This is a genomic window from Cupriavidus sp. GW823-FHT06D04, from assembly GCF_058795055.1.
Genome location: NZ_JBXAHL010000030.1, coordinates 54,828 through 103,763 on the forward strand (window position 1 = coordinate 54,828; position 48,936 = coordinate 103,763).

Consider the following 48,936-nt stretch of genomic DNA (forward strand, 5'->3'; position numbering starts at 1 on the left):
CACCCGTCGCTGGTCAACAGCCGCGGCGATGTGCATGGCGGCACGCTGATGGCGACGCTGGACTTCACCCTGAGCGGCGCCGCGCGCTCGCATGCGCCGCTGGAAACCGGCGTGATCACGATCGATATGTCCACGCATTTCCTGGCGGCAGCGCGCGGCGAGCTGACGCTGGAGGCGCGCTGCCTGCGCCGCGGCGCGCGCATTGCATTCTGCGAGGGCGAGGTCAAGGATGCTGCCGGCACCGTGGTGTGCGTGGCGCGGGCCGCATTCAAGCTGGTGCCGCTGTCCGCCGGCGGCAACTGACCCCGGCGTCGGCCTGGCCGCTCAGTCCTGCAGCGGCCGGTACACCTGTTCGAAACGTGCGCGCTCGGTGATGCCATAGTCGCCGGGCGCGTATTGCATCAGCCAGTCGCCCGGCTTGCCGTGCAGCACGTCGCCGCCGGCGCTGCGCGCGATGCTGAAGGCCTCGTGCATCTCGCGCGCCAGTACCGGGATCGGCTTGTTGCGGTAGGCGCCGTCCTGGCCGTGCGCGAGCGGCGGCACGGCCTCGTACTTGGGGTCGAAGCGGTCGCGGGAGACGCACCAGCGGTCGCCGCCGCGGCTGGTGATCAGCGCATCGCCGGGTTGGTAGCGGTTGGGTCCCTCGCGGCTGATCAGCTCGCCGGGTTCGGTGGCGAACAGCACGTCGACGATTTCATGCTTGAGGTAGAACGCGGCTTCGGGGTCGCTGCGCAGGTCGATATCGGCCAGCATCGTCATGTCTGTCAACCCAGCGCGCGCGGCGCGAACAAATGGTTCAGCGGCCCGTTGCCGGCGCCCAGCCGCAGCCCCGCGCCCGCGGCGATGGCCTGCGCCACATAGTCCAGCGCCGTGCCCACTGCCGCCTCCAGCGCATCGCCGCGCGCCAGCTGCGCGGCAATCGCGGCAGCCAGCGTGCAGCCGGTGCCGTGCAGGTTGCGGGTATCGACACGCGGATGCGTGAACACGCGCACGCTGCCGTCGGCCAGCATCAGCAGGTCATCCAGGCCGCCGGCGGCGGCGCCGTCTTCGAGGTGGCCGCCCTTGAGCAGCACGGCAGGGCAGCCCATCGCGATCAGGTCGGCGGCAGCCTGTTCCATCTCGGCGCGGCGCGCGATCCTGCGGCCCAGCAGGTACGAAGCCTCGGGCAGGTTGGGCGTGACCAGCAGCGCGCGCGGGAACAGTAGCCGCACCATGGCCTGCGTGGTGGCGTCATCGGACAGCGTCGCGCCCGAGGTCGAGATCATCACCGGGTCCACCACCAGCTTACGGATGCCGTGCCGGTCCGCTGCCGCGGCAACGGCCTCGACGATGGCGGCGGTGCCCAGCATGCCGGTCTTGGCCGCGTCCACGCCGATATCGCTGGCCACGGCATCGATCTGCGCGGCCACCATGTCGGCGGGAATGGCGTGCACGCCGGTCACGCCCAGCGTGTTCTGCGCGGTGATCGCGGTGATGGCGCTCATGCCGAAGCAGCCCAGCGCGGAAAAGGTCTTCAGGTCGGCCTGGATGCCGGCGCCGCCGCCGGAGTCGGAACCGGCGATGGTCAGGGTGCGGGGTGGCGTTGGGATCATCTGTGCAGGAATCGGAGGGAGCCGGTGCGCAAGGCGCCCGGGCACGCTACAATACCGCCACTCCGAGGAGCGTTGCAACGGATGGAGGCCTGCGAAGCACATCGCACGGCCGGCGGCACAGCCGCCCCATGTCATCCGCCAGGCTCGGACTGTCTTCAACGGCGCTCGCTGATCCGTGGTCCGCACGGAGGCGAGTCGACCTATCCGCGAGCTTCGCATGTGCCCTTGCGCCATGCCATAGCTGCCAGATTCCCCGTACTCGTCACCTGCGCGCCACTCTTCACCGGGAGTGAAACATGAACGCTGTGACCGACCTGAAGCAAGACTACCTCGTCGCCGACATCAACCTCGCCGGCTGGGGCCGCAAGGAAATCGCCATTGCCGAGACCGAAATGCCCGGCCTGATGGCGATCCGCGACGAATTTGCCGCCGCGCAGCCGCTCAAGGGCGCGCGCATCGCCGGCTCGCTGCACATGACGATCCAGACCGCCGTGCTGATCGAGACGCTCAAGGCACTGGGCGCCGACGTGCGCTGGGCCTCGTGCAACATCTACTCGACCCAGGACCACGCCGCTGCCGCGATTGCCGCCGGCGGCACGCCCGTGTTCGCCTTCAAGGGCGAATCGCTGAAGGAATACTGGGACTTCACGCACCGCATCTTCGACTGGTCGGACGGCGGCACCCCCAACATGATCCTGGACGACGGCGGCGACGCCACGCTGCTGCTGCACCTGGGTGCGCGCGCCGAGAAGGACGCGTCGCTCATCGCCAAGCCGGGCAGCGAGGAAGAAACCTACCTGTTCGCCGCCATCAAGGAAAAGCTGGCCAAGGATCCGAGCTGGTACAGCCGCAACCTGGAGGCCATCCGCGGCGTGACCGAGGAAACCACCACCGGCGTGCACCGCCTGTACCAGATGGCCCAGAAGGGCGAACTGCGCTTCCCGGCCATCAACGTCAACGACTCGGTGACCAAGAGCAAGTTCGACAACCTGTACGGCTGCCGTGAGTCGCTGGTGGACGGCATCAAGCGCGCCACCGACGTGATGATCGCCGGCAAGGTGGCCATCGTGGCCGGCTACGGCGACGTGGGCAAAGGCAGCGCACAGGCGCTGCGCGCGCTGTCGGCGCAGGTGTGGGTGACCGAGATCGACCCGATCTGCGCGCTGCAGGCCGCGATGGAAGGCTACCGCGTGGTGACCATGGACTACGCCGCGGAGCATGGCGATATCTTCGTCACCTGCACCGGTAACTACCATGTCATCACCCATGACCACATGGCCAAAATGAAGGACCAGGCCATCGTCTGCAATATCGGCCACTTCGACAACGAGATCGACATTGCCTCGATCGAGAAGTACGAATGGGATGAGATCAAGCCGCAGGTCGATCACGTTAAGTTCCCCGACGGCAAGAAGCTCATCATCCTGGCCAAGGGCCGCCTGGTGAACCTGGGCTGCGCCACCGGCCACCCGTCGTACGTGATGAGCAGCTCGTTCGCCAACCAGACCATCGCCCAGATCGAACTCTGGCAGGAACGCGACAGCGGCAAGTATCCGGTCGGCGTCTACACGCTGCCCAAGCACCTGGACGAGAAGGTGGCGCGCCTGCAGCTGCGCAAGCTGAACGCGCAGCTGACCGAACTGACCGAACAGCAGGCCGCGTATATCGGCGTGAAGAAGGAAGGTCCGTACAAGGCCGACCACTACCGCTACTGATCCGCGCAGGTAAGGCAGGGCCCCCCTCCCGCTTGCGGGAGAGGGGGAGAAACCACATTCAAGGAGCCGTCATGAGACTACTGGTCGTCTGGGTCATCAACGCCGTTGCGCTGTTCGTGTTGCCGTACCTCATCTCGTCGATCCACATCAAGAGCTTCGGCTCGGCGATGCTGGCGGCGCTGGTGCTGGGCCTGGTCAATACGCTGATCCGTCCGATCCTGGTGATCCTGACGCTGCCGGTCACGCTGCTGACGCTGGGGCTGTTTATCTTCGTCATCAACGCGCTGCTGTTCCTGTTTGTCGGCAACCTGCTGTCGGGCTTTACCGTCGGCGGCTTCTGGGCGGCCCTGCTGGGCTCCATCCTGTACAGCGTGATCTCGTGGCTGCTGGCCAGCCTGCTGCTGGGCGAACGCACCGCCTGACGCGGCCTGCACTGTCACGAATCCCATACCGCGCGCCGCGCCAACGCGGCGCGCCACCATCATGCAAGACCGCTACTTCAGCTTTGAATTCTTCCCGCCCAAGACGGCGGAGGGCACCGAGAAACTGCGCAACACGCGTGCGCAGCTGGCCCCGCTCAAGCCCAAGTACATCTCGGTGACGTTCGGCGCCGGCGGCACCACGCAGCAGGGCACGCTGGACGCGGTCCTGGAAATCCAGCGCGAAGGCATCGAGGCCGCGCCGCACCTGTCGTGCGTGGGCTCGTCGCGCGAGAGCATCCGCGCCGTCCTGCAGCAGTACCGCGACGGCGGCATCCGCCATATCGTCGCGCTGCGCGGCGACATGCCCTCGGGCATGGGCGAGATCGGCGAGTTCCGCTACGCCAACGAACTGGTCGAGTTCATCCGTGCCGAGACCGGCGACTGGTTCAACATCGAAGTCGCCGCCTACCCCGAGTACCACCCGCAGGCCAAGTCGCCGCGCCACGACCTGGACAACTTCGTGCGCAAGGTCAAGGCCGGCGCCGACTCCGCCATTACGCAGTACTTCTACAACGCCGACGCCTACTTCCGCTTTGTCGACGATGTGCGTGCGCAGGGCGTGGAGGTGCCGATCGTGCCGGGCATCATGCCGATCACCAATTACTCGCAGCTGATGCGCTTCTCCGAGATGTGCGGCGCCGAAGTGCCGCGCTGGGTGGCCAAGCGGCTGGAGAGCTTCGGCGACGACCGCGAATCGATCCGCGCCTTCGGCCTGGACGTGGTCACCGCGCTGTGCGAGCGCCTGCTCGCCGCGGGCGTGCCGGGTCTGCACTTCTACACGCTCAATGCCGCCGGCGCCACCAAGGCGATCTGGCAGCGCCTGAAGCTGTAACGCCCGCCATGGCCACGCGCCGCCCCGATCCCTTCATCGAACATCTGCTCGAGCTGATGGGGCCGCTGGCGGCGCGCATCGGCCCTGTCAGCGCCAGGCGCATGTTCGGCGGCCATGGCCTGTTCTATGACGGGCTGATGTTTGCGCTGGTGTCGGGCGGCACCTGCTACCTGAAGGCCGATGACGCCACGCGCGGCAAGTTCGAGGCCGAGGGCAGCGAGCCCTTCCGCTACCAGTCGGCAAAGCGCGAGGTCACCATGCGCCACTACCTGAGCCTGCCGCCGGCGGCGCTGGAGTCGCCCGGCGCGATGACACCCTGGGCGAAGCTGGCGGTAGAGGCGGCGCTGCGGCTGGGGAATGCGGGCTGAGGCAAGGTGCCGCTATCGCGCCGATCTGCCGACAGTGCCATACTCGGCACCATGGTCACCGCCACCTTCCGCTTCTACGAGGAACTGAACGACTTCCTCGCGCCGGACCAGCGCCGGCGTGACCTGTCCTGCGCCTGCGCGCGCGCCGCCACGGTCAAGCACATGATCGAGGCGCTGGGCGTGCCGCATACCGAAGTCGAGCTGATCCTGGTCAATGGCGAATCGTCCGGCTTCGAGCGGCAGCTGCGCGATGGCGACCGGGTCTCGGTCTATCCCAAGTTCGAACGGCTCGACGTGTCCCCGCTGCTGCGGGTACGCGAGCAGCCGCTGCGGGTGATGCGCTTTGTCGCCGACGCGCACCTGGGCGGCCTGGCGCACCTGCTGCGCATGACCGGCTTCGACACCCTCTATGACAACCATTTCGAAGACAGCGAGATCGAGCGCATCGCCGTCGACCAGGGCCGCGTGGTGCTGACGCGCGACCGCGAGCTGCTCAAGCGCCGCGGCATCACCCACGGCTGCTATGTGCGCGCGATCAAGTCGCAACTGCAGGTGCGGGAGATCTTTGCGCGGCTGGACCTGGCGCGCAGCGCACGGCCGTTCTCGCTGTGCCTGGACTGCAACGCGCCGCTGCGCGCGCTGGATGCGGCCGGCGCGGCCGGGCGCGTGCCGGAGGGGGTGCTCGAGCGCCATCGCAGCTTTGTTACCTGCGACCAGTGCCGGCGCGTGTTCTGGGAGGGCTCGCACTGGCGCTGCATGCGTGCGCTGGTGGATGAGCTGGTGCGGGGCGCCGAGGCCGGGCCGGGTTAGTGTCCTGTTCCGCAAATACCTTGCCATGGAATCGCCCAGTTGGCCGCCAAGCGTCGTTGCTCGTCGTTGCCATAGCTACGGCTATGGCGCCTCCTCGCGCCTAGCCTGACGACCAACTGGACGATTTCATTTTGGCAAAGCTATCTGCGGAACAGGACACTAGAACTGGCCGGATTCCGTAACGATCCAGTCCATGGCAATGTCATGCGGCTGCGCCTGCAACGGTAGCCGGCAGCTTTCGTAGCCAATGCCGATCGCTACTGGCCGCTGCGCCATGGCCGCCAGCGTGCGGTCGTAGAAGCCACCGCCGTAGCCCAGGCGGAACTTGTCCGGGCTGAAACCGACACAGGGTATGAGCAGCGCATCGGGCGTCACGGCCTCGGTGCCGTCCGGCACCGGGATGCCGTAGTGGCCGGTGGCCATGGGCGTGTCCGGTGTCCACAGGTGGAAATCCAGCGGCGCGCCCGGGCGGCTGACCGACGGCAGCGCGGCGCTGCGGCCAGGCATGGCGGCGAGCCAGCGGCCGACCGCGTCGCGCGCATCGAACTCCTGCTGGATCGGCCAGTAGAAACCCAGGCAGCGCACGGCCAGGCCGGCCAGCAATCCGGACAGCGCGGCGGCGATGCGTGCGTCGGCTTCGGCGCGTGCGGGCAGGGCGGCGCGTTGCGCCAGCAACTGCGTGCGCAGTGCACGACGGTCGTCGGCGGCAGGGTTGGGTGCGGTCGTGACAGGAGTGGATGACATGGCGTGGGATAATGCCCCTCGTACGAACCAAACACGGACGGCGGAGCCGCGGCTGGGCACAAGGTTGCAGGCGCCGGCGCCGCCGTCATCGACAAGGAAGCAAAGAATGCTGAAGGGAGTATATCTGCAGCGTGCCGGCCGGGCCGCCTGGATCGCGCTGGCATGTGCACTGCTTGTCACGCCCGTCCATGCGCAGAAGCGCCCGCAGGCGGTGTCGCGCCCGCAGGCGGCGGTGATCCCGAGCGATCCCGACGAGGCCTTCACCGCGCTGCGCGAAGCCGCGCGCAAGAACGACGTAGAGCGCGCCTACGCGATCTCGGCCACGCTGGTGGACTACCCGGTCCCGTCCTATGTCGAGTACTTCCGCATCAAGCCGCAGCTGTTCGACGCCAGCGGCCTGGCGCGCATCGATGCGCCCGACGATCAGGTGCGCGCATTCCTGCAGCGCTACAAGGGCGACGCCATTGCCGACCGCATGCGCAATGACTGGCTGCTGGTGCTGGGCAAGAAGCGCGACTGGGCCAATTTCGATGTCGAGTATCCGCAGTTCGCACTCAAGGACGATACCCAGGTCGAGTGCTATGCGCTGCTGTCGCGTGCACTCAAGGGCCAGAACGTGGCCGCCGATGCGCGCAATGTGCTGAGCGACCCCAAATACTACGGCGAAGGCTGTGTCGACCTGATCGGCTACCTGGCGCAAAGCCAGCAGATCCAGCGCAGTGATGTCGCCTACCAGGCGCGGCTGGCGCTGGAACAGAACTTTGTCACGCTGGCCGGCAAGATCGCCGCGCTGGTGCCCGACGCGCGTGCGGATGGCGATACGCTGGCCACCGTCGTCAAGATGGCGCGCAACGACCCGTCGCAGGCCGCCGCCTACCTCGGCACGGTCCAGGGTGCGCTGTCGCGCGACGAGCAGGGTGCGGCCTGGGGCGTGATCGGCCAGTTCGCGGCCAAGAAGCTGCTGCCCGATGCGGCCGGCTACTACCGCCGCCAGATGGACCTGGGCGGCAACCAATGGCTCTCCGACGACACGCAGGAATGGCGCGTGCGCGCCGCGCTGCGCCAGGGCGACTGGAAGCAGGTGCGCCAGGCGGTGGAGCTGATGCGCCCCGAACTGCGCGCCAAGGATCCGGCCTGGATCTACTGGTATGGCCGCGCGCTCAAGGCCGACGGCCGCGACACCGAGGCCCAGCAGAACTTCCAGCAGATCGCCGGCCAGTTCAACTTCTACGGCCAGCTGGCCAGCGAAGAGCTGGGCAACCGCATCACGCTGCCAGCGCGCACCGCCGTCAGCGACGCCGAGGCCATGGCCATGCGCACGCGCGCCGGTTTTCAGCGGGCGCAGAAATTCTATGCCATGAACCTGCGCTTCGAAGGCAACCGCGAGTGGAACTGGGAACTGCGCAATATGAGCGACCGCGAGCTGCTGGCCGCGGCCGAATATGCGCGCCGCCTGGAACTGCTGGACCGCACCGTCAACTCCGCCGACCGCACCCGCAACGAACATGACTTCACGCTGCGTTTCCTGATGCCGTACCGCGACATCATGCAGCGTGCCACCGACGATGTCGGCCTGGACATGGCGTGGGTCTACGGCCTGATCCGCCAGGAATCGCGCTTCCTCATGAACGCGCGCTCGTCGGCGGGCGCACATGGCCTGATGCAGGTGATGCCGGCCACGGCCAAGTACGTCGCGCGCAAGATCGGCATGGCCGACTTTTCGCCGTCGATGATGGCCGATCCCAATATCAACATCCTGCTCGGCACCAACTACCTGAACATGGTGCTGACAGACCTGGACAGCTCGTGGACGCTGGCTTCGGCTGCATACAACGCCGGCCCGGGCCGGCCCAAGGCCTGGCGCAGCACGCTGGCGCGGCCGGTGGAAGGCGCGATCTTTGCAGAGACCATTCCGTTCAATGAAACGCGCGGCTATGTGAAGAATGTGCTTTCCAACGCCACGTACTATGCTGCATTGATGAGTGGCCGGCCGCAGTCGCTGAAATCGCGCCTGGGCATGGTCGCGCCGTCGGCGGTGACCACTACCAGCCTGCCCTGAAGTTGCCCCTGCGGGGGCGGGCAGGACGGGCCCTGCCGGGACGATCCGGCGGGCCCGGGCTGGCGCAGGGTGCCGCGGCGTGCAGTTTTCTTGGCACGGAGGCATCATGCAGACCAGCAACGTCCTCGTCATCGGTGGTGCCGGCTTTATCGGCAGCCACCTCGTCTCGCGCCTGGCCGGGGCTGCCTCGGCCTCGGGCGCGCCGCTGGAGCCCGGCGCCAACCCCGATTCCCCCATCGCCCCGGACCGCATCGTAGTCGGCACGCGCAATATCGAGCACGCGCAGCACCTGCTGCTGTTGCCGCGCGTGGAAGTGGTGGAGCTGGGCCTGGCCGACAATGCCGCGCTGGACGACGCCATCGGCTCGCTGGGCGTGGATGGCATCGTCGTCAACCTGGTGGGCGTGCTGCACGGCGAGCGCGCCGACCCCTACGGCGAAGCCTTTGCCAGCGCGCATGTGGAGATGGTGCGGCAGATCGCGGCGTCGTGCCTGTCCACCGGCGTGCGCCGGCTGTTGCATATGAGCGCGCTGGGCGCGGACAGCAACGGGCCGTCGATGTACCTGCGCAGCAAGGGCGACGGCGAGCGCGTGGTGCGCGCCAGCGGGCTAGACTGGACCATCTTCCGGCCCTCGGTGGTGTTCGGCCCCGACGACCATTTCCTGAACCTGTTCGCCCACATGCAACAGATGGCCCCGGTGGTGCCGCTGGCGTGCGCGCATGCACGCTTCCAGCCGGTATTCGTGCAGGATGTGGTGCAGGCCTACCTGAATGCCATGGTGAACCCGGCCACGATCGGCCACGGCTATGAGCTGGGCGGACCGCAGGTCTATACGCTGGAAGAGCTGGTGCGCTTTGCCGGCCGCGCGTCCGGGCATCCGCGCCCGGTGATCGCGCTGCCCGATGCGCTGGCACGGGTGCAGGCCAGCATCATGGAGCATATGCCGGGCGAACCGCTGCTGTCGCGTGACAACCTCGACTCGATGCAGCTCGACAATGTGCTGGAACACCCGGTCGCACCCGAACTGAACCTGCATCCGGCCAGCCTGGAGTCGATCATGACCGACGCGCTGGCCGGGCGCAACCGCGATACCACGCTGACCCATATGCGCGCGAGCGTGCACCGCTGACGGGCCCGGCGGCCGGTGCGCCCTATGTGACCGGATTTCATATCGGTTGCTAGCGCAATTCACTTTGACGCGGACGGCCGCGCTGGCAGAATGACCAGTCCGGCGCGCGGCCGCCACGCCGTCCTGCAGGCGGCAGGCGCCGCGCCTGCGCCGTCTCCCTCCGTTTCCTCCCCCAAGGACCCACGATGAAGCTCGTCATCGGCAACAAGAACTATTCCTCCTGGTCGCTGCGCCCGTGGCTGTTGCTGCGCCAGGCCGGCATTGATTTCGAAGAAGTGCAGGTGCGCCTGTTCACCGGCAGCTTCGCTGCCGAGATCGCGCGCTACTCGCCCGCGGGCAAGGTGCCGGCGCTGGTCGATGGCGAGGTCACGGTGTGGGATTCGCTGGCGATCTCCGAATACCTGGCCGAGCGCTTCCCGGAAAAGCACCTGTGGCCGGCCGACCGTGCCCAGCGCGCGGTGGCGCGCGCCGTCTGCGCCGAGATGCATTCGGGCTTCGGCAACCTGCGCAACCAGTTGCCGATGAACGTGACCGCGGTGCTGCCCGGACGCGGCTGGAACGTGGCCGTGCAGCGCGACGTGGAGCGCATCGCCGCGATCTGGGAAGGGCTGCGCCAGCAGCACGGCGCGAACGGGCCGTTCCTGTTCGGCGAGTTCACCGTGGCCGACGCGTTCTTCGCGCCGGTGGTGAGCCGCTTTGCCACCTACGGCATCCACCTGCCCGACGAAGCCGAGGACGCCAAGGCCTATGCCGACTTCATGCTGGCGCTGCCGGCAATGCAGGAATGGATTGCCGGCGCACGCGAGGAACGCGACTTCCTGGCCGACGACGAACCCTACCGGCTGGCCCCGGATCGTCCCGATGCGATAATCATCAACCACTAGCAATACCGCTGGTGCCGAGCGCCAGCCCGGCACCAGCCCACGACGAGGCCAGAACGATGCAGGTGTATGCCGTCGGCGGCGCGATCCGCGACGAACTGCTGGGCAAGCCCAGCCAGGACCGCGACTACGTGGTCGTTGGCGCGACCCCGGCGCAGATGGAGGCCGCGGGCTTTCGCCCGGTGGGCAAGGATTTCCCGGTCTTCCTGCATCCGCGCACCCAGGAGGAATACGCGCTGGCCCGCACCGAGCGCAAGACCGCGATGGGCTACAAGGGCTTTGCCTTCTACTGCGAGCCCGATGTCACGCTCGAGGACGACCTGGTCCGGCGCGACCTGACCATCAACGCCATGGCGCGCGCCGTCGATGCCGACGGCAACCTGGCCGGTCCCGTGATCGACCCTCATGGCGGCCAGCGCGACCTGGCCGCGCGCTTGTTCCGCCATGTATCCGATGCCTTTGCCGAAGACCCGGTGCGCATCCTGCGGCTGGCGCGCTTTGCCGCGCGCTTCCAGGACTTCACCGTTGCCGCCGAGACCATGCGCCTGATGCGCGAGATGGTGGCCGCGGGCGAAGTCGATGCCCTGGTCCCCGAGCGCGTCTGGCAGGAACTGGCGCGCGGGCTGATGGAGGCGCGCCCGTCGCGCATGTTCGAGGTGCTGCGCGAATGCGGCGCGCTGGCGCGGCTGCTGCCCGAGTTGGACCGGCTGTGGGGCGTGCCGCAGCGCGCCGACTACCACCCCGAGGTGGATACCGGCGTGCACGTGATGATGGTGATCGACTGCGCCGCGGCGCTGGGCGCGCCGCTGCCGGTGCGCTTTGCCGCGCTGGTGCATGACCTGGGCAAGGGCACCACGCCTGAGGACGTGCTGCCGCGCCATACCGGCCACGAGATGCGCAGCGTCAAGCTGCTGGAAGCCGTCTGCGCGCGGCTGCGCGTACCCAACGACTGCCGCGACCTGGCGGTGGTGGTGGCGCGCGAGCATGGCAATATCCACCGCTCGCTGGAATTCAGCGCGGCGGCCGTGGTGCGCCTGCTTGAACGCTGCGATGCGCTGCGCAAGCCGGCCCGCTTTGCCGAAGCACTGCAGGCCTGCGAGGCCGACATGCGCGGACGCAAGGGCTTTGAGGCGAGCGCGTATCCCCAGGCGGCGCGCTTGCTGGCCGCGCTGGACGCGGCGGCGGCCGTCGACGCCGGCGCCGTCGCGCGCGCATGCGGCGATGATGTCAGCCAGATCCGCGACCGCGTTCATGCGGCGCGCGTGGCGGCGGTGGCGCAGCGGCTCGGGTGCTAGCGAAAAACCAGCACTGGAATCGTCGCGTGTGTCAGCACCTTGTGCGTCTCGCTGCCGATCAGCAGCGCCTGTAGCCCGCGCCGCCCATGCGAGGCCATCACGATCAGGTCGCACTTCCTCGCCTCAGCCTCGTCGATGATGGCCTGGAAGATGTGGTCGCCGGTGGGGCAGGCGGTTTCACACGGCACGCCCGCCGCGGCGGCCTCCTGCGCGATCGTTGCCAGGTAGGCCTCGGCCTGCCGGTAGGCTTCCTGCATGAAGCGTTGCCGGGTTTCCTGGAGCATGGCGGTCTGCAGGCGCATCACGTCATAGTGCGCGACGACCTGGATCGCGGTGAGGCGGGCCTGTATCGAGCTGGCCAGCTCGATGGCCTTGCGGTAGGCCGTATCGGACAGGTCCGAGCCGTCGACCGCCACGAGCAGATGCTTGAACATTTTGGTCTCCTTGTAAGCCGGCGCCGCACCGCAGCGGTGGCTCAGGCGCCAAGAAATAGCCGGCCGACCTCCGGGTCCCGGCCCAGTTCGCCACCGGTGCCGGCCATGGCCAGCTGCCCGGCCACCAGGACATAGCCGAGGTCGGCGAAGGCGAGCCCTTTGCGGGCGTTCTGCTCGACCAGGATGATGGTCTTGCCCTCATCCTGCTGCAGCTGGCGCAGGTGTTCGAACACCAGGTCGACAAAGCGCGGCTCCAGCCCGATCGAGGGCTCGTCCACCAGCAGCACGGCGGGGTCCATCATCAGCGCGCGCGAGATTTCCAGCAGCCTGCGCTCCCCGCCGGAGAGCACGCTGGCGCGCTCGCCGCGCCGTTGCGCGAGCGCGCCATGGCGCTGGAAGATGCGCTCGGCCGCAGCCCTGGCGTCGCGCGGGTGCGGCATCAGGTACCCGCCCATCAGCAGGTTTTCTTCGACCGTCATGTCAGGGAAGATCGAACCCTCCTGCAGCACATAGGCTACGCCTGCCTGCCGCAGCTTCTGCTCGGCACGCAGGTGGGTGACCGGCGCGCCGGCCACGGTGATGGTCCCCGACATGACCCGGGCCAGGCCGTAGATGGCGCGTAGCACGGTGGACTTGCCCGCGCCGTTCGGGCCGATCAGGCACAGCGAACCGCCGCGCGCCACGCGCAGGCTGAAGCCGTGCACGATTTCCATGGCGCCATAGCCGGCGACCAGGTTGTCCACCGCGACCATCGGCGTGCCGCCGGCCAGTTGCTCGAGTTGCCCGATCGTTGGCCGGGGACGCGAGAGCGCTGCGGCGAGCGTGGCGGCTGGTGCGTGGACAGCCGGCTGGGCCGCGGTGTGCGCGCTGATCATGGCTGTCCTCCCAGGTAGGCCTCGATCACCGTGGGGTTGGCCGTGATCTGCGCTGGCGATCCCTGCGCCAGCACCTCGCCATGCGCCAGGCAATAGATGTGGCCGGCCAGCTGCATCATTACCCGCATATTGTGTTCGATCACCAGCAGGGTGATGCCGAGCCGCGCGTTGATGTCCCTGAGCAGCGCGATCAGGCTGTCGATCATCACCGGGTTCACGCCGGCGGTGGGCTCATCGAGCAGCAGCAGCCTGGGCTCGTTCATCAGGGCCATGCAGATCTCGAGCAGCTTCTGCTGCCCGAACGAGAGGTCGGCGCCGCGCTGGTCCCCGTGGTCCTCCAGCCCGGCCATGCGCAGGGTCTGCCGGGCCCGCTCCGTCACTGCTGGTGCCTGCCGCGTGCACATGGCGGCGAGTCCTTCATGCATATGCGGCACGCTGACCAGCAGGTTCTGCAGGCAGCTCATCTTGCCGAACACCCGCGTCTGCTGGAAGGTGCGCACCAGGCCCAGGCGGGCGATCTCGGGAACGCGCAGCCGCGAGATCTCGCGTCCGTCGAACGCGATCGACCCGCCGTCGATCGAGTGGTAGCCGACGATCGAATTGAACAGGGTCGTCTTGCCCGAACCGTTCGGCCCGATCAGGCCGACGATGCTGCCGTGCGGCACCTGCAGGGAGATGTCATGGTTGGCGACGACACCGCCGAAGCGCTTGGTGACGCCGCGCACCGCAAGCAGGTTGTTCATGGCGCGGGACTCCCCGTGATGCGGCGGCGGTTGGCACTGTAGTCGCGCAGCCAGCCCATGATGCCGGTCGGGAACAGCACCACGATCAACACGATCAGCACGCCCAGCGCAACGCGCTGCCAGTTCAGCAGGTAAGTCCAGAACAGTTCCTGGGTCAGGTGGAACAGCGCGGCGCCGATCACCGGCCCCCACAGCGTGCCCTTGCCGCCCAGGATTGCCATCACCACCATCCACACGCCGAAGGTGGCGCCGGCAAAGGCCAGTTCGCGCGGATCGATGAAGCCCACCAGGTTGCCCGTCAGGGCGCCCGCCATGCCGAGGAAGAGGGCGCACACGCACCACGCCAGGATCTTGTAGCGCGTCGTGTGCAGGCCGAGCGCCTCGGCCTTGTCCTCGTCATCGCGGATGGCATTGAGCGCGAGACCGAACGGTCGCGCATAGAGCCAGCGCAGCGACAGCAGGGTCACTACGGCCAGCACCAGCATCGCGTAGTAGAAGAACGGCTCGCGGCTGCCGGCAGCACCCGGGAACAGCGGCAGCGTCATGCCCGATCCCGCGCCGATGAAATCCCAGCCGGCGGCACCATCGGCGCAGGCGATGCCCAGGCCCAGTGTTCCGATGGCGAAGTAGTGGCCGCGCAAGCCCAGCATGGCCGGGCCCAGCGCAAGCGCCGCCGCCACGGCCGCCAGCGCCGCCAGGCCGGTACCCACCGCCAGCCCGGCGAAGTAGCCCAGCCCGAAGTCGCGCTGCACCACCGCGCAGACATAGGCACCCACGCCGAAGAACACGATGTTGCCGAACGAGTTATAGCCCATCTGCCCGCCCATCACATCCCACGTCAGCGCAAATAGAACCATCAGCCAGAGAAAGGTCAGCTGCGTGGTGATGCCGGCGAACAGCCACGGCGCGATCAGCGCGCCCACGCTGCCCGCAAGCAGCGCCATCCAGGCCGCCCCGGCGGCCGAGGTGACCGGGAGATCCGATTCGGGCCGGCGTGCGCCGCGCAGGTGCGGGTTCATCGCAGGTAGCCGCGCCGCCGGCGCAGCATCAGGTTGCGGCTTACCAGGATCGCCACCAGCAGGGCGTAGAGGAAGGCGGTCTGGTACTCGGTGCCGAGCAGGAAGCCGGCATAGTTCTCGGCAATGCCCAGCCCGCCGCCGGCGCCAAGCACCGGCAGCATGCTGCCCAGCCCGGCCACCACCACGATCATGAAGGCGCGCACGGTATAGGGCAGGCCCAGGTAGGGGTGGATAATCCAGGTCATTGCCACCAGCCCGCCCGCCGCGCCGCAGATGGCGGCGTTGAGCGCGAAGGTCGAGGCATAGATGCGATCGGCGTCCACCCCCAGCACACGGGCAGCGCGCGCGTTCTGGGCGGTCGCCCGGATCGCCTGGCCGCGGCGCGAATGCCTGAGGAACAGCATCAGGCTGGCGCCCAGCGCCAGCGCTGCGGCGAACGCTGCCAGCTTGATCTTCGGCACCACCAGTCCGCCCGGCAGCAACAGGCTGCCCAGCCCCGCATCGACCGTACGCACATTGGCGCCGAAGGCCAGGTTGGCGAGCTGCTGCAGCACGATGCTCAGGCCGAAGGTGGCCAGCACCGAGACAAAGAGATCGCGCTCGACCAGGCGGAAGATAACGATGCGATAGAGACCCCAGCCCACGCAGTACATCACCGCCGCGGCAACCGGCACGGCCAGCATCGGCGGCACGCCCTTGCCAACCAGCCAGATCACGATATAGCCGCCCAGCATCACCAGCTCGCCCTGGGCTATGTTGATGAGATTCATCACGCCCCATACCAGCGCCATGCCGTAGGCCGCCAGCGCAAAGATCGCGCCGGCCAGCAGGCCATCCACCACGAGCTGCAGGTTCAGCTCGGGACTCTGGAAGAGGACCGCGAGATTGCTCATCTGCGTCAGGCCGCGTAGCAGCCCCCTATTTGCGCCGCGCCCAGGCAGGTGCCGGATAGATGACCTTCGACGACGCCCACTTGCCCGGCGCGACCACCTTGAACTTGCCGTCCTGCACCTGGTACAGCACCATCGACTTGGCGATATTCTTGCCGCTCTGGTCAAACCTGAGCGGGCCGTAGAACGTCATCAGGTCGGTTTTTGCCAGGGCATCGCGGACCTTCTCCGTATCGAACGAGCCGGCACGCTCGAAGGCGTCGGCGAACGCCAGCACCGCGGCGGTGGACTCGGCCGCCTGGTATGGCGCCTCGTAGTGGTACTCCTTCTCGAAGCGCTGCGCGTACTGGTCAGCCGTGCCGAACCAGCGGTCCTTGTAGCCAAGCGTGCGGTCCCATTGCGAGCCACACACCGCGAATTCGGCGCTCTTGCCGAATTTCTCGATGACCTGCGCGGAGTCGCAATGGGTCAGCGCCAGCATCGGCACGTCGATACGCATCTCCGCTACCTGCCGCACCGCCAGCGCCGCGCCCTTTTCATGGCCGGATACCACCAGGATGTCCGGCTTGAGCGCCTTCACCTTGGCCAGCGTGGCCGACATGTCGTTCAGCTCAGGCGGCAGCTTGTCGTCGATTACCACCTGCATGCCCAGGCGTTTCGCATCCTCTTCCACGCCGTCGCGCACGTCCCGCGAGAAGTTGTCGTTCTCGATGGCGATGGCCACCTTGAGGCTCTTCGGCGACTTGCCTGCCCGCTGCGCTTCCTCGGCGGCGAGCTGGATGGCCGAGCGCAGGTAGTAGTCGGAGGTGTTGAGCACCGCGAACATGTAGCGGTAGCCCTGCGTGAACAGGTTGCGGTCCGCGCCGTTGCCCTCGACCATCGGAATCTTGTACTTCTCCGTGACCGGGGCGATCGCCTTGGTGAGCCCCGAACTATAGGGCCCCAGAACGTACTTGACGCCGTCCTGGTTGATCAGCCGTTCGGCCAGCTGTGCGCCGCGGGCCGAGGTGGATTCGTCGTCGTAGTAGAGGACCTTCAACTGATAGGCCTTGCCGCCAACCTTGACGCCGCCCATCTCATTGACGCGTTTCACGGCAAGGTTGTAGCCGTCCTGGGTGTTCTTGCCATTGGTGGAGTACTTGCCGGTCTGGGAAACCGCGGCACCGAGGACGATGGTGTCGCCCTCCACCTTGGCGGCGGCGGGGACCGACACGGCCAGGCCAAGACCAGCCAGGGCGCAGACGGCGGCATGGCGCAAATGGATAGCGGGCCTGGGATCGCCTGGTGAGTCCTGTTTGGATGCGTTTTTCATGGCACCTCCTCACTCTCTCCAACGTAGGACTCATTTCTGAAAGCGGAAGTGCCCGTATGTCACGGGTCCATCACTCCATGAGGTGTTCCCGGGATTCCCTATTCATGAAATGAGGCCTACGCTTGAGATGATCAGGCAGATCGTTGCTCGACCGGGATGGGAGCCGACCGCTTTCTCGCATGAGGAGATAGCCATGGCCAAGACAGCGCATCCAGGTGGTACCCACGTGGCAGTCGCCACCAGCCCCAATACAAATACCAATACCGGCAGGCGCGGATTCATCCGGGCCACTGGCGCGGTCGGGCTTGCCGCCGGCCTCGGACCTTTCGTGATCCCGCGCTATGCCCATGCGGCAAAGCACACGCTCAAGATCCTGCAGTGGAACCACTTCGTGCCGGGCTACGACAAGTGGTTCGACGACACCTATGTGAAGGAGTGGGGTCAGAAGAACGACACCGAGGTGGTGGTCGACCACGTCGGCATCCCGGCGCTGGCCACGCGTGCCGCCGCCGAAGTGTCCGCGCAGAAGGGACACGATCTGTTCATGTTCCTGTCGCCGCCCCCGGTCTACGAGGAGCAGGTGATCGACCATCGCGAACTCTACGAGGAATGCCAGCGCAAGCATGGCAAGCCGATGGAGCTGGCGATCAAGAGTACCTACAACCCGAAGACGAAGAAGTACTTCGGCTTCTCCGACAGCTTCGTGCCGGACCCGATCAACTACCGCAAGGACCTCTGGGACGAGGCCGGCATGAAGCCGCCAGACACCTGGCTGGATGTCCTGGCCGCCGGGCGCAAGATCAAGGCCAAGAGCGGCATCCCGGTCGGCGTGGGGCTGTCCGCGGAACTTGATACCGCGATGGCGATGCGCGCCATCCTGTATGCCTTCGGCGGCTCGGTGCAGGACGACCGGCACACCGTGGTGCTCAACTCGAAGAACACGATCGAAGCGGTGAAGTTCGTCAAGGCGCTGTACCAGGAGGCCATGACGCCGGATGTGCTGGCATGGGACCCGTCGTCCAACAACCGCGCCATGCTGGCGGGCAAGATCTCGCTCTGCCTTAACGCCATCTCCATCACCCGCGAGGCCGAGAACAAGAACCTGCCGATCGCGCGCGACATCTGGCTCACGCAGGCGCTGCAGGGGCCGGTGCGGCGCATCGCGCTGGAACACGTGATGGACTGCTACGTGATCTGGAAATTCGCCGAGAACATCGCCGGCGCGAAGAAGTTCCTGGTCGACTATATCGATAACTTCCGGCAGGGCTTCCTGGGCAGCGAGTTCTACAACTTCCCTTGCTTCCCCAGTACCGTGCCAGACCTGCAGAAGCTGATCGCCGACGACCAGAAAGCCACGCCGCGCGACAAGTACAAGGTGCTCGGCGCGCTGATGAACCAGGCGACCAATGTCGGCTATCCCGGCTACGCCAACGCGGCCGTCGACGAGATCTTCAATACCTGGGTCCTCAATACCATGTTCGCCAAGGCAGCCACGGGCGACGAGACGCCGGAGAACGCAGTCCGGATCGCCGATGCCGCGTGCAAGCGCATTTTCTCGAAGTGGCGCGACAAGGGCATGGTGTAGCTCGCGGCAGGATATGGCTTCAGTAGAGGTTCGCTCGCTCACCAAGCATTTCGACGGTGCCAACGCGGTCGATAACGTCGACCTTGGCGCCCGTGATGCCGAGTTCCTGGTGCTGCTGGGGCCGTCCGGTTCCGGCAAGACCACGCTGCTGCGCCTGATTGCCGGGCTCGAGACGCCCAGCCACGGCGATATCCTGGTGGACGGCCGCGTCGTCACGGCGCTGCCGCCCAGGCTGCGCAACATGGCGATGGTGTTCCAGAGCTACGCCCTGTACCCGCACCTGAATGTGTTCGACAACATCGCCTTCCCGCTGCGGGCCAGGCACATGTCGCGCGAGGAGGTCGGGCGCAAGGTGGACTGGGCCGCGCAATTGTTCGGCATCGGACATCTGCTGCAGCGCAAGCCGCGCCAGCTGTCCGGCGGCGAGCGCCAGCGGGTGGCGCTGGCGCGCGCGGTGGTGCGCGAGCCGGTGGCGTTCCTGCTCGACGAGCCCTTGTCCAATCTCGACGCCAAGCTGCGGACCTCGGCGCGCGACGAGCTGCAGCGCTTCCAGCGCCGGCTCGCCATCACCACTGTCTACGTCACGCATGACCAGATCGAGGCGCTGGGCCTGGGCGACCGCATCGCCATCCTCGACCACGGCAGGATTCACCAGATCGGCACGCCGCAGGAGGTCTATGAACGTCCCGCCGATCTCTTTGTCGCCACCTTTATCGGCTCGCCGCCGATGAACCTGATCGAGGCCGACGGGGTTGTGACCGGGTTCCGGCCCGAGCATTTCCTGCCGCGCGAAGCCTATCCCGCGGCGGATGCGCTGCGCGCCTTTGCCATGGACGTGACGCGCATCGAGAACCTGGGCTCGGACCGCCTGGTGTACGGCAAGCTGGAAGCGCCGCTGCCGCCGGCCAGCGTGGTCTCGCGCATTCCCTGCACGGTGACGGTCCCGATCGAGCCCGGCGCCGGTCACCGCTTCGTGGTGCGCGAACGCGACCTGCGCCGCTTCGATGCGAAATCCGGGGCCAGCCTGGGGGCCGCGCCGTGAAGCCGCTGCATATCGCCACCGGGCAGCCCGCGCAGGACCAGGCGCGCCAGCCCGCGCAGCGCCTGGCCGACGACGACCGCTGGCTCGGCCGCGCCATGCTGGCCCCGGCGGTGATCTACATCGCGCTGCTGGTCGGCTTTCCGTTCATGCTGTCGATCTACTACAGCCTCTCCGATGCCACGGTGGGCAGCCAGGTGCTGCACTTCGTCGGCCTGGAGAACTTCCGGCGCGTGCTGGAAAGCAATACGTTCTGGCGTTCGCTGCGCAACGCGCTGGTCTTCACGCTGGTGTCGCAGGTGCTGGTGGTGGTGCTGGCCAAGATGCTGGCAATGGCCCTGTACCAGGAATTCCGCGGCAAATGGCTGGTGCGCCTGCTGATCCTGCTGCCGTGGGTGGCGCCGATCTCGCTCGGCACCATCGGCTGGCTGTGGATCTTCGATCCGGTCTACAGCATCATCAACTGGACCCTGGCCGCCGTCGGCGTGCTGGGGCCGCGCAACTGGCCGGTGTGGCTGGGCCAGCCGGAGCTGGCGATGGCCTCGGTCATCGTGGTGGATGTCTGGCGCCTGCTGCCGCTGGCCACGGTGATCATCCTCGCCGGCCTGAGCGGCATCCCGCAGGACATCCACGACGCCGCCGCCATGGATGGCGCCGGCTTCTGGCGGCACCTGTTCCTCATTAACCTTCCGCTGGTGATGCCCATCATGCTGGTGGCGCTCCTGTTCGGCATCGTCTTCACCTTCACCGACATGATCATCATCTACGTGCTGACCCGCGGCGGGCCGTACGACACCACCCAGGTGTTGGCCAGCCTGGCCTTCTTCACCGGCATCCAGGGCGGTGACCTGGCGGAAGGGGCCGCCATCTCGCTGTTCCTGTTCCCGGTGCTGGTGGCGGTCGTGATTGTGCTGCTGACCGTGGCGCGCCGCGCGGAGGTGACCTGAAATGCGCGCCGCTGCCATCACTTACCGGCGCTGGGCTGCGCGCGGTGCCCACTTCGGCCTGCTTGCCGCCTTCGTGGCGTTCTGCGCGTTTCCCTTCTACTGGATGCTGATCACGACCTTCAAGGATGTGCACGACCTGATCAACACCGCCAACAACCCGTTCCTGTTCAACCTGCCGCCGACGATGGAGAATCTGCGGATCCTGTTCGGCGAGACCCGCTATCTGCGCTGGGTGCTCAATACCCTGGTCGTGGCAGTGGGCGTGGTGCTGATCACGCTGCTGCTGGCCGTGCCCGCTGGCTACAGCCTGGCCCGGCTGTCGGGCCGCTGGGGCCGGCAGTGGGCCATCGGCATTTTCCTGACCTACCTGATTCCGCCAACCATCCTGTTCATCCCGTTCTCGCGCATCATCGGCTCACTCGGACTGCAGGATTCGCTCTGGTCGCTGGTGCTGGTGTATCCCAGCTTCACGGTGCCGTTCTGCAGCTGGCTGATGATGGGGTTCTTCAAGGCGGTGCCGCGCGACATCGAGGAAGCCGCGATGATGGACGGCCTGAGCCGCTTCGGCGCGTTCCTGAAGGTGGTGGTGCCGCTGTCGTCGAGCGGGATACTGACCGTGGTTATCTTCAGCGCGACGCTGGCGATGCAGGAGTTCGTCTATGCGCTGACCTTTATCACCAGTTCGTCGCAGTACACGGTGAGCGTCGGCGTGCCGACCTTCCTGGTGCGGGGCGATGTCTATTTCTGGGGTTCGCTGATGGGCGCCTGCCTGATCGTCAGCGTGCCGGTGGCTGCGCTCTACAACAGTTTCCTTGATCGCTTCGTCGCCGGGTTTACCGTCGGCGCGATCAAGTGATCAGGTGGGCTAAAGCAGCTTGCCGATCACCAGCGCCACCATCGACAGCAGGATTGTCGAAGCAAACGGCAGTACAAACTCACGCCCGAACAGCCGGAAGCGCACGTCTCCCGGCAGCCGTCCCAGCCCGACCTTCTGCAGCCAGGGCAGCGCCGCGGACAGGATGATCACGCTCAGGAAAATCGTCAGGGTCCAGCGCAGCATGGGGGCTCCGGTGCCGTTACAGGGTATGGCAGCGGTCGCCGCGGGCAAAGCCGTCCATCGGTTCGCTGTCGTCCAGGGCGCGCGTGAGCGCGATCACCTTGAACAGCTCGCCCATCTCGGCTTCTGACAACAGCTTCTGCACCGCATTGGCCTGCGGCAGGAAAGCGCGCGCGTCGGACGGGTCCAGCGCCATCAGCAGCTCGGTGATGCCTGCATTCATCAGGAAGCGCGCCTGCGAGGCAAAGCCCGCCACGGTCAGTCCAGCATCCACCGCGGCGAGCGCAATGCCGCTGAAATTCACGTGGGCGGTGATGTCCTGCAGGCCCGGGTACAGGAACGGGTCCGGGTGCGCATGATGGCGATAGTGGCACATCAGCGTGCCGCCGGCGCGCTGCGGGTGGTAGTACTCGCCCGCCGGGAAGCCGTAGTCGATAAAGAAGGCTGCGCCGCGCGCCAACATGGCGCCGACCGCGCGGGTAAAGCCCTCGGCTTCGGCATGGGTCTCGGTGACGAGCTCGTGGTCGCCGGGGATGTCGCGCAGGGCCTCGGGCACGTCGGCATCGGCCAGCGGGCGGTCCTCGAAGCGGAAGGCGGATGTGGCATCGTCGCCGCGCACTACGCCGCGCTCATGCCAGCGGCCGCCGCTACGTGCGTAGAGTTGTACCGGCATCGCATCGAGCACTTCATTGCCGACGATCACGCCTTCAAAGCTGGCAGGCAGCGTATCGAGCCAGGTGACGCGGTCCGCCAGGTGCGGCGCGCGCTGCGCCAGCGTGGCCTGCTGGCGCGCGCGCAGCTCGCCCGACAGTTCGACGATGGCGTAGGTGTCCGGCAACTGGCCTTCCTGCTCCAGCCCCAGCAGCAGGTCCGCCGCCAGCCGGCCGGTGCCGGCGCCGAATTCCAGCATGCGCGGCAATCCCTGCGCCAGCAGCGGCGCGAACTGGCGCGCCAGCGTACGCGCGAAAAAGGGGCTCAGCTCCGGGGCGGTGATGAAGTCGCTGCCGTCGCGGGCATCGCGCCCGAACTTGGCCGAACCGCCGCTGTAATAGCCCAGGCCGGGCGCGTACAACGCCAGCGCCATATAGCGGTCAAAACCGATCCAGCCGCCGGCCGCGTCGATGGATTCGCCAATGCGGGCCGTAAGGGTATCGGACGCGGCCTGCGCGTCGGCGGGGGGAAGGGGTAAACTAGCGGCTTTCTGCATCCTGCGATTGTAGCAATGCCCGCATCCAAGACTCCTGCCAGCCAGACCGGTGACCAGACCCATAGCCAGACTGGTAGCCAGCGCGCCACCGCCCGCGGCGTGGCGCTGGTGACCGGCGGCGCGCGCCGCCTGGGCCGCGCCATCGCGCTTGAACTGGCGGCGCAGGGCTGGGACGTGGCCGTGCACTGCCATCGCTCGGTGGACGAGGCCGAAGCCCTGGCCGCGCAGATCCGCGCGCTGGGCCGCCGTGCCGCGGTGCTGCGCGCCGACCTGGCCGACGAAGCCGCCACCGGCCGCCTGGTGGCGGACTGCACCGCCGCGCTGGGCGTGCCCACTTGCCTGGTCAACAACGCTTCGCTGTTCCAGTACGATGTGGCGACCAGCTTCTCATATGCGTCGCTGGATACGCATATGCGCACCAACGTGGCGGCGCCGCTGCTGCTCGCGCGCGAACTGCACAAGGCGCTGGGCGCCGCTGCCGGCAACGACAAGGCCATCGAGCCGCGCGGCGTGGTGATCAACCTGCTGGACCAGAAGCTGGACAACCTGAACCCGGACTTCCTGTCATACACGCTGTCCAAGGCCGCGCTGCAGACCGCCACGGTGCAGCTGGCCCAAGCGCTGGCGCCGCGCCTGCGCGTGGTGGGCGTGGCCCCCGGCATCACGCTGGTGTCGGGCGAGCAGTCCGAGCAGAGCTTCCGCCGCGCACATCGCGTGACGCCGCTGGGCCAGTCGTCCACGCCCGAGGATATCGCCCAGGCGGTGGCCTACCTGGCGCAGGCGCGCGCCGTGACGGGCACCACGCTGTACGTGGACGGCGGCCAGCACCTGATGCCGCTGGCGCGCGACGTGATGTTCCTGACCGAGTAAGCTGGAAGCCAGCAACCGAATACCGTAGTGCCTGATGTGCCGCGTCCGCCGGGCGCGGCTTCCTTTTTCCCCTCAGCAGCCCGCTCATGACCATGCTCGCCGCCCTTTCCCACCCCAGCCTGCAAGACTGCCGACGCATGTTCCTGCGCAACTACGAAGTGCAGATCAATATCGGCGTGCACGAATTCGAGAAGAAGGGCGAGCAGCGGGTGCTGATCAATATCGACCTGTTCGTGCCGCTGGCGCAGAGCACCCCGCAGGCCGACAAGCTCGATGAAGTGGTCGACTACGACTTCATGCGTAACACCGTGGCCGAGCGCATGGCGCAGGGCCACGTGCACTTGCAGGAAACCTTGTGCGACGACGTCGCGCGCGCGATGCTGAAGCATCCCAAGGTGCGCGCGGTGCGCGTCTCGACCGAGAAGCCCGACGTCTACCCGGACTGCGATTCGGTCGGGGTCGAGGTCTTCCATATCAAGCAGGCCTGAGCCGCGGTTCCACTGGCGCCAGCACCGTGCGGGCGCCTAAAGTAAAATGTTGCCCCTTCGCGCCGCGCCGGCCATTCCATCCGGCGGGCGCCACGCAACAGGATGCTCCATGAGCCACTCGAACAACTTCTACCGCCTCGAGACGAGGCTGCAATCGCAAACCGGCAAGGCCATCGGTGACTTCGGCATGATCGAGGACGGCGATACCGTGCTGGTCTGCATGAGTGGCGGCAAGGACTCGTACACTATGCTGTCTGTCCTGATGGCGCTGCAGAAGCGCGCGCCGATCCAGTTCAAGCTGATCGCGATGAACCTGGACCAGAAGCAGCCCGGCTTCCCGGAACACATCCTGCCGGAGTACCTGAAATCGGTCGGCGTGGAATATGTGATCGTCGAGGCGGATACCTACTCGATCGTCAAGGAGAAGGTGCCCGAGGGCAAGACCACCTGCTCGCTGTGCTCGCGCCTGCGCCGCGGCGTGATCTACCGTACCGCCAAGGAGCTGGGCGCCAACAAGATCGCGCTGGGCCACCACCGCGACGACATCGTCCAGACCTTCTTCCTGAACATGTTCTTCGGCGGCAAGATGAAGGCGATGCCGCCCAAGCTGTCGACCGACGATGGCCAGCACATCGTGATCCGCCCGCTGGCGTACTGCTCGGAGAAGGACATCGCGTCGTACGCGCGTGCCATGGAATTCCCGATCATCCCGTGCAACCTGTGCGGCTCGCAGGAAAACCTGCAGCGCAAGAAGGTCAGCGAGATGCTGCAGGACTGGGAGCGCCAGAACCCGGGCCGTATCGACAATATCTTCTCGGCGCTGCGCAACGTGGTGCCGTCGCACTTGGCCGATACCGACCTGTTCCCGTTCACCGGGCTGGCCACTGGGCTGGCCAAGGTGGATGAAGCGTCACTGTTCGGCGAAACCACTTTCCAGCAGCAGCCGCTGATGTTTGCCGGCAACGTGGAAGAGAACCGGATGGAGTTCGTGCGCTTCGAGCGCCCGCCCGCGGCTGCCGCGGCACCGGCGGCTGAGCAGGCCGGCACGCAGTAAGACTGCCCCGCCTGTTTTCTCCCTCTTCCGCAAGCGGGAGAGGGAGAAAACAATCGGCATTTTTCAATTGCCCTAATTCGCAGCCGCCGCCCGCACCGGGGCGTTTGCCTTATCGCGCATCAATGCATGCGTGTCGTCGATCCATTTCTGGAACCGGTCTTGCGCATGCGCCTTCTGCTGCGGCGTGGTCATGTTGGCGATGGCCACGGTCAGCGCGATGCCTGCGTTGTCACTGGCTTCATGGCTGGCGGCAAGCCTGGCTGGCGGGTTCTGCCAGTATTCGCGGAAGCGGTGCAGCACGTCTATCACCTGTGCCTTGGGTGGCTGCGTGGCCTGCACGTAGCGCACCATCTTGAGCCATTCCTGCTGCCGGGCGACGCGCTCGGCGTAGCGCGCCTCGGCATTCTGCGCCACCGGGCCTATCCTGGCGCGGATGGCCTTTTCCTGATCGCTGGAGAAGTTGCCGTAGACCAGCCGCGCGTACTCCATCACCTTGTCATAGCGCGCTTCCTCGCGCTCGGCAGGGTTGGGATTCAGGAATTTCTTGCGGTACTTGGCATTGCCCTCGCCAAATTTCTTCTCCATGCGGCCGATCTGCTCAGGCGTCAGCGTCAGCAACAGGTCGGCGAGGTCGGGCATCGCTTGTTCGAAGGACTTGCGCGCCAGTTGCTGCGAGGCGTCCTGGAAGTGCTCGACCGTGGCCGGTGTCACCGGTTGGCGCACCTCGGCCTTGGCCTGTTGCAGCAAGGTGGCGATTTCCGGCAATTGCGCCTTGCGATGCCAGGCAAAAAAGCGCGCAATGGCCTCGCGCGTGAGCGGCTCCTGGGCTGTGGTGACATCGACGTAGTTGTCGATCCACCAGTACGCCAGGTGGTCACCCTGCTGGTATCCCAGCTTCATGGCGCTGCAGGCGCACAAGGCCGCTGCGCCCAGAATCGCGAAAATCCGCCGGGCCCAGCAATTGTGAAATTCAGAAACGGCGGCCCGATGCGCAGAAACCGCCATGTTAAAATCGGCGCGCATTGATGCCGGCCTGCCCAGGTGGCCGCCAGCCAAGTCCTGGCAAGGGTTTGCGGGGTTATGCGCAGGCCTGGCCGCACGTTTTCGCCAAACCTGGCGGCGCAGTCCGCCAAACACCCGGCTGGCGTTTTCAAGAATATTTTCGGACACACTCACTTAGGGGTCTCCTTGTGAATATCGTCATTCTCGCCGCGGGCATGGGCAAGCGGATGTATTCCGATTTGCCCAAGGTACTGCACCCGGTAGCCGGGCGGCCCATGCTCGCGCATGTCCTGGACACGGCCCGTGCGCTGTCGCCGTCGCGGCTGGTGGTCGTGGTCGGCCACGGTGCCGGGCGCGTGCGCGAGGCCGTTGCCGCCGACGATGTCGCCTTTGCCGAACAGCCCCAGCAGCTTGGCACGGGCCATGCGGTGATGCAGGCACTTCCCTTGTTGGACGACAGCCAGCCCACGTTGGTTCTGTATGGTGACGTGCCGCTCACCAGCGCTGCCACGCTCCAGGCACTCGTAGCCGAAGCCGGCACGCAGCGCTTTGGCGTGCTGACCGTGGAAATGCCCGACCCGACCGGCTATGGCCGCATTGTGCGCGATGCCGCGGGCAGCATCGTCCGCATCGTCGAGCAGAAGGACGCCAGCGACGCCGAGAAGGCGATCCGCGAGATCAACACTGGCATTATCGTGTGCCCCACCGGCCACCTGCGCAAGTGGCTGTCGACGCTGCGCAACGATAATGCCCAGGGCGAGTACTACCTGACCGACACGGTCGAGCGCGCCGTGGCCGATGGCGTGGAGACCGTCTCGGCCCAGCCGGCGGCGATCTGGGAGACGCTCGGCGTCAACAGCAAGCTGCAGCTGGCCGAGGTCGAGCGCATCCACCAGGGCAACCAGGCCCGGCGCCTGCTGGAAGCCGGCGTGACGCTGCTGGATCCGGCCCGCATCGACGTGCGCGGCGAACTGAGCTGCGGGCGCGACGTTACCATCGACGTGGGCTGCGTATTCGAAGGGCGCGTGCACCTGGAAGACGGTGTGCGCATCGGCGCCCATTGCGTGATCCGCAACAGCACCGTCGGCGCCGGCGCCCAGGTGCACCCGTTCTGCCATATCGACGAGGCCAGGGTTGGCCCCGCCGGCCGCATCGGGCCGTACGCGCGGCTGCGCCCTGGCACCGAGCTGGGCGAGGACGTGCATATCGGCAACTTTGTCGAGGTCAAGAACGCCCAGGTAGCCGCGCACAGCAAGGCCAACCACCTGGCTTATGTGGGCGATGCCACGGTGGGGTCGCGCGTCAATATTGGCGCGGGTACCATCACCTGCAACTATGACGGGGTGAACAAGCACCGCACGGTGATCGAGGACGATGTCTTTATCGGCTCCGACACCCAGCTGGTGGCCCCGGTGACGGTGCGCCGCGGCGCCACGCTGGGTGCCGGCACCACGCTGACCAAGGAGGCGCCCGCCGACAAGCTGACGCTGTCGCGGGCCAAGCAGCTGACCATCGACGCCTGGCAGCGCCCGGTCAAGCAGCCGAAGAAGTAAGCGTCAGAGGGCCGTCCGCGGGCGGCCAGGGCACGCGCCGCCTCGGTGAGGCGGCGCCACAGGATTCATACCGGCGCCTGAGGTCTACGGGCAGGCGCCAGCAAACGGGGGTTCAGCATGTGTGGCATCGTCGGCGCGGTTTCCACGCGCAATATCGTTCCGGTCCTGATCGAAGGGTTGCGCCGCCTGGAGTATCGCGGCTATGACTCGTGCGGCGTCGCCGTCGTGCGCGACGATGCGGTCGAGCGCGCGCGCACCGTGTCGCGCGTGGCCGACCTGGACGCGCAGACGCAGGCTTCCGGCCTGTCCGGCTTCACCGGCGTTGCGCATACGCGCTGGGCCACGCATGGCAAGCCCGATACCGTCAACGCCCACCCGCACCTGTCGGGCGAGACCATCGCGCTGGTGCACAACGGCATCATCGAGAACTACGAGCCGTTGCGCGAAGAACTGCGCGCGGTCGGCTACGGCTTTGAATCGCAGACCGATACCGAGGTGGTCGCCCACCTGATCCACCAGGCCTACACCTATCCCAGCAGTGCCACGCGCGGCGACCTGTTCGCCTCGGTGCGCGCGGTGACCAAGCGCCTGCACGGCGCCTACGCCATCGCCGTGTTCGCCAAGGACCAGCCCGGCCGCGTGGTCGGCGCGCGCGCCGGTTCGCCGCTGGTGGTGGCGCTGGGCGAGAACGAGGCCTTCCTGGCCTCCGACGCGCTGGCCGTGGCCGGCACCGCCAACCGCATCATCTACCTGGAAGAGGGCGATGTGGTCGAGATCACGCTGGACGGCGTGACCATCCACGACGTCGACGACCACCCGGTCGAGCGCGAGGCGCGCGTGGTCGAAGCGCACGCCGCATCGGTGGAACTGGGCCCGTACCGCCACTTCATGCAGAAGGAGATCTTCGAGCAGCCGCGCGCGCTGGGCGACACGCTGGAAGGCATTGAAAGCATTTCGCCGGAGCTGTTCGGCAGCGGCGCCACCGAGGTCTTTGCCGGCATCGACAGCGTGCTGATCCTGGCCTGCGGCACCAGCTACTACTCCGGCTGCACCGCCAAATACTGGCTGGAGAGCATTGCCAAGATCCCGACCCAGGTCGAGGTCGCCAGCGAATACCGCTACCGCGAAACCGTGCCCAACCCGCGCGCGCTGGTGGTGGTGATCTCGCAGTCCGGCGAGACCGCCGACACCATGGCCGCGCTGCGCCATGCGCGCGCGCTTGGCCACGTGCACACGCTGGCGGTCTGCAATGTGGCCACCAGCGCCATGGTGCGCGAGACCGAGCTGCGCTTCCTGACGCGCGCCGGCACCGAGATCGGCGTGGCCTCGACCAAGGCCTTCACCACGCAGCTGGCCGCGCTCTACATGATGACGCTGGCGCTGGCCAAGGTGCGCGGCCTGCTGACCGAAGACGCCGAGGCCAAGGCCCTGACCAACCTGCGCCACCTGCCCGTCGCGCTGCATGGCGTGCTGGCGCTGGAGCCGCAGATCATCGCCTGGTCGGAAGACTTCGCGCGCCGCGAGAACGCACTGTTCCTCGGCCGCGGCCTGCATTACCCGATCGCGCTGGAAGGCGCGCTCAAGCTCAAGGAAATCTCCTATATCCACGCCGAGGCCTACCCGGCGGGCGAACTGAAGCACGGCCCGCTGGCACTGGTCACCGAAGCCATGCCGGTAGTCACCGTCGCCCCCAACGACGCACTGCTGGAAAAGCTCAAGTCCAACATCCAAGAAGTGCGCGCCCGCGGTGGCCGCCTGTACGTGTTTGCCGACAGCGACACCCAGATCCAGTCGTCCGACGGCATCCAGGTGATCCGCCTGCCAGAGCACTACGGCGATCTCTCGCCGATCCTGCATGTTGTGCCGCTGCAGCTGCTGGCCTACCACACGGCCTGCGCCCGCGGCACCGACGTGGACAAGCCGCGTAACCTGGCGAAGTCGGTAACGGTGGAGTAAGGCACTCCTACCATCGTCAGATGGTGTTGACGGGAAATGAAAGCGTTTCAAAGGGACGGGGTCTGTGCCGGTCATAAGCCGCGCAAGGCCTTGCCCTATAAGGAATGAAACGCTTCCTGTGATGCTCCGTGAGGGTTCGCAGCGATAGAGCTTTCACCCCTTCGAAGAGACACTTTTTCCATGAGAGTGCTATCAGCAAATGAGGGGCCCCGCTTGTCGGGGCCCTGTTACTTTGCGTTCAACGCTCTCTCGAACCCAAAATTCAAAGCAGCTGCGAGGCTACGGTCAAGCTTTACTTGGCCCTCGTACGGAGGGGCGAGTGGCGGACGCTTGATGCTTGAATCGCGGGTAGTTTGCCTAATACCCGGGAATCAGTCGCTTAATGCTGAAGTGCTGGGTGGTCCGGCCCGAGGTACTCAAACCGAACTTTGTCTGACTCGCCAGTTGCAGTCGCACAGCTAAACCCAATGGCCGCAGGATTCGGGGTCCAGCCCATTGTGCCAACCTCCTGGAAGTCTGCGGTATATATGGAACGCTCCTTTCCGGGACCACCCCCAAGTCTCAGTGGAGTTCCAGGAGGCATTGGAACGTCAATCCATGACACAGGCCCCTCATATGTGACGGCCGACCATGGCTTCGTTGACCGAGTGATGTTTGGCTCAATGAAGGCAAGCCAAAGCTCATGGGAATCCGGGGTCGGCCAAGCCGGGTTTGACGATAGTGCTTTAATTTCATCGGAATTTAGCCAAGACATCATTCCGAACAAGGAGTCGAACGACGCGCCGGTCGACTCCACTGCGTGAATCGCAGCAAGTCTCGACGCAAAGCCAGCTTGTATAAGCGTCGTAGCTGGTACCAGTAAGGTGCCAGTCTCCACTGCAGCCACTGCGTGCGCGCGAGGATAATCTGACAGCTTAGGTTCATCCGAGAATATGTCCTCATGCGCTCCTGCACGTACGCGGACTGCCTCCATTGCCCAAGGTAAGTTATAAACGAAGGCATGCTCTATGAGTGCCACTGCCGCCTCGCAATCATCGTCGCCAATGTCGGTGACAGGCCGTCCGAGCAGCCACAGACGAAGGACATGCTCCCAATTTGCAGGGAGCTTATTTGGCCCGAAGGGAGCAATCGTGAAAGCCACCCTTGCAAAGGCAGTGATGGCATCGATAGCGGTCCCGGCGTCGCCAGCACCAATTGCGAAGTTTGCTGTCAAAAGCAATGCCTCAAGCTCTGAAGCCAGGTCATCCAGCTTTTTGCCAGTAGCAAGACCGACCCCGGACAAGAAATACCCGCGGCGCTGCTGCGCGGTGGAGTTTGCCCAAATAAACTTTGCCCTCGCAGTCAGTCCATTAGACAGCGCCTTCTGTGCTCCTTCATTTAGGCGAGCCAGTCTACGATTAAATAGGGATGACGCGAGAACCTCATCGAGCTTCGCCTCGATTTGGTCATCGTCGACTTGAATGTCACCCAGCAAGCTAAAGATGGCTGTATCGAGACTGGCGAGGTGGCCTGCCCACTGGGCGCCAGCCTGGGCACTAGCCTCCTCTGATTCGCCGCTAAGCGCTGGGAATTCCCATGCCCCTTGGCCCGCTACGTATTCAAGAAGTTGCGCGAGGTCATTGGAACCAAGCTTCTTAATCATTCGCCGTAGCAATGAAGCGATGAGTCGGACCAGTCCACTCTCCATTTCGCGACCTTTTTCGCTATCGATGAGGCTGCGCCACGCCGCTCGCCTCTTATAGTGCTCATCGAACATCGGATAGAGGACCAATCCTTCAATGTCGATATAGGCGCGCCCGGCTCGTCCCACCACATTACGAAACTCGGACGCCTCCAGAGTTTTCCGGTCCCGAGTGGTGCCGTGAAAGACCAAGCTTGTGGCGGCAAGGTTGAGTCCTTGGGCAAGAGTTGGCGACGAGACGGTAAGCCTTAGTGTGCCATCACGCAGAAGCCGCTCAATCTCCTTGCGGTATGGGGTTGGCAGCTCGCCATGATGCACGGCGACGCCAAGACGCAGGCACTGGAGAATCTCATGGTCGGCACCAAACCACTCCGCCCCGACCGACAGTGCTGCGGACAGTACTGCCACTGGGTGCTCCAGGACAGACTGGACGTGCCCACGCTTATGCATTTCGATAATGCGCTTGGCGAACGGAAGAACCGACACGCGCAGAGGACAAAATATTAGAACTGTTTGACCATCCTCCATGAGACGCCAGGCAGTGGCGATACACAATTCAGTCTGGTCTGAAGGGAACAGCTTTGTACCTTTACCTTTCGTCGGCTTTTTCCCAACAATAAACTTGGGTACAAATGGGGTCTCATCGCCCACAGTAATGTTGAGCTGCGCGTACTGCCCTGGCGCCTTCCAGTCGACCTCCCCAAACCGCAGCCGTGTCGGCCTCCAGCTGTCCTTGATAAGCCCGTCCACCTTGTCTCCGGTCAACCAGGCTGCGAAGTCATCGAGTTGCTCGCCATCTGGCAATATGGCCGACAAGCAGACGATTCGCCGCGAGGCTGCATCCTCCCGTCGAAGCAATCGCTGTATCTGCGCTTCGTAGCGGACTTCCCGCTCTCCAAGCCCAATCATGTGGCCCTCGTCAAGAACCACGAGGCCGACGTCGTCGAGCAAATCTGGGTCGCTTCTCAACGCGAAATCGAGCTTTTCCGGGGTTGCGACCACGATGTCCCTTGAGCGCAGGGCATCTATGTCGGTGCCACTAGCTCCAATGCTGCCGTAGAGACTTGAAACAGTCTTGCCAAGGGCGGAGAAGGTCCGCCGAAGGCCGACTTCGGTCTGTGCGGATAGGGCGCGAAGTGGCGTCACAAAGACCACGCGCTTGCCGCAGGCCAAGCAGGCCAAGATGCACAGCTCGGCAATTCGGGTTTTGCCTGCACTTGTTGGCAGGGAGAGTACTAGGTTGGCATCGAAGTCCAGCACACGCTTCGTGGCCTGCAACTGAGACGGCCAGAGCTCTATCTCCGCGCGCCTCCGTCGGTACAAGGAAGCAATGAAGAGTTTTCTCAGTTGTTCCCAGTCATTTACCTCGGCGCCGGCGGGACCGATGTGAGGCAGAATTGCATGGAAGCTGGTACTCCAAAGCCCGTCCACTAGGTGGATGGCTAAGCGATGAACCCACCATTGGGCGACCAAGTTGAGCTGCCCTGCAACTCCAAGCCCTTCTTGGAGCCTTCTGCGCGCGCTTACGACCAAGGCTTGCTCCCCCCTCTCTAGGGCCAGCAAAGTCTGTGACATAGCTGCCATGAAGTTGCCTTCAAGGGCCAGCGTCATAGCCTCCAAGACGCTATCTTCACTCTGTTCATCGCCGTCGTCTGCATCGCCCTGCTGCTCGGGCGGAGTAAGGACTTCTATAAGAGCCGCATCGGTGCCGACACCTGACGCAAACCAGGCGGAGACATCCGACGCAAGGCCATCAAGGTCACGGAGCATCAACTTGGCCAGGACACGCTCCACGACAGACAGATTCGACTCCGCAAGGCTATCGTGCAACAGTGAGTAGGCACGGGCAGAGAAGCGCCCAAGGTGATAGGATGCGGCAGCCATTAAGCGGTGAAAGTCGCGCTCAGGGTTGCTGGCCCCCCTTGCTACAACCGCCTCCAGCGCTTCCGCTGCGACCTCGAATGCTTTCCTTGCCAAGCTGCGTTCGCCGTCGAGGTCTATGAATCGCAGCCCGTGCAGAAGCAGCGAGTACCCGAACGACAGCAAATTGTCAGACAGGTCAGGGCTGAAATTGGGGGCGTCCTCGGGCAGAGCGCCGTCTCGCCAAATCATTCCGCGGGATTGCCCCCGCGCCAGCAATCGTTGCCTATATCCAGGTGCAATCGCCGCTTCGATGCTTGCCCGCAGTTCTTCCAGTGTGGAAGCCATTAGTTACCCGCAGCAGCGCTAAAGACAGCCTTGATGAAGGCTTGGTGAGTCTTGACCCGAAGGGCGACGTAGTGCTGTGGCACGACTCCAGTGTAAGTTGCCAGGTTGGCGTGAAGCAAATTGCTTGGGTCGTTGCCGGAGAATGTGAATAGCATGTGGGTCACTTGGGATAACTTGAATCCCTCCTTCAGCAAAACGTCGTCCAGAGCATCCATTAGCGGCTTATCTCCAGTCTCTCCGAGTCGGTCAGCGACGAACCCAACCGCATGCGCCGACGGGAGTTCTCCATCGCCAGAAAGAGCCTTCCGGGCCTCCTCTATGACTGCTGTCGGGAGAGATGCGCGACTCTTGACTTCTGCCTTAAGAACCTTGATGCCTTTCCCATTTGGCCCGAGGCTGAACGCGAGGACATCGTCCCCGCGCATCGCCATGTTTCGGTGGTCTTTCCAGCGTAGGCGCTTGATGCCAAGCTTGAAGGGCGTGCCTTCACGGATATACGCCGTACACAATATCTCCCCCAAGTCACCAGACTTAATGGAGATTGTGGTGGGCAGCTTGTCTGCAACATGCTTTGCAACTGCGGCGCGTCCTAGTCGGGCGAGCAGGCTGGCAATTCGGTCTGGGGACGTGTAGTGGTCGGGAACGGCCTTTGCTACCACCGCGACGGCATGCTCCTCTTTCGCGGCGTCTGCACTTAGCAAGCGCAGCTTGTGGGCTGCGAGTGGAGTCTCCGTTTCTATGCACCATTCATTAAATTGAGTCATCTATCATCCCCAGATGAAGAGGACATCAGGCAAAGCGTTACGAGCCGGTGTTTACAAATCTTCGTCGTCATCTTGCTTTCCATCTGGCTCTACCGCAGCTGGTATCACGGGTACTTTGAAGTAAGGAATAAGCGGACGCTCTGTTTGGCTGCCCGGCGCCATATGGCGCTCGCGCACATCGAGCTCGAGACCAGCAGGAACCGGGAAAAACTCCTTATCTATAAGAATGAACTGCGTCTCCTTTAGTTCAGATGCCGCCAACTCATAGACCATTCCATAGAACGCTTGGAACAACTCGCGGTTCTCTCGCTCGCTCACATTTTTCATGGCGGAGTCGACGATGAGCAGGCTCGGCAGCGCAGCTCCGGTCTTGGCCGCGAGACGATGTAGTGCAATTGCGTAGCAGGCCTTGAAGATGGTTTTCATGCCACCACTGCTCATGTTCGCGAAGGACGTTACTGCAAAGTCCTCGGCCTCGGTTGGCATCACTTCCGGCACCAAAGTCCTGGGGTCGATGACGACCTTATCGGTTTCGCTCACACCAGGGAATCGTGAGCGAACCAAGCAGTTCAGGAAGAACTCTTCCAAGTCACGGAGGTTCTGTCTATCTTGGAACGCTTTCTCTCGCGCTCTTGCTAGATTGGCTCGCATCTCGGATTCCTCTCCATGGAGGCTGTCAGCGGCAGACAGTAACTCATCGAGCTTTTCCGGCAACTTGCGATAGGACTGTAGAGCGCTCACCTGTTGTTCGAGAATGGCTTCGTCGCGCTCAAACTGCAGTGCTTGAGACAAAAATGCAGAGTCGTAGTCCGCCATGCGTTGATTGAGCTCCTGGTCTACGCGTGCCTTGTCTGCCAAGATGCGCTCAAGCTGCCTCGTGATAAGGAGCTCTTGCTTGTGTAGGCCCTGCAAGGTCTCCTGGAGTTCGCCAAGTCGCATCTTGAGGTCCGCCTCGACTACCTCGCTGCTTAGATGCTCGTGCGGCTCTTCACGCTCGTCTTGCCCGCAGACCGGGCAAACTGCGGGATTTCTGTTGGGGAGCTGCTGCGTGCATCTCGGGCAGCTCGTAAAGTCTACGGCCGCGAGGAGCGCTCGGGCTGACATCGTCCGGTTGAATCGCACGGAGAGCATTTTCAGCTCGTTGATGTGTCGCTCGGTACTTTCGCCCCTTTGTTGCACCGCCGAGGTCATGTCCTCAAGGTTCTTTGCTTCGGCCGCAAGAGCTCTTCCTTTCGCTCGCAACGCTTCGACTGCGTGCCCGCCTGTATCTCGGTTCTGCCGTGCGTTCAGCGCAGCCGTGCGGACGGCCTCTGACTGGGTCCGCAACGACTCAATGCGGGTGTCAATCTCCGCTGGATTCGAGAAACCGGCCTCTTCCAGGGCCTTGGTCAGTGCTTCGGCGGCCACCTTTGCGGCAAGTTTGCGCTCGTGCAACTGCTGTAGCTCTGCCTCCATTTGGGCGACCTGGTCCTGGTGGTATCCCAGGATGAAACGCATTGCATCGATGCTCTTGGCTCGTCTGACTTGGTCTCCATCAACGTCAAGCAGAAAGAAGTCACTGTCGATGTCATCTTGGTCCAAATAGCAAAACCTGAACAGGTCGCGCAGGCTTAAACGCTCCAAGCGCTCATTGCCCGTGCGTCGTCCCTTGCGGACTTTGGGCGCGTCAAGTCTTGCAAGATAGAAGACGAGGTCTGAAAGAACTTGAATGTTCGTGCCTGGGACGACAAAGTCGTCAGCCTTTCGGGCAGGCATGAGCACTTCGATTCTTTGGTCGCCTTCAAGCCAACTAGCAATTACGCTGTTGGACTCACGTTCTCGATAGATGGTGAGCGGACACCCCGACACCTCGAGACTGAGCACTGCCGAGTTGAACTCAGTTTGCAGTGCCGGCGTGAGCTGGATTTTTGCGCCCAAGCAGTAGTCAATCAGCTTGGCAATGCTGGTCTTGCCCGCACCAATCTTTCCCCAGTAGAAGTTGATATGTCCAAACTCCAGGGTTTCTACCGACCGCCGGAAGTTCAACTGCAGGGACTTCAGTCTCAGTCTCATATCGTGATAGCGGCGCCCCAGCGCATGTTCATAATTTCGGGGAAAGTCTCGTAAACGAAGTTCTTTAAGCCTGACCCGGACATGGCACCGAAGGTGCGAGATACAAGTGCCGCACGGGCAGCGAGGTCCTCCAAGTCGGCATCATCATTCAACTTGGCCGCAGCCTCAGCCCCGCGCTCAGTAAGCCATAGCTTAACGGTTCGTCCGTCAACGCCCGCGTGGACTAAGCCCTTGCTTACCAGTAACGCAATCCAGCGCCGATACCTGCGGTCCCACGGCCCATAGCGGAAGCGAACCATCTTTGACTCGATAGTCGTCCTTTCAAAGTCTTGGATGTTTGCGTCAGCGATGGACCTATCGCGCGCCAGCAATGCTCGTTCGAGACAATTTGGATACCGAAGGAGGAAGTCCAGCTTGGCGAGCTTAGTCACGCCTTCAATCGGCTTCCCCTTCTTGCCGGAGTGCGCAGCCATGAGCATGAGCAATCTTGCCATGTGCAAATTGTCGTCGAGTTCGGTCTCTGCTAGCGCTTGCACCAGTTCAAGAGCCATTGCCGTCTTCCTCAAGGGGTACTCCCCAAGCAAAGTGGCAACTGCCCGATAGGAGGCCGGCAACGCCCATGAGAGTTTCCTCGCGCTCGTTCTCTACACTGGCACGGTCATGAAGCGCTCTTTCGGAGGCCCGCTCCACAAGGCGCTGTAGGATGAGGGCTCCCCGTTTGCGCTCATCGTCCTCTGTGGCGGCGCGGACTTCAGCGTTCTTGCACTCTACTAGCATTACGCTGAGGAGTTGCTTTCGCTTTCGCAAGGCTGCTTCGGGGTCAACCAGAGCCTCTTCAAGCAAACGCTGCTCTGCAGAAATTGCCTGAAGCCACAAAGCAGGGAAGTAGTTGCCGACATACCCCGCAGTCATTTTTCGACGAAGCACATCCCTCTGTCCCTGTACATCACCAACCTGCAAGAAGCCACCAATATCTGCGTAGCGAAAGCCTGCACCGGGATGTTGCTTGAGTCTGGCTTCGACATCCCCCGCGCCGATGCGCTTACCACGAACTACGTTCGCTGGTCGCCCATCAGCGCGAAGGATGGACGAGAAGAAATCGATGGCAGGTATGGCCATAGAGCTCGCGTCGCCGACCATTAGCAGTAGTTCATCGCGCAGCTGGTCAATCCACGCCATAGTGAATTGCCGGCATGGGGCGAGGCCGCTGACTACTGCACTTAACTGTTCGCGGTAGCCCTCCAAGGGAAGACCCTTTTGAAACTCAAGCTTGCGCAACGTGTTGAAAACGAGCTCCGGGGCCGCACAAATTGCCTTAACCAGAGCGTCAAACGCGTCGTTGTAGGGCGGGGGGATGCTGTCGGGACCTTCCGCAGTTCTGCAAGCATTGCAAAGCCGCACCGGACTTGTCGACAGCGTCCCTGCTTTAGTTGCCGTCGGTCCGGGGATGTACGGTCCGACGTTTGAATAGAAGATGTACTGCTCAATCTGCAGTGCGAACTTAGATTCGTGGTCAACGAACTTTCGCATAGCATCCAAGAAGCCGCGGTCTCGACAACGCCAGCGAGCACCAGGCGAAGATTCCGTCTTCACCTGAATCGCATGGAAGCGCCCGTTGGCGAGTTCTCCGAGCAGGTCGTCATGATGCTCGCACCAAATGGCGACGAAGTCGTTGTTGGCGGCAAGCGCTCCTGCAAGAAGTACTACCCCCGCAGACCACTGATACCGAAACAACGCCTGAGTCTCATCACCTCGGTCGCTTTGCAGCGTTGCCAACCCGCCGGCCTGACCTGGAAGCCCCATCGCAGGGTCAATGCGTGTGCGGTACCCCATGAAATTGTCTACCTCCTCAGCGCTATCGGTGTATTCACTGACGAATTGATGCAAGTTATCGGTCGGCCCTCGATGAAATCTTACTGAGTACTAGCATCCCAGCCCAACTACATGTAGAAGCTGTAGCGAGGTTGCACAATGCCACCTTCAGGCACGTACTTGAGCACCTTTCCGACCTGATGAGCAACTCGCATTGTGATGGGCTCACCGCCATCGAATTGGGTGTTATTCCAGTTGAGTTTCGTTAGCGCAAGTATTTCTTCCGCGAGCCGACGTGGGCTGGTATCCGCCTGCGCAATCTGAAATTTCAATGGCCGAGGGACATACATGCCAGGATACGTCGCGTAGTATGGAACGCTGCCTCTCGTGTATAGCAAATGGTTCGCTTGGTCGAGACTCAGTAACGTTCCTCTCAGCGGCGGATAGTTCCCATCACGAAAGAGCCGCGTGAATGACTTGGTCACGACCAAGAAATCTGCTGTTTCAAGCCCTTGGTCATCCACGGCCGCGTTGAAGCCATCGAGTTCGTCAACGCTATACCTAGAGCTCTTATGGACAACGACCCTCGCCGGAGGGTGCTTGTGCTCGCGCCTATACTCCTTCAATGCAGTTGTGAGTAGTAGATGCGCGTCATTGCGGGAGAGATGTGGCTGCCTATCGTCCTTAGCTAGCTCAACTGCCTTTCCGCGCACGATTACACCCTCACCGCGCTCATCGTAGACCTGGGCCATACTGGTTACCAGGTTGGCTTGGTCGACAGACCGATAGAAGCTGATGCCAACAAAGCAGGCGTGAAGCTCTGATGGGTCGCGGACGATGCGCCATGGTCGATAGTTTGCTTTGTAGTACAGCGCGGTATGAAAGTTCCAAGCCCTGGTTGCCTCATCCTGGAGTACGCGCTTCTCTCCCTTTTTGCTTGATTTGCCCTTCGCCGTATCGTCATACGTTTGAGGTAGCACAAGCTGTATGGGCTGGTTCATTCGCATGACCTTCGCTTTCAACATATGGCGAAGGTCAAGGGTGCTCCCATAATCTAGGGCGTCTTGCTCGGGGTTGAATTCGGCGGTTACTTCGCTAGCGTCATCTTCCTCCAAGGCAACTAGCTCAGGCGGCACTCCGACGATGACCACGTCAGGTCGTCCCGACTCGCTTACCGCCTGGACTTCGTTGTAGAGCAGCGACTCTCCCTCGGCAATAGCCATTATCTGGGACTGCGAGGTTATACGGGCCAGCTCTCTTGTCGACAGCGTTCTAACCAAGCTTGGGTCAACTTCAAATTCAGCACGGAACGGTGAATCAGCGCCGAAGCCGGGGAAGTCCGGGAAAAGGTGTGGCTGGCGACTCGCCTTGGCCTTAATGCCCACCTTGCTGCGCTCGAGCCACTGCAGGATTCCATCCACCGTTTGCTGCGTCCCGACTATGCCAAGACGAATACGACGTGGTTGGCCCTCAATGCTATCCAGTGGGCCAAAGAGTGCAATCCCTTGGCGCATGTCCACATGCCTGTGGTGCCCGCCAAACTCCAATTCCGGCTCTTCAAGGAAGTCTAGTTTCATCACGCAAGCTCGAATAACGGAGGAGATGAACTGTTGCCTTGCTGCTTCTCGATGGCGTCTGATGAGGTCCACGCGCCATCGTCAATACCGCGGTCGGTGCTGAATGCCAAAGGCGGCCCGAAAGCAAGAAATGAATAACCCTCGTCAAAAAGGCCCGGAGGGTTACGTAAAATGTCGGCCCACATCATAAGCTGGCCACGTATCGCACCGTTCTTCTCCAATTCCTTGATGCCCTTCAGCCAGTCCTCGTGCCACCTGCTCTGCTCGAAGCCATTCTTAGTGAAGAAGTAGGTCGGAGTAACTTCAAGGTACCAGTCGTCGTCGAAGCGATAGAACTGCGCCTTCATTGCTGAATGTCGGAAGCCCATCAGATGCTTCTTTTGCTTGTTGATGCGCTCCTTAAATACCTCTCTGGCTGTGGCCTTCTTTTCCCCTCGATATGCGTAGTCATACGGCTTCTTGTCGTCGGAGGGAGGGAAGAAGAAGCATCGGGTTGCCTTGTCAAATCGAAGCGCCTCGGGCATTGAGCGAAGCTTCTCTCGCAAACAGCTATTCATGAGGTTCACGAAATCGCGTTGTCGGTCGGGGTCCTTCGACGATGCCCATTCGTTGACGCCAAAATCTTCGACCGTACCTCGGTCACACACCTCTTGATACTGCGGGTCCGTCAAGTCCCGGACCGTGAGGATTCGCTCGTTCTTCAGAACGAATTCGAGCCGCAGGTTGGTCTCGCGTAGCGCCTGCCCAATTTCCTTGGGTGTTCGGTAGCGCGTTTCAGCCAGGTAGAGGCGTTCGGGGAGCTTGATAACGGGCAATAAGTTGCTGACAAGTGTCTCGTGCTTCGTGAGGGCAGGTGCAACGCCGCGGGGCGAGGCTGCCTGCGCTAGTTCAACAAGCCGGCCTCTGCTACTTTCTTCCAGCGAGTCTCGGCTCTTGACGAATCGGAGTCGCTTTTCTCCGCCCTCTGAGGGCGCCTTGATGACTTGCCAGTAAGCCTCACTGGTAGCAGGCCTTGAAACTACAAGGATGACCGGCACGCTATGGGCAAGCCAGTACGCAATATCGCGGGCATCTGGCCAATAATCGAAGCCATCGTCCGTTTCATTTTGGAATGCCGAGACCGCCTTACTTTGCACCTTGATGAGCATGCCGGTCATTCGGCCGTTGGACGCATCTCGAATCTCGATTTCGCCATCTATTCCTGCGTCATGTTGCGCGGTGGGTCTCCACACGAGTCCCATTCGGGATACTCTCAGTTCTATCAGGCCCGTTCCTTGGGTGCCTAGCAACTGGCTATCAGTCAGCTTCTTATCGTTCATTTGCCATCCAATAGACCTACTTCGGACAGTTCCGGCCGGGCCGCCTGGGCCGGCGTCAATCTTCGATTCTGGATTCTGAGATGCCCATACATTGTAAATGTTTGCTTAAGCTGTGGGATGGGGGCGTTGCCTACCTGACTCCAGTCCGGACGCCCCCTCCTAAAGTAGGGGCGCGACTGACGTCTTCGTCCTCATGCCTTTCGGGCTCACTATCCTCGCGACGGTGCCCGATAGCCGACGCAACTATCCGGGAAGCAGTTGCTTGCATCCTTCTGCGAACGGCCTACACTGCATTTGCGGGTCTCCCCGTGCCTTGCTGCCACCACAAGAAGCAGAACTACACCTCGGCAGCGTCTCTTCCAATCCTGTTTGCATACCCGCTAGCGCACGAAGCATTTTGTTGCTCAATGCGTTCGCTCACGCCGTCGATAACAAGCTGGTGTGAACCTGCTTCGGCGGCTTCACGTTCTCGGCCCCCCCCTCAGCGCTCACTTGGGGGGGCGGGGACAGAGCTGCCTGCTAGTTGCCAACTAGAGCGAGGCTGACGCGATAGCTCCAGGGCAGACATCAAGTGCCGTGCCATGCGGCAAGGAGGCACCTATGCCAATTTGGTCAGTTGCACCGGTTGAAGAGCAGCCTGATATAACGCTTCGCCGTTGGAGAGTCTTCGAGACTGAGCGAGGCGAGCGTCATTTCGTTGGCTATTGTGTGGAAAACGATTCTGGGCGTGTGAGTTCTGCAATCGCTTCCTTTGATGCCGCGTCAAGAGCGGGCATCACTCGTAGCGGACGACGATATGTCTTGTCACGCGGACCAGGTCTCGATGCGGACGCGATACTCGTGTGGAGCTTATGGGCTAGGCACAATGACGTTACCGAGACGAAGGACGTCAGCAGTGAGTATGTGGCACCCACGGAATCTGATAAGTAGCGTAATCGGTGGCCACTATGTCGGCAATTGCTCGGGGATGGGTAGTGCAGACGGGGGAGCGAACGCTGGAAGAATGGCGTGTCGTAGAAACATATCTTGGCGAGCGGCACTTTGTCGGCAAACTTCCAGGCGACGGTAGGTATTGGGCTACGCCTGCTATCGTTCGCTTCAATCCGGCGAAACTCACCGGAACTACAGCTCGTGGCCTCAGCTTCTCCTTAATAGGAAGGCCGGGGCCACGACGCGTTGCCGTTGAGGTTGCAGCCATGTACGCAGCATTTGACCCAAGATTGGTGGAGACCGTTGACGTCACAGGCGAGTACTCGCGATACCTTGAGCATGACCAGTAAAGGCTTCTGTCGGAGCCTGCTGCGGCTCCTATCGTTCCGCAAAAGCGGCAGCGGCTTGTGCGACCTGTGCGACCTTCCCACGCGATAGCGCCTTGAGCGGAGTGATGTTGCCTTGTCCCCGTGCATGAAGTGTAATTACTCTTGCCTTTCGCTTAAGGCGGCATAGACTTCGAGTGCGTGGTTTTACGTACCACATTGAGCGGGTAGAAGCTGAGCCACAAAGGCGCAGTCGAATCCCCACTACGTGTCGGATAGGCTGGCGCGTTCGATGTCTCTTTGGTCGACGAAACGGTCCAATCCGACAACAGGTGCGACCAGTGACAACTGGAGGACCAGCGTGAATGGGAAGTCGCCAGATGAAATCTGCGTAGTGAGAGAGGCGGGCCCTAGCAAGACACCCAACTTCGCTAGGCGAAGCTCAAGCTTTCCGGCGTCGAGCGCGTGTGTAGTGAGTTCATGGAGGAAGATATGCTTTGCAGCGCTTTCCCAAGACTCTTCAGTCTCCAGCCATGTATCCCATATATCTGGGTACTCGGAGTCGACAGCTCGCAAAACTTGAAGGAAGAACGCGAATCGGTAGGTGCCGCGCTGGATTCGACTTTCAGCAGCTCTTAACGATTCCGGGATTCCCATGGCACAGAGGGCCTTCGCAAGTTCGTCATAGCTGACCCCTTTGCGAGCAAGCAATCCTCGTGCTGTTCGTGACGCAAGGCGGGTCCACGGAGTATCGACATGGCTCACGGTACAACCTTCTCACATAAGGTAAAACACCGCTCACCGCGTAGGCGGTGAGCTGTCTTGAAGGTCGACTTCATATAAGCAGAACTCCACTCAAAAGGAAGAAGCCGGACTTATCTACGTCGACGACGGAGCGAGCATTACGGAATTCTAAGCCCGGATGGGCATGAACGCTTCCGCTTGCTTACTACGGCTCGTATAGCTCTTTAAGAGGTGTCGTTATGGGAATAGCGACCCTTTACCTCGGAGTCGACGGCGTTTTGCATCCCTCCGAAATCTCTCTCAACCGTGGTCAGAAGCCGCACTTACGCGTGTCCGGCCATGCCACATTCGAGAATAATCCGTTCCTGGAACGCGTGCTGCGTGCCTGCCCAACTACCCGCGTGGTTCTGCACAGCTGGTGGGTCTACTACCTTGGCTACAGGGCCACCGTAAGTCAACTCCCACTTACAGTCCAACGGAACGTCGTGGGAGCGACTCTTCCCGGGAACAAGGTCTTGCGACAAGGTCTGAGACCCGTGTCATCGCGCCGGGAATGGCTTCACGCTGACATGGAGAGAAGGCGTCCGGTTAGTCCGGTCTTGCTCGACTACGATTGTAGCCAAATTGTCGCCAGGCTTACCGACCGAAGTTTGATATTGGATGGGAGGCGCGGCCTCGCGTCAGAGAGACTATGCGAGGCGTTAATTGAGTTGCTAGACAAGGCTACTAGGTAGCGGAGAAAGGCTGTGCCGCGAAGGGCGCCGCCTGGTAAGCAGGCTGAACTGTATCGGGCCCTCTTGCACACTTCAATTGCAATCGGGTACCATCCCCGCCGCCCGGTGATGAGTGGGCCCTATTTATGAGCTCGCAACTAGCTCCGAGGTTGCACTATATCACGAAATGCTATTTTCGCAAGCGCCGCAAATGCGCCGCGGAATCGACCGAAGGAGACCCGACACGGCCAACTGACCAAGCAAATTCTCCAAAACAAAAACGGGAACAAGGCGGCAACCTTGTCCCCGTTCCATTTGAGCGTCCTCATAGAGGAGCATCAAACGCTTCTACGCGCGCGTATGGTGCCAAGGCTATGGGGCGTTGTCAACCCCTGCCCGCTCGGTTTTTGAGCCGCGGGAGGATGAACCTCGACCATATGCGGAATCAATTTCCTCGCTACCGCGTGTATGCACAGGCAGTTCCTGCCGGTCAATCGGCACGCATCTCTCAGCGTTGCGCGCGACGAGCTCTCGCGCCAAGGGGTTTCACTGATGGGAAGTCAGTGGAGTCCGGCCTCACTCGCGCTGCAACAGCAGTGCTGGTCGTACGAGGTGGAGCATGAGCAGTGCAAACGCATTTGCCCCCAGCACTGGCAATGACGTCCGGCGTTTGTCAAATGCCTCCCGACTCAGCGCGCCGCTGATTTCTGCTTGCAGAAAAGGTGAGGAGCGACTCGCTGAGCTCATGCAGTTTCGGGACACCAGCGAGGTGAAGTCGCTGCTCCAGAACAGGGGGGTGCCGAGCGACCAAGAATTATGGACCGCAGATACCGGTCGGAAGCTCGATGCCCTTTCGAAGCTACCAAACGCATACCTACCAATAGATGAGAGCCTGACCTTCACCGAGATGCTCTTGGCAAAGGTGCGGAACGCTCTGTCTTCCAAGAATTTCGCTGACGAGAGATACCGGGAGTTCTTCTATGGCACCCGCGACGCGCTGCGTGGGGGGCACCTGCGCCCGCTTCCCGCGAACCTAAGTTCGCTTACTGGTGTGGGTATTAGCCTCTGCGGCCCATCCCAAATGGGACGTACAGCCCTTCTTCAACGCATTCGCACGATTCTCAAATCTCCGTTTCAGGTCGAACTGGAATCGCCTGGGCCCGCCATGATGTGGGTCATACCTTGCCTCAATCTCTCATATCCCTCGTGCGGAACGCCGAATGGTCTCCTACGAGACCTCAGGGACAAAGTCGTGTCCGAAGTTGGCAGAGCAGACACGCCAGTCGGCGTGTTCTCGGAACTACGTGGACCTGAAGGAATTAATGCCGCAATCTCGCTATGCATCTTGATGAACGTCGCACTTGTTGTTGTCGATGGAGCGTGCGCTGAGTCAACGATGACCGGTAAGCCTCTTGAGGTTCTTGGTTTCCTGCAGAAACTGCAGCAGTACTCGGGTATTCCAGTTGTGCTCTCGGGCTCCAGTCCCTTCATGCACGTAGCTGGAATGGCCGGAAGCACAAGCTCAAATCTCCTTTGTGGCCCGTCCTTGAACTTTGACCCGTTGCCTCAACCGAGCAGCAGGGCAGCCGCGTCTGCGCCCCACGCCGAAAGAAAGGGGATTTGGCACCAGATGAATGAGTGGCTCTGGTCTTTGGGGTTGTTCTCAAACGAAATCAAAATGCCAGATGAATTGCCACAGTGGACCCATCGCCTAACTATTGGGCGGCCTGGATGGCTGGTGCAAGGCTTCGAGGCGTTGCACGTTGAACTCGTAAAGAAGCCACATCTACTTGGGCCAGGAAAGCTGACAGAGGATGTCATACGCAAAGTGTTCGAAGTGCGACTGCGAGTGCACGCGGGGGCAAGACTTGTCGCAACTGAGTGCGCAATCAATGGCGACGTCGCCGAGCCTGTCAGATTTCTTGTGTGTTGAGGTCATGAGACGATATCGAAAGAAACGCCCTTATGACCGAAACAACAAGCATGACCAAGAAGAGCAAGAAATCGAGCGCGCCGAAGCTGTTTCCGGATGAGTTGATCGATCAACTACTGGCTCAGGTACAGAACAAGGACGCCGAGTCGATTCTCGGTGAATCAGGCTTGGCCGGCCTGCTCAAGAAGCAGTTGGCCGAGCGTATGCTTGCCGCCGAACTGACGCACCATCTGGCCAGCGAGGCCAAGCAAGGCAAGAGCGGCAATCACCGCAACGGCAGCAGTGCAAAGACCGTCATCACGCCCAACGGCGAGCTGGAACTGGACATTCCGCGCGACCGGCAAGCCACCTTCGAGCCGCAACTGGTCGCCAAGTACCAACGCCGGCTGTCCGGCTTCGACGACCACGTAATCAGCATGTATGCGCGCGGGATGAGCGTGCGTGAGATTCAGGGCCATTTGCAGGAACTGTATGGGCTGCAGGTCTCGCCTGACCTGATTTCCACCATCACCGACGAAGTGCTGGCCGAGGTCGAACAATGGCAGCAGCGTCCGCTGGAGGCGATGTACCCCATCGTCTACTTCGACGCGCTGCGCCTGAAGATCCGCGACGAAGGCACCGTCAGGAACAAGGCCGTCTACCTGGCCTTGGGTATCCGCGCCGACGGGCGCAAGGAGGTGCTCGGCCTGTGGATCGAGCAAACCGAGGGCGCCAAGTTCTGGCTCAAGGTCTTCAACGAGTTGAAGAACCGCGGCCTGGACGACATCCTGGTCGCCGTCGTCGACGGCCTGCGTGGCTTCCCCGAAGCGATCGAGGCCGTCTACCCCGGCGCGCAAATCCAGACCTGTATCGTCCACCTGATCCGCAACTCGCTGAACCTGGCGAGCTGGAAGGACCGCAAGGGCCTGGCGGCCGCGCTCAAGCCGATTTACCAGGCTGCCACGGCCGACGCCGCCGCCGGCGCGCTGCAGGCGTTCGCCGCCAGCGATTGGGGCCGGAAATTCCCGACGGTGGCCGACATGTGGCGCCGCCAATGGGAACAGGTCATCCCGTTCTTCGTCTACCCGCCCGAAGTACGCAGGATCATCTACACGACCAACGCCATCGAAAGCATGCACATGCAGTTGCGCAAGATCGTCAAGAACCGAGGTCACTTCCCCAGCGACGAGGCGGCCAGCAAGCTGCTTTACCTGGCCTTGCGCAACATCGAGAAAGATTGGAAGATGCCGCCCATCACCTGGAAACAAGCGGCCAACCAGTTCGCCATTCTCTTCGGTGACCGCTTCACCAACGCCCTACGCTGAGATTTATTTAACCGACCTCAGCACACAGAATTTCTGACACCTCCGTCTCCGATAAGACAGACTTCTTCAACTATATGGACCATCTACCCGCGGCCCTCTTTCGCCGCTCCGGGTACAAGCAATGGCTCCACGAGTTTGCGAGGTGATTCATGAGTGAATTGAGTTCTCAAGTGTTTCTCGCTTCCCCTTTCCCAGATGGCGAGGTTGTCAATTCATACCTTAGAAGGGCAAGTCAATTCAATTGCATTCCTTCAGTTGCGCTCACCTGTCGCCGCTTGCTTGCCCGCAAGCCTGGGCTCGACTTAATGCCGAGCGGCATGCGGCAGTTTCACCGGATTGTTGGCTACCTCTATGGCGACCTCGACGCATTGATTCAGGACCATACGGGGTCATCGCTCTATTGCTGTGGACTCCCACTTGGCAAGCACGAGTCACAGCGTGAGCGTCTATTGGAAACTATCCCAGGACCAGTTCGTCTGTGCCGGCTGCCAATCTTGTTTACTGAAACTGAAGGCGTTCGCATGGAGTGCCCAGAATGCCGCGATGAGCAAATCCGAGAGCTCGGATTCCCATTCGTCCACCGCAACACGATGGCGCCTTTTGTTTGCGCCTGCCCACGGCACCTCTGTGAACTTCGAGTGATGCCGAAGGAGGAGCGGATATTTGACACTTTATGCAGGGGGAAGCTGACACCGTACCAACTGCAGGTCGCTATTGAGTTCGCTGCTCGAGTTTCGGACTGCCTCGAGGCTCCTCCACTGAAGTCCGGGTATCACAAGGACCTCCTGATAGAGAAGCTTCGCGCTTCTGGATGGGCTACCGAACGTGGTCGTTTGCATCTCGCCGACTTGCTGGTCGAATTTCAGCGATTCTTTGATGACGCTTTCGCCGACGCCCGGCTCAAAGCACTGACCCAGACAGCGACATACATCGAGGCAGCGATACGCTCGATTCTCAGGAGAGACCGCGCCATCCACCCTGTATGGTGCATGCTATTCGCCTGGTTCGCTGAAAATTGCGAATGCACGATACGCGTGAAACCACGGCTGAAACGAGAGGTACGGGAGTTGCCGAAGGTCGAGAATCTAGCGGCGCTGTACGAATTGCATGGCTCATTTGGAGCGGTTTCACGGCTGTCAGGTGTGAACGCCTCTGTTCTGGCCTACATGGCGAGGCGAGCCGGGCACGAATCGGCGCGCCATAGGCAAATAGATAACAAAAAGTTCGGGGAACTCGAGACTGCCCTTAGAGGGGGACAGAATCCCAGAGAGGTTGCTCGCCGCTTTGAGGTATCTCTCAGCACTGCGTACAGAATTCTTGCTGCCACCGAGGGGACGGAGAGTGCGAGGGCGCGTGCAACCAGGGCGCGCACCGCGGCAGCCAAAACGCAATGGTTGCTGTTGTTGGAAGCTAACCCTTGCGCGTCGTCCCAGGAGCTTAGAAAGCGACATCCGGCAATTTGGTCTCAACTTCGCCGTAACGACGCACAGTGGCTCCGTGAGCAAGTGCGCCGGACATCCGGCGCAATTCGACGAAGAAGGCCGAGCAGGTTCCCCTCCCTTCTATGAGCAGTGGTTTGTCAAGTCCCTTTGGGAGGTTGGGGCTAGTCGACCGACGATCAAACTTCCTACGTGC

At 62.9% G+C, this 48,936-nt stretch carries 43 protein-coding genes and 1 riboswitch (1 of these 44 cut by a window edge); of the genes, 22 read left to right on the plus strand and 21 right to left on the minus strand.

The genetic code is table 11. The annotated features are described in order from the left end of the window. On the plus strand, positions 1-303 hold the 3' portion of the coding sequence (locus AC1Q7H_RS28725; protein WP_013955322.1) for a PaaI family thioesterase. The gene continues 150 nt to the left of window position 1, outside the view; the window shows 303 of its 453 coding nt (coding positions 151-453); the start codon falls outside the window, past its left edge; the stop codon is at positions 301-303. 21 nt (positions 304-324) lie between these two features. Here AC1Q7H_RS28725 and AC1Q7H_RS28730 read toward each other — a convergent pair whose 3' ends face one another. Together AC1Q7H_RS28730 and thiD are read right to left on the minus strand one after the other, a co-directional pair. Next, entirely contained in the window at positions 325-759 is a 435-nt protein-coding gene (locus tag AC1Q7H_RS28730) for a PGDYG domain-containing protein (RefSeq protein ID WP_013955323.1), read from the minus strand. 5 nt (positions 760-764) lie between these two features. Then, the gene (gene thiD / locus AC1Q7H_RS28735; protein WP_049800538.1) at positions 765-1,592 is read right to left on the minus strand and encodes a bifunctional hydroxymethylpyrimidine kinase/phosphomethylpyrimidine kinase; all 828 of its coding nucleotides are present in this window, start codon (positions 1,590-1,592) and stop codon (positions 765-767) included. A 58-nt stretch (positions 1,593-1,650) separates the two neighbouring features. Further along, positions 1,651-1,766, plus strand: a riboswitch (S-adenosyl-L-homocysteine riboswitch). Between the two features lie 122 nt (positions 1,767-1,888). Here thiD and ahcY point away from each other — a divergent pair. The 5 genes from ahcY (at position 1,889) to AC1Q7H_RS28760 (ending at position 5,799) form a co-directional block, all read left to right on the plus strand. Continuing rightward, positions 1,889-3,307 (plus strand): adenosylhomocysteinase, encoded by a 1,419-nt coding sequence (ahcY, locus tag AC1Q7H_RS28740; protein WP_010813332.1) that lies wholly within the window; start codon positions 1,889-1,891, stop codon positions 3,305-3,307. A 71-nt stretch (positions 3,308-3,378) separates the two neighbouring features. Next, positions 3,379-3,729, plus strand: coding sequence for a phage holin family protein (locus tag AC1Q7H_RS28745; protein WP_013955325.1), 351 nt, complete (start codon positions 3,379-3,381; stop codon positions 3,727-3,729). A gap of 61 nt (positions 3,730-3,790) precedes the next feature. Further along, positions 3,791-4,621: a methylenetetrahydrofolate reductase [NAD(P)H] gene (metF, locus tag AC1Q7H_RS28750; RefSeq protein WP_114131115.1), complete on the plus strand. Its 831-nt coding sequence runs from the start codon at positions 3,791-3,793 to the stop codon at positions 4,619-4,621. Positions 4,622-4,629: 8 nt separating this feature from the next. Next, on the plus strand, positions 4,630-4,989 hold the full coding sequence (locus tag AC1Q7H_RS28755) for a TfoX/Sxy family protein (RefSeq protein ID WP_013955327.1): 360 nt from the start codon (positions 4,630-4,632) through the stop codon (positions 4,987-4,989). A 51-nt stretch (positions 4,990-5,040) separates the two neighbouring features. Next, positions 5,041-5,799, plus strand: a complete 759-nt coding sequence (locus AC1Q7H_RS28760; protein WP_013955328.1) for a Mut7-C RNAse domain-containing protein — start codon at positions 5,041-5,043, stop codon at positions 5,797-5,799. A gap of 159 nt (positions 5,800-5,958) precedes the next feature. Here AC1Q7H_RS28760 and AC1Q7H_RS28765 read toward each other — a convergent pair whose 3' ends face one another. Further along, the gene (locus AC1Q7H_RS28765) at positions 5,959-6,543 is read right to left on the minus strand and encodes a 5-formyltetrahydrofolate cyclo-ligase (protein ID WP_013955329.1); all 585 of its coding nucleotides are present in this window, start codon (positions 6,541-6,543) and stop codon (positions 5,959-5,961) included. A gap of 106 nt (positions 6,544-6,649) precedes the next feature. Here AC1Q7H_RS28765 and AC1Q7H_RS28770 point away from each other — a divergent pair, with 106 nt between their 5' ends. The 4 genes from AC1Q7H_RS28770 to AC1Q7H_RS28785 all read left to right on the plus strand — a co-directional run bounded on the left by AC1Q7H_RS28770 (position 6,650) and on the right by AC1Q7H_RS28785 (position 11,907). Further along, positions 6,650-8,602, plus strand: coding sequence for a lytic transglycosylase domain-containing protein (locus AC1Q7H_RS28770; protein WP_153954928.1), 1,953 nt, complete (start codon positions 6,650-6,652; stop codon positions 8,600-8,602). A gap of 106 nt (positions 8,603-8,708) precedes the next feature. Next, positions 8,709-9,731: a complex I NDUFA9 subunit family protein gene (locus AC1Q7H_RS28775; protein ID WP_153954929.1), complete on the plus strand. Its 1,023-nt coding sequence runs from the start codon at positions 8,709-8,711 to the stop codon at positions 9,729-9,731. Between the two features lie 185 nt (positions 9,732-9,916). Then, positions 9,917-10,615, plus strand: a complete 699-nt coding sequence (locus tag AC1Q7H_RS28780; RefSeq protein WP_013955332.1) for a glutathione S-transferase family protein — start codon at positions 9,917-9,919, stop codon at positions 10,613-10,615. Between the two features lie 56 nt (positions 10,616-10,671). Next, complete coding sequence (locus AC1Q7H_RS28785) at positions 10,672-11,907, plus strand: multifunctional CCA addition/repair protein (RefSeq protein WP_013955333.1); 1,236 nt, start codon at positions 10,672-10,674, stop codon at positions 11,905-11,907. Here AC1Q7H_RS28785 and AC1Q7H_RS28790 read toward each other — a convergent pair. The 6 genes from AC1Q7H_RS28790 to AC1Q7H_RS28815 are packed head-to-tail and all read right to left on the minus strand — an operon-like array spanning position 11,904 to position 17,180. Next, positions 11,904-12,341: a universal stress protein gene (locus tag AC1Q7H_RS28790; RefSeq protein ID WP_013955334.1), complete on the minus strand. Its 438-nt coding sequence runs from the start codon at positions 12,339-12,341 to the stop codon at positions 11,904-11,906. The genes AC1Q7H_RS28785 and AC1Q7H_RS28790 overlap by 4 nt on opposite strands. A gap of 41 nt (positions 12,342-12,382) precedes the next feature. Continuing rightward, positions 12,383-13,216 (minus strand): ABC transporter ATP-binding protein, encoded by an 834-nt coding sequence (locus AC1Q7H_RS28795; protein ID WP_492378389.1) that lies wholly within the window; start codon positions 13,214-13,216, stop codon positions 12,383-12,385. After that, complete coding sequence (locus AC1Q7H_RS28800) at positions 13,213-13,959, minus strand: ABC transporter ATP-binding protein (protein WP_492382030.1); 747 nt, start codon at positions 13,957-13,959, stop codon at positions 13,213-13,215. The genes AC1Q7H_RS28795 and AC1Q7H_RS28800 overlap by 4 nt, the downstream gene beginning before the upstream one ends. Further along, the gene (locus AC1Q7H_RS28805; protein ID WP_148271556.1) at positions 13,956-14,978 is read right to left on the minus strand and encodes a branched-chain amino acid ABC transporter permease; all 1,023 of its coding nucleotides are present in this window, start codon (positions 14,976-14,978) and stop codon (positions 13,956-13,958) included. Before AC1Q7H_RS28805 ends, AC1Q7H_RS28800 begins: the two co-directional genes overlap by 4 nt. Further along, positions 14,975-15,871, minus strand: a complete 897-nt coding sequence (locus AC1Q7H_RS28810; RefSeq protein WP_013955338.1) for a branched-chain amino acid ABC transporter permease — start codon at positions 15,869-15,871, stop codon at positions 14,975-14,977. Before AC1Q7H_RS28810 ends, AC1Q7H_RS28805 begins: the two co-directional genes overlap by 4 nt. 25 nt (positions 15,872-15,896) lie before the next feature. Further along, positions 15,897-17,180 carry an amino acid ABC transporter substrate-binding protein gene (locus AC1Q7H_RS28815; RefSeq protein ID WP_492382031.1) on the minus strand — a complete coding sequence of 428 codons (1,284 nt, stop codon included), beginning with the start codon at positions 17,178-17,180 and terminating at the stop codon, positions 15,897-15,899. A 193-nt stretch (positions 17,181-17,373) separates the two neighbouring features. Here AC1Q7H_RS28815 and AC1Q7H_RS28820 point away from each other — a divergent pair, with 193 nt between their 5' ends. From AC1Q7H_RS28820 to AC1Q7H_RS28835, 4 genes are read left to right on the plus strand one after another with little or no spacing between them, the layout of a single operon-like run. Beyond that, on the plus strand, positions 17,374-18,765 hold the full coding sequence (locus AC1Q7H_RS28820) for an ABC transporter substrate-binding protein (RefSeq protein ID WP_153954934.1): 1,392 nt from the start codon (positions 17,374-17,376) through the stop codon (positions 18,763-18,765). Between the two features lie 13 nt (positions 18,766-18,778). Beyond that, positions 18,779-19,807: an ABC transporter ATP-binding protein gene (locus tag AC1Q7H_RS28825; RefSeq protein WP_153954935.1), complete on the plus strand. Its 1,029-nt coding sequence runs from the start codon at positions 18,779-18,781 to the stop codon at positions 19,805-19,807. Continuing rightward, entirely contained in the window at positions 19,804-20,751 is a 948-nt protein-coding gene (locus AC1Q7H_RS28830) for a carbohydrate ABC transporter permease (RefSeq protein WP_249221233.1), read from the plus strand. The genes AC1Q7H_RS28825 and AC1Q7H_RS28830 overlap by 4 nt, the downstream gene beginning before the upstream one ends. 1 nt (position 20,752) lies before the next feature. Beyond that, positions 20,753-21,607 carry a carbohydrate ABC transporter permease gene (locus AC1Q7H_RS28835; protein WP_013955343.1) on the plus strand — a complete coding sequence of 285 codons (855 nt, stop codon included), beginning with the start codon at positions 20,753-20,755 and terminating at the stop codon, positions 21,605-21,607. A 9-nt stretch (positions 21,608-21,616) separates the two neighbouring features. Here AC1Q7H_RS28835 and AC1Q7H_RS28840 read toward each other — a convergent pair whose 3' ends face one another. Both AC1Q7H_RS28840 and AC1Q7H_RS28845 read right to left on the minus strand, forming a co-directional pair. After that, complete coding sequence (locus AC1Q7H_RS28840) at positions 21,617-21,811, minus strand: DUF2905 domain-containing protein (protein ID WP_013955344.1); 195 nt, start codon at positions 21,809-21,811, stop codon at positions 21,617-21,619. Positions 21,812-21,827: 16 nt separating this feature from the next. Continuing rightward, positions 21,828-23,015, minus strand: a complete 1,188-nt coding sequence (locus tag AC1Q7H_RS28845) for a class I SAM-dependent methyltransferase (protein WP_153954936.1) — start codon at positions 23,013-23,015, stop codon at positions 21,828-21,830. 15 nt (positions 23,016-23,030) lie between these two features. Between AC1Q7H_RS28845 and AC1Q7H_RS28850 the strand changes: the two genes are divergently transcribed. From AC1Q7H_RS28850 to ttcA, 3 genes are all read left to right on the plus strand, one after another. Beyond that, positions 23,031-23,885 (plus strand): SDR family oxidoreductase, encoded by an 855-nt coding sequence (locus AC1Q7H_RS28850; RefSeq protein WP_153954937.1) that lies wholly within the window; start codon positions 23,031-23,033, stop codon positions 23,883-23,885. Between the two features lie 86 nt (positions 23,886-23,971). Next, entirely contained in the window at positions 23,972-24,373 is a 402-nt protein-coding gene (locus AC1Q7H_RS28855; protein ID WP_011614433.1) for a dihydroneopterin aldolase, read from the plus strand. Positions 24,374-24,482: 109 nt separating this feature from the next. Then, the gene (gene ttcA / locus AC1Q7H_RS28860) at positions 24,483-25,427 is read left to right on the plus strand and encodes a tRNA 2-thiocytidine(32) synthetase TtcA (RefSeq protein ID WP_013955347.1); all 945 of its coding nucleotides are present in this window, start codon (positions 24,483-24,485) and stop codon (positions 25,425-25,427) included. A 72-nt stretch (positions 25,428-25,499) separates the two neighbouring features. Here ttcA and AC1Q7H_RS28865 read toward each other — a convergent pair whose 3' ends face one another. After that, a complete protein-coding gene (locus AC1Q7H_RS28865; RefSeq protein WP_153954938.1) occupies positions 25,500-26,327 on the minus strand; it encodes a DUF6279 family lipoprotein in 828 nt (275 codons plus the stop codon). Between the two features lie 290 nt (positions 26,328-26,617). Between AC1Q7H_RS28865 and glmU the strand changes: the two genes are divergently transcribed. Both glmU and glmS read left to right on the plus strand, forming a co-directional pair. Continuing rightward, the gene (gene glmU / locus AC1Q7H_RS28870; protein ID WP_013955349.1) at positions 26,618-27,982 is read left to right on the plus strand and encodes a bifunctional UDP-N-acetylglucosamine diphosphorylase/glucosamine-1-phosphate N-acetyltransferase GlmU; all 1,365 of its coding nucleotides are present in this window, start codon (positions 26,618-26,620) and stop codon (positions 27,980-27,982) included. 117 nt (positions 27,983-28,099) lie between these two features. Then, a complete protein-coding gene (glmS, locus tag AC1Q7H_RS28875) occupies positions 28,100-29,938 on the plus strand; it encodes a glutamine--fructose-6-phosphate transaminase (isomerizing) (RefSeq protein ID WP_153954939.1) in 1,839 nt (612 codons plus the stop codon). A 379-nt stretch (positions 29,939-30,317) separates the two neighbouring features. On the opposite strand, the gene AC1Q7H_RS28880 is transcribed toward glmS, so the two are convergent. The 8 genes from AC1Q7H_RS28880 to AC1Q7H_RS28915 form a co-directional block, all read right to left on the minus strand. Next, the gene (locus AC1Q7H_RS28880) at positions 30,318-33,827 is read right to left on the minus strand and encodes a DEAD/DEAH box helicase (protein WP_492382032.1); all 3,510 of its coding nucleotides are present in this window, start codon (positions 33,825-33,827) and stop codon (positions 30,318-30,320) included. After that, on the minus strand, positions 33,827-34,591 hold the full coding sequence (locus tag AC1Q7H_RS28885; protein WP_492382033.1) for a Hachiman antiphage defense system protein HamA: 765 nt from the start codon (positions 34,589-34,591) through the stop codon (positions 33,827-33,829). Before AC1Q7H_RS28885 ends, AC1Q7H_RS28880 begins: the two co-directional genes overlap by 1 nt. A gap of 51 nt (positions 34,592-34,642) precedes the next feature. Continuing rightward, positions 34,643-36,643, minus strand: coding sequence for a hypothetical protein (locus tag AC1Q7H_RS28890; RefSeq protein ID WP_492382034.1), 2,001 nt, complete (start codon positions 36,641-36,643; stop codon positions 34,643-34,645). Continuing rightward, complete coding sequence (locus AC1Q7H_RS28895) at positions 36,640-37,194, minus strand: hypothetical protein (RefSeq protein WP_492382035.1); 555 nt, start codon at positions 37,192-37,194, stop codon at positions 36,640-36,642. The genes AC1Q7H_RS28890 and AC1Q7H_RS28895 overlap by 4 nt, the downstream gene beginning before the upstream one ends. Next, positions 37,184-38,530, minus strand: coding sequence for a dsDNA nuclease domain-containing protein (locus AC1Q7H_RS28900; protein ID WP_492382036.1), 1,347 nt, complete (start codon positions 38,528-38,530; stop codon positions 37,184-37,186). The genes AC1Q7H_RS28895 and AC1Q7H_RS28900 overlap by 11 nt, the downstream gene beginning before the upstream one ends. 53 nt (positions 38,531-38,583) lie before the next feature. Continuing rightward, positions 38,584-40,032, minus strand: coding sequence for an argonaute/piwi family protein (locus AC1Q7H_RS28905; RefSeq protein ID WP_492382037.1), 1,449 nt, complete (start codon positions 40,030-40,032; stop codon positions 38,584-38,586). Further along, on the minus strand, positions 40,032-41,351 hold the full coding sequence (locus AC1Q7H_RS28910; RefSeq protein WP_492382038.1) for a DUF4365 domain-containing protein: 1,320 nt from the start codon (positions 41,349-41,351) through the stop codon (positions 40,032-40,034). The genes AC1Q7H_RS28905 and AC1Q7H_RS28910 overlap by 1 nt, the downstream gene beginning before the upstream one ends. 1,520 nt (positions 41,352-42,871) lie before the next feature. After that, positions 42,872-43,372, minus strand: a complete 501-nt coding sequence (locus AC1Q7H_RS28915; protein WP_492382039.1) for a DUF6471 domain-containing protein — start codon at positions 43,370-43,372, stop codon at positions 42,872-42,874. Positions 43,373-43,590: 218 nt separating this feature from the next. Between AC1Q7H_RS28915 and AC1Q7H_RS28920 the strand changes: the two genes are divergently transcribed. Beyond that, positions 43,591-44,085, plus strand: coding sequence for an HAD domain-containing protein (locus AC1Q7H_RS28920; RefSeq protein WP_492382040.1), 495 nt, complete (start codon positions 43,591-43,593; stop codon positions 44,083-44,085). A 555-nt stretch (positions 44,086-44,640) separates the two neighbouring features. Here the strand turns inward: AC1Q7H_RS28920 and AC1Q7H_RS28925 are convergent. Continuing rightward, on the minus strand, positions 44,641-45,009 hold the full coding sequence (locus AC1Q7H_RS28925) for a hypothetical protein (RefSeq protein WP_492382041.1): 369 nt from the start codon (positions 45,007-45,009) through the stop codon (positions 44,641-44,643). A gap of 1,038 nt (positions 45,010-46,047) precedes the next feature. On the opposite strand from AC1Q7H_RS28925, the gene AC1Q7H_RS28930 reads away from it, so the two are divergent. Then, entirely contained in the window at positions 46,048-47,301 is a 1,254-nt protein-coding gene (locus AC1Q7H_RS28930) for an IS256 family transposase (RefSeq protein ID WP_492382043.1), read from the plus strand. Positions 47,302-47,450: 149 nt separating this feature from the next. Continuing rightward, complete coding sequence (locus AC1Q7H_RS28935) at positions 47,451-48,869, plus strand: TnsD family Tn7-like transposition protein (RefSeq protein ID WP_492382042.1); 1,419 nt, start codon at positions 47,451-47,453, stop codon at positions 48,867-48,869. The last annotated feature ends 67 nt before the right edge of the window (positions 48,870-48,936 follow it).

Excerpts from the sequence above, each read along its gene's own strand:
- AC1Q7H_RS28730 (WP_013955323.1), bottom strand. The coding sequence starts at position 759 with ATGACGATGCTGGCCGATATCGACCTGCGCAGCGACCCCGAAGCCGCG.
- thiD (WP_049800538.1), bottom strand. The coding sequence starts at position 1,592 with ATGATCCCAACGCCACCCCGCACCCTGACCATCGCCGGTTCCGACTCC.
- ahcY (WP_010813332.1), top strand. The coding sequence starts at position 1,889 with ATGAACGCTGTGACCGACCTGAAGCAAGACTACCTCGTCGCCGACATC.
- AC1Q7H_RS28745 (WP_013955325.1), top strand. The coding sequence starts at position 3,379 with ATGAGACTACTGGTCGTCTGGGTCATCAACGCCGTTGCGCTGTTCGTG.
- metF (WP_114131115.1), top strand. The coding sequence starts at position 3,791 with ATGCAAGACCGCTACTTCAGCTTTGAATTCTTCCCGCCCAAGACGGCG.
- AC1Q7H_RS28755 (WP_013955327.1), top strand. The coding sequence starts at position 4,630 with ATGGCCACGCGCCGCCCCGATCCCTTCATCGAACATCTGCTCGAGCTG.
- AC1Q7H_RS28760 (WP_013955328.1), top strand. The coding sequence starts at position 5,041 with ATGGTCACCGCCACCTTCCGCTTCTACGAGGAACTGAACGACTTCCTC.
- AC1Q7H_RS28765 (WP_013955329.1), bottom strand. The coding sequence starts at position 6,543 with ATGTCATCCACTCCTGTCACGACCGCACCCAACCCTGCCGCCGACGAC.
- AC1Q7H_RS28770 (WP_153954928.1), top strand. The coding sequence starts at position 6,650 with ATGCTGAAGGGAGTATATCTGCAGCGTGCCGGCCGGGCCGCCTGGATC.
- AC1Q7H_RS28775 (WP_153954929.1), top strand. The coding sequence starts at position 8,709 with ATGCAGACCAGCAACGTCCTCGTCATCGGTGGTGCCGGCTTTATCGGC.
- AC1Q7H_RS28780 (WP_013955332.1), top strand. The coding sequence starts at position 9,917 with ATGAAGCTCGTCATCGGCAACAAGAACTATTCCTCCTGGTCGCTGCGC.
- AC1Q7H_RS28785 (WP_013955333.1), top strand. The coding sequence starts at position 10,672 with ATGCAGGTGTATGCCGTCGGCGGCGCGATCCGCGACGAACTGCTGGGC.
- AC1Q7H_RS28790 (WP_013955334.1), bottom strand. The coding sequence starts at position 12,341 with ATGTTCAAGCATCTGCTCGTGGCGGTCGACGGCTCGGACCTGTCCGAT.
- AC1Q7H_RS28795 (WP_492378389.1), bottom strand. The coding sequence starts at position 13,216 with ATGATCAGCGCGCACACCGCGGCCCAGCCGGCTGTCCACGCACCAGCC.
- AC1Q7H_RS28800 (WP_492382030.1), bottom strand. The coding sequence starts at position 13,959 with ATGAACAACCTGCTTGCGGTGCGCGGCGTCACCAAGCGCTTCGGCGGT.
- AC1Q7H_RS28805 (WP_148271556.1), bottom strand. The coding sequence starts at position 14,978 with ATGAACCCGCACCTGCGCGGCGCACGCCGGCCCGAATCGGATCTCCCG.
- AC1Q7H_RS28810 (WP_013955338.1), bottom strand. The coding sequence starts at position 15,871 with ATGAGCAATCTCGCGGTCCTCTTCCAGAGTCCCGAGCTGAACCTGCAG.
- AC1Q7H_RS28815 (WP_492382031.1), bottom strand. The coding sequence starts at position 17,180 with ATGAAAAACGCATCCAAACAGGACTCACCAGGCGATCCCAGGCCCGCT.
- AC1Q7H_RS28820 (WP_153954934.1), top strand. The coding sequence starts at position 17,374 with ATGGCCAAGACAGCGCATCCAGGTGGTACCCACGTGGCAGTCGCCACC.
- AC1Q7H_RS28825 (WP_153954935.1), top strand. The coding sequence starts at position 18,779 with ATGGCTTCAGTAGAGGTTCGCTCGCTCACCAAGCATTTCGACGGTGCC.
- AC1Q7H_RS28835 (WP_013955343.1), top strand. The coding sequence starts at position 20,753 with ATGCGCGCCGCTGCCATCACTTACCGGCGCTGGGCTGCGCGCGGTGCC.
- AC1Q7H_RS28840 (WP_013955344.1), bottom strand. The coding sequence starts at position 21,811 with ATGCTGCGCTGGACCCTGACGATTTTCCTGAGCGTGATCATCCTGTCC.
- AC1Q7H_RS28845 (WP_153954936.1), bottom strand. The coding sequence starts at position 23,015 with ATGCAGAAAGCCGCTAGTTTACCCCTTCCCCCCGCCGACGCGCAGGCC.
- AC1Q7H_RS28850 (WP_153954937.1), top strand. The coding sequence starts at position 23,031 with ATGCCCGCATCCAAGACTCCTGCCAGCCAGACCGGTGACCAGACCCAT.
- AC1Q7H_RS28855 (WP_011614433.1), top strand. The coding sequence starts at position 23,972 with ATGACCATGCTCGCCGCCCTTTCCCACCCCAGCCTGCAAGACTGCCGA.
- ttcA (WP_013955347.1), top strand. The coding sequence starts at position 24,483 with ATGAGCCACTCGAACAACTTCTACCGCCTCGAGACGAGGCTGCAATCG.
- AC1Q7H_RS28865 (WP_153954938.1), bottom strand. The coding sequence starts at position 26,327 with ATGAAGCTGGGATACCAGCAGGGTGACCACCTGGCGTACTGGTGGATC.
- glmS (WP_153954939.1), top strand. The coding sequence starts at position 28,100 with ATGTGTGGCATCGTCGGCGCGGTTTCCACGCGCAATATCGTTCCGGTC.
- AC1Q7H_RS28880 (WP_492382032.1), bottom strand. The coding sequence starts at position 33,827 with ATGGCTTCCACACTGGAAGAACTGCGGGCAAGCATCGAAGCGGCGATT.
- AC1Q7H_RS28885 (WP_492382033.1), bottom strand. The coding sequence starts at position 34,591 with ATGACTCAATTTAATGAATGGTGCATAGAAACGGAGACTCCACTCGCA.
- AC1Q7H_RS28890 (WP_492382034.1), bottom strand. The coding sequence starts at position 36,643 with ATGAGACTGAGACTGAAGTCCCTGCAGTTGAACTTCCGGCGGTCGGTA.
- AC1Q7H_RS28895 (WP_492382035.1), bottom strand. The coding sequence starts at position 37,194 with ATGGCTCTTGAACTGGTGCAAGCGCTAGCAGAGACCGAACTCGACGAC.
- AC1Q7H_RS28905 (WP_492382037.1), bottom strand. The coding sequence starts at position 40,032 with ATGAAACTAGACTTCCTTGAAGAGCCGGAATTGGAGTTTGGCGGGCAC.
- AC1Q7H_RS28910 (WP_492382038.1), bottom strand. The coding sequence starts at position 41,351 with ATGAACGATAAGAAGCTGACTGATAGCCAGTTGCTAGGCACCCAAGGA.
- AC1Q7H_RS28920 (WP_492382040.1), top strand. The coding sequence starts at position 43,591 with ATGGGAATAGCGACCCTTTACCTCGGAGTCGACGGCGTTTTGCATCCC.
- AC1Q7H_RS28930 (WP_492382043.1), top strand. The coding sequence starts at position 46,048 with ATGACCAAGAAGAGCAAGAAATCGAGCGCGCCGAAGCTGTTTCCGGAT.
- AC1Q7H_RS28935 (WP_492382042.1), top strand. The coding sequence starts at position 47,451 with ATGAGTGAATTGAGTTCTCAAGTGTTTCTCGCTTCCCCTTTCCCAGAT.